Here is a 57105-nt window from a genome sequence, read left to right on the forward strand (position 1 = left end):
ACCGCTGATTTGTAGCGCAGCTGCCAGCGTTGCACCGCCGGCTTGCAGATGTTGGCAATGGCCGCGTTGCTCTTGTTCTTTGTATAAAACGCGGCGCAAAACTGCTCCACTTCCTGCCAATTAAAAATGCCACTGGCGCGCAGTTTGTCTTGCAGAACAAAGATCAGGTTGGGGTCGGACACATCCAGCAATTCAGCCGTCTGGTAGTACGGCTGAAACGCTTCCAAAATCTCATCCGGCTCGTTGAAGAAGTCCAGCACAAAGGTGCCGGTCTCGGCCTTGTGGGGGTAGGTGCGGTTCAGGCGCGACAGCGTTTGCACGCACTCCACCCCGGCCAGCTTTTTGTCCACATACATGGCGCACAGCTTGGGCTGGTCAAAGCCGGTTTGAAACTTGTTGGCAACAATCATCACCTGGTAGTCGTCCGAATCAAACGCCTTGCGCATATCGCGGCCTTTGAGGTTCGGGTTCATGTTGCTTTCGGTGAACTTTTCGCCGACCGTGCCAAACGTACCGATTAGGCCCGCCGCAGCCGGGTCTTTGTCGGTGAACACCACTTCGCCCGAAAACGCCACCATGGCGTGAATTTTTTGGTAGCCCTTGTCGGCGATGTATTGGTCAAAACACTGCTTGTAGCGCACCGCCTCCTTGCGTGAGCTGGTCACCACCATGGCCTTGGCCTGCCCGCCCAGCAAGCCCATCACGTTGTCCTTGAAGTGCTCCACGATCACCATCACCTTTTGGGCAATGTTGTGGTCATGCAGGCGCACCCACTGGTTCAGCTTCACCTTGGCCCGCTTGCTTTCCACCTCGGCGTCGGCATCCTGCACCTTCAGGGCCAGCTTGTAGGCCACCTTGTAGTTGGTGTAGTTCTTCAGCACATCGAGGATGAAGCCCTCCTCAATCGCCTGGCGCATGCTGTACACATGAAAAGCCGCAGGCTTGTTGGTGGCTGAAGGCACCTCGTCTGGGTGCGGCAAGCGGCCAAACAGCTCCAGCGTCTTGGCCTTGGGCGTGGCGGTAAAAGCAAAGTAGCTCAGGTTGCCCGATGCGCGGCGCGCAGCCACCGTGGCGGCGATGATGTCGTCGCTGTCCAGCTCCTCCGCCTCGTCGCCTTCGCCCGCCTCCTTCATCAGCACCTCTTTGAGCTGCCGCGCCGTCGAGCCGCTTTGCGACGAATGCGCCTCGTCCGCAATGATGGCGTAGCAGCGCTCCTTCAGGCTCACGCTGTTTTCAATCGCCTTCAACACAAAGGGAAAAGTCTGGATGGTGACGATGATGATGGGCTGGGCCGACTCCAGGGCGGCGGCCAGCTTTTCAGACTTGGAGCCGTCGCCCTCTTTGTTGTTGATGCGCCCCACCACGCCATCGGTGTGCTCAAACTGGTAGATGGTGTCTTGCAGCTGCGCGTCCAGCACGGTGCGGTCGGTCACCACAATCACCGAGTCAAACTGCTTTTTGCCGTCCAGCTTGTACAGCGCCGACAGCTGGTGCGCCACCCAGGCAATGGAGTTGGATTTGCCCGAGCCCGCGCTGTGCTGAATCAGGTATTTATGCCCCGGCCCCTCGCTGCGCGCCGCCGCCAGCAGTTTGCCCACCACGTCCCATTGGTGGTAGCGCGGAAAAACCATGCTTTCCTTCTTGACCTTGCGGCCTTCCCAGTCTTCTTTGTCCTCAATTTGCAGGTGGACAAAGCGGGCCAAGATGTTGAGCAGGTTGTGCGGCAGCAGCACCTCGTTCCACAGGTAATCGGTGGCGTAGCGCTTGATGTCTTGCGGCACATCGTTGCCCGCGCCGCCGTCTGCCGTGCCTTTGTTGAAGGGCAAAAAGGTGGTGCCCGCCCCCTCCAAGCGCGTGGCCATGTACACCTCGTACTGGCTCACGGCAAAGTGCACCAGCGCACCACGCTTGAAGGTCAGCAGCGGCTCGGCCTTCTTGGCCACCGGGTCCACAGGCAGGCGCGTGGTTTTGTACTGCCGAACGGCGCGGTCCACCGCTTGCTTGAATTCGCTCTTCAGCTCCAGTGTGGCCACCGGCAGGCCATTGACGAACAGCACCAGGTCAATGCGCCACGCCTTCGCCTTGGTGCCGGTCTCGGCCAGATGCGCTTCGGTCGCCCACGGGCTGTACACCAACTCAGGCACCACGCGCAGGCGGTTTTTGGCGTAGCGGGCCAGCGTGTCGGGGTTCAGGTCGTGCTCGGGCTTGAACTGGCACAGCGACAAGCGCGCATTGCGGTCGCGCAGCTCGTGGCGCAGCACACCCAGCGTGCCAAAGGTGCGGCTGTCTTTGTGGGTGGCATTCGGGTCGGCCTTGCCCAGCTGCGTGGCAATCAGCTGCAAAAACTTTTGCTCTGCATCTTTGGGGTGGTTGGCGCAAAACTTTTGCCACTGCGCGTCTTGCGTCTCCTGCACAAAGCCCAGCGCATCTTCGGGGTACAGGGCCAATTCGCGGTTGTACTTGTCTGGCGAGCCAAGCAACCAGCCATTGGCCACCAGCTGGCGAATGATGTCGTCTTGAAAAATGCGTTCGGTGGCTTGGTCGCTCATGCTGATCCTTGCGTCTTGCTTTTGTACCAGCTCGCCAAGCTTTCGTCCTCAAGGGCATAGTCACCATAGGCTGCCCGCCAGACCAACCCTTTCTCACGCAGTGTGTCCAGCGCAGCCTGAACCGATGGAACCGAGACTTTTTCCTGTTGCATCAAGTTGGCATAAGCACGCATCGACGCCTCGGAGAAAGGAACGTAATTTTTCCCCTGGTTGATGATCGTCTCCAGCACCGCCCGCTGAATGTCGGGCAAACCGGCGAACTCGCTCTCCATCGCTCCCCACATTCTTTCCTTGATTTCTTCTGCACCATTCTTCAACGCCTCGCCGAGGTGGTCCGCTCCGGCATCCAAGGCAATCTCGCCGACGATGCTACGTAGCATTTCTGGGCGATGTCCGACCAGCTTGAAGGCCTCAAACATATCTTCATGACGGAACTGGTTGTCATTGGCCAGCAAGGGGTTCACGAAGTCCGTGTAAGCGTCGGTGAAATCCTTGGTCAGCAAGGGGAAACGTGTCACCTGAGAGCCAAAAAAAGGCTGGCTACGTTTCAAAACCAGATGCGCCAGCTTGTCGCGGTTGGACCCCGTTAAAACAATAAACAGGCCTTGTTGCCCACTGCCTTGGTTCAAGTGATCGCGTGCTGCCTTGAGCGCAAACATGGCATCCACGCCGGCCTGGGTTGAGAGCGCATGCTGTGCCTCGTCAATGACGATGGCGACTGGTGCTTTCCCGGCTTCAACCAATGCCTCAAGCGCATCCGCCAGCGTCAATCCCGTTGGGAGCTCCAGGGAGTCGAGGTTGAGGCTCAGCGCGCCAAACACGTTCACTTTTTCCAGCCCGGCAGACTTGGCCATCTTGGTGATGACACCCGCAAAAGTGCCAATCTTCGCTTTCACGGCGCTGGTGATGAGCAATGCCGGGTCTTTGGACTTGTCTGCCCACAGGTCAACGTAGATCGTGGTCCAGCCACGCTTTTGCATGGCGGGCAACATGTCTTCACGCAAAAAAGTGCTTTTCCCCGTGCGTCTTGGCGCAGCCAGGAACAAGCCGGAGCGACTGTCCGCCAAGCCATGCCCCCCAAGGCTTTCACAATAACTCTCCGCCAGACTTGGACGGTGAAAGGTAAACGGCTTGATCGCACCCATCTTGGACTCCAACTTATGGCAACTTATGGGAAAAAGTATAACTTATGGTTTTCGACATAAGTTGGGATAAGTTGGCTCAACACGCGACGCCGCCCGCCTCTTGGGCAGCGGTGGGCTGCCAGTCGCGCACATCGATCTTGCCGGTGACGGCGGCGGAGATCAGGGCGGTGCGGCGTTCTTGAATCAGTTCAATTTGCAATCGAGATTTCTCCTCAAGCAGTTCAAACTTTTTAAGTTGCCTTTCGACATAGGAGATGATCCCAGCCCTTTCCTTTTCTGGTGGAATAAGTAATGGCGTTTCTTTGATGTTCGTGGAAGAGATAGACGCTAAATTTGTACTTTGTTTAGCCACTCGATAGAAATGGAATTTTGCGTAGCTTGCGCGCGTCACCAAATCTAACCACTCCGGTTCAATCGCAATTGGCCGAATTGCAAATACATGGTTCTGATGAATGCATGGCGCGATCTCCGATCGCCACACAGCACCTCGGCCAAGCTTGTCATTGTCTCCACCTTCATTCATCAAAACATCCCCATACTTCAATGAATATCTCTCAAGTTCCGAAGGCTCTATTGGGATCGCATGAACCTCTGTAAGGTCAAGATATCCGTCCTGTACGTTTGCGACGCGCAGCATGGGGACATCGATAGTCATTCGCCCCACCAAGTCTTTACCTTTTGGAATACCGGATTGAAGTGCTGCTGAATGCTTCAGGCGACGTACTATCCAATGCGCAGGCACTTCTCCTAACCATTCCACACCGGAGTCTTTCATCGGAGCTTTGGGGTTGAGGCCTTTGGTGACGGCGTGGCTGATAACGGCTTGGCGCTTTTCCTTGAGCAACTCAATCAGCCGCTGCTGTTTCTCGATCAGCGCGTCGATCTTCGCGGTTTCGTGGTCGAGGAAGTCAGCGATTTGCTTCTGCTCATCCAGTGACGGGCAAAGCATTTGCAAACGCCGCATTTCTTCAAACTTCATTGATTGCCGTAGACCACCGCCCATGCCGTAGAACACCTTTGTGGTGTCATAGGAATGCAGTAATCGGTAAAGATAGCGATCAAGAAATTTCTGCTTTGCAGTCAGCTTGAGATAGGCAGAAGTGATGATTCCCTTCTCAGTTGCAAGGCCTACTCGAAGACTTCTCTTGTCGTTTTGCAGGTCAGTCAATCTGAGAATGATGTCGCCAGCCTCCACGAGCTGATAAGTGTTGAACGACTCGGGCAGTAGCCCATGATTGCCCTCAACATCTCTGCGAATGATTCTTCCGTAACTCAGCGACAAGACATTATTTTCAGCGCCGTCATCGTTTCTCAAAACATCAGTGGATGCCAACGAAAAAAGTGGACTCACTTCCCAAGAACTTGGATTCGCGCCGACCCACTCAACCCCTGAATCCCGGTACTCCGAATAAGCCTTGTACCGACTCATTCCGCCTCCCCCTCGCCCACGTTCGCCAGATAGAACTCATGCAGTTTGGCCTGCAGCAGTTTCTTGTCTGGCAACTGGGTCTGGCATCTGTCATTGAACAAGCTGGCCACATGGGGGTGAATTTGTCTCACCAGTGGTGAGAGTTTTGGCAATTCCCTCAACAGTGTTGAGAGAATCAGCGTGTCGCGATAAGCCAAGTCGATCATGAATGCACCTCGCGCAGCAGGGCCATGATCTCGGCGCTCACGGCATCCAGGTCGGCGTCAATGTCTTCCAATGGCCGTGGCGGCTGGTATTGGTAGAAGTGGCGGTTGAACGGGATTTCATAACCGACGATGCCGATCTCGCCATCTTTGGCGTCGCGCTTGGTGGCGTCGATCCACGCGTCGGGCACATGGGGCTGCACTTCCTTGATGAAGTAGGCCTCGATGCTTTCCTTTACCGTGCGGCTGGGGTCCAGGGCCACGTTTTCAAAGTCGCGCAGCTCGCCATCGGCTTGGTATTCGATGACATCTTTGCTCACACCAAACCAGCCATACAGGGGCGCGGCGTCGCCTTTGTGCACCTTCTTGATCACTTTTTCGGCGGCTGGGTTCTTCCAGCTCACCGCATCGGCGATTTGTTTTTTCTCTTTGGCGTCCAGCGTGATGCCGGCCCGCTTGCTGGCGGCTTTGATGGCTTCGTCATAGCCGTTGAAATCGTCCAACTGGGCGCTGCCAATCTCAAGCTGCAAGGCGCGGGCTTTGCGCAGCACAACCATTTGCGCCCGCCAGGTGTTGGCGTCGAGCAGGTCTTTGATGTGCTTTTCCTTCAGGTCGGCAAAGTGGCTTTTGAGGTAGGCGCGGATTTCGATGTGGTGCTCGCCCAGCTGGCCGTAGTGCGGGCAATCGACGTCGTCTTTCCACTGCTCTGCGCCGTATTGGGCGTATATCCACTGCATGGCCGCATTCAGGGCGCCGGTCTCAAAGCGCAGGCTGGCGATGCGCTCGGTGCTGAACTGCCACGACAGCCGCAGTGGCCGCTCGATGGTGATGCGGCGGTAGCCAAACTCGTGCGTGGCAAAAATTTTGCTGGCAAAAGTTTTAACGGCTTCGGGCTTGGGGTTGGCGGCTGGGCGGCCTCGGTTGCTTTTGACTTCAGCCGGTTTGTCGAGTGCCTGGGCCTCGACCACCTCAAAGTTGCCAAAGCAGCGGGTGATGGTGGCGATGTCGCTGTCGTCCATGACATGGCGCTTGCTGCCCAGCGATTTGCGCATCTTGCCGCAGAGGTTGACGCCGTTGATGAGCTGCACCTTGCCTTTGCGCTCGGCGGGCTTTTTGTTTGAGAGCACCCACACATAAGTGGCAATGCCGGTGTTGTAGAACATGTCGGTGGGCAGGGCGACGATGGCCTCTAACAGGTCGCTTTCCAAAACATGGCGGCGAATTTCGGATTCGCCCGAGCCTGCACCGCCGGTGAACAGCGGCGAGCCATTGAGAATGATGCCAATGCGTGAACCGCCATCCTTGACATCGCGCAGCTTGCTGATGAGGTGCAGCAAAAACAGCAGCGAGCCATCAGACACACGCGGCAGGCCAGGGCCAAAGCGGCCATCAAAACCTTTGAGGGTGTGTTCGTCGGTGATGTCGCCTTCGATCTTTTTCCAGTCCACGCCAAAGGGCGGGTTGGAGAGCATGTAGTCGAATTTGCTGGCGTAAAGGTGGTCGTTAGAAAGCGTGTTGCCGAGCTTGATCTGGCTGACATCCTGCCCCTTGATGAGCATGTCGGCCTTGCAGATGGCGTAGCTTTCGGGGTTCAGCTCTTGGCCAAAGGCGCGCATGACGGCTTGGGGGTTGAGCTCGTGCACATATTCCATGCCGGCCGACAGAAAGCCGCCGGTGCCTGCCGTGGGGTCGTAAATGGTGCGGATGATGCCGGGCTTGGTGAGGGCTTCGTCGTCTTCCATGAACACCAGCGAGGTGGTTAGGCGCACGATGTCGCGCGGGGTGAAGTGTTCGCCCGCCGTTTCGTTGGAGCTTTCGGCAAATTTGCGGATCAGCTCTTCAAACACCAGACCCATCTCGTAGTTAGAGACGGCCTTGGGGTGCAGGTCCATGGTGCGGACTTTTTGCACCACCTTGTAGAGCAGGTTGGCGTCGTTGAGCAGGCCAATAAATTCGGTGAAATTGAAGTGGTCAAAAATCTCGCGGGCGTCTTTGGAAAAGCACTGGATGTAGCGCTCCAGGTTGGCCTTGATGCCCGACTCGCCCAGGGTGCTCAGGTCCATGGGCGAGGTGTTGAAAAAGCTGAGGCCGCTTGTGGCACGCAAAAGCAGCTTTTCCTTGGCCTCTTCGGCAATGGCCATCTTCTCCACCTTGGTGGCCTCAAGCAGCACAGCCGACTTGCTGCTCTCCAACACACATTCCAGACGGCGCAGCAGCGCAAAAGGCAGGATGACGCGGCCGTATTGGCTCTATTTGAAGTCGCCGCGCAGCAGGTCGGCCAGCGCCCACAGATCGGCGGCGAGGTTGTTGGTTTCTTGGGTCATTGTTTACGTGCGAGGGGTTGGAGTTTCAACCTGATTCATTGAGCCGCTTGGCCTGCACCCCATAGAGCGCAGCCAAGCCCACCGCTCAGCATAACCCGCAGGCCGCGTATCAATTGAAAACGGCGTTCAATTCGCGGCACCCGTAATGTGTTGCGCGCATCCATGCGCGTCGTTTGTTCAGCCATTGCGATGCCACCCTGAAAGTTTTTTTGTGGCCCGAATCATGCCTTGAAAACTGGGTCAGACCAGCAGGCGCCTGTCCGACTACCAAACCGCGCGCAAGTACTGGAACAAGCTTAAAGAGCGCTTGAGCAAAGAGGGCAGTGAGTCGGTGACAAACTGTCACCGACTGAAATTGCCTGCAGCGGATAACAAAAACTACCTCACCGACGTAGCCAGCGCCGAAACCCTTTTGCGTTTGGTGCAATCCGTCCCCCGCCCCAAAGCCGAACCCATCAAACTCTGGCTGGCCAAAGTGGGCTACGAGCGCATGCAAGAAATGGCCGACCCTGCCCTGTCGCTCAACCGCGCCCGCGACACCTGGCAGCAGCATGGCCGCAGATGGTGTGTGACCCCCACGCTTGTCGCTTCGCGTACATCGCTGCCCCCAAGGGGGCGTTTGTGGCCAGGGGCGGCCCGTCGCCACAAGTGGATACAGCAGCGCATGACGGGCCAAGAAACCCGCAACAAGCTGACTGACTATTGGCGCGAACACGACATCAAAGCGGGGCAAGAGCTCGCCATCTTGACCAACATCATTCATCAGGAATGGACCGGCGTACAGCACAATGCCGCGCTGAAAGATGGTGGGTTTGGTGGCCTGCAGATGGCGCAGGCCTTTGAAGTCTTTGCTGTCTACGGTGGCGCTGGCTTTCACCTCAATGCCAGTGATCTGGCCCAGACGGTTTGAAAGTTCGGCAAAGTTCGCGTGTTTCGTGGGTTTGGGGCGGCCTCCCCCGCAAGTTCGGCGCGTTCACGATTGATACAGAAACGGAATCAGACGTTGATGAAAAACCCTCAGGTCTTCAATCTACGTCGGCAAAGATGCTGCCCCATTGCGCCGCGTTAACAGTCTGACAAAGCCCGCAGCGCAGCGGCCACCGCCGGCACGATGCTCACCGCATTGCTGGGGTGGCCAATGCAGTCGGTGCTCCAGATGGCGCCCACGCCCGCGTCGCGCACCAGTTGCTCGGCACCCGGGGCAAACAGCGCATGCGTCACCGCCACGTCCACCGACGCCGCGCCGGCTGCGCACAGCAGCTGGGCTGCGCGCGCCAGGGTGTGGCCGGAGCTGGCCACATCGTCAATGAGCACGACGGCGCGCCCCTGAAACGACAGGGCGGGCAGTTCAATGTCCACCTGCCGGTCGCCGTGGCGGGTTTTGCGGCACACGGCGTGCGCCCAGCCGTGGCGCTGGGCGGCCACCGCCACCCATTGCAGGGCTTCTTCGTCCGGACCAATCAACACCACCTCGCCGCGCTGGGCGGCAATGTGGTCGGCCAGCAGCGGGGCGCCGCTGAGCACCACCGCGTGAGGCACGGGCACAGCCTCTTCCAGCGTGGCCACGCGGTGCAGGTGCGGGTCCACGGTGATCACGGCGTCAAACAGCGTGGCCAGAAAAGCACCCACGACGCGCTGGCTGATGGCCTCGCCGGGGTTGAACGCGATGTCTTGCCGCATGTAGGCCAGGTACGGCGCCACCAGCGTGAGGTGGCGGGCGCCCAGGGTGCGCGCGGTTTGCGCCACCAGCAGCAGTTCCACCAGTTTTTCGTTGGGCTGGTGCAGGCCGCGCCACACCACTACCCGGGCGGGCAGGCTGGCGGGCAGGCGCAGGCGCACCTCGCCATCGGGAAACCGGTGGCGCACCACCACGGCCAGCGCGAGCCCGGTGGCGTCGGCTGCGGCTTGGGCGGGGGTCTGTTCGTCTTCAAAGCACAGCAAACAACCTGCTGTGTGGGGTGCACCATGGGCGGGTGTGAGGGCCAGGGTATCGGTCATCAAAACTCCACAAAAACGCGGGGTACCTGCTCGGCGGTGCCGATGCTGAAACCATGGGAACGGGCACTGGCCTGGCGGGCAAACTCCAAGTCGGCGGGGTAACTGGCGTGCACGCGGTACAGCACATCGCCCACCGCCACGGGCTCGCCCAGTTTGCGCATCAGGTCGACGCCGGCGCCTTTCACCTTGGGCGCACCGGCATGGCGGGCAATTTGCGCGATCTGAAGGTTGTCGATGCCGGTGACCACACCCGCCTCGGCGGCCTGCACGTCGAGCGTGAGCGCACCCAGCGCGGGGTGGTGGTGGTCAAAACCCCGCCCACCCTGCGCGGCAATGATGGCCTGCATCTGCGCCAGTGCGCGGCCCGAGTCAAGAATGTCGCGGGCGATCTTGAATCCGTCGCCACCGCGCACGTCGGGGCTGCATTCAATGATGCGTCCAGCCAGCCGCAACGACTTCTGGCGCAGATCGTCGGGCGCCTGGGGGTCGTTTTCCAGCACCTGCATCACGTCGCGCGCTTCCAGCACAGGGCCCACGCCGCGCCCCACCGGCTGGCGGCCGTCGGTGATCACCACGTCCAGCGACAGGTGCATGCGCTGCGCCACGTATTCAAACAGGCGGCGCAGGCGCTGCGCCTCAGGCATGGAGCGCACCTTGGCGGTGGGGCCAATCGGAATGTCGAGCACCAGGTGGGTGGCACCCGCCGCGATCTTTTTCGACAGGATGGATGCCACCATCTGCCCCGGCGAGTCGATCGACAGCGGCCGCTCCACCGAAATCAGCACATCGTCAGCGGGCGACAGATCGGCCGTACCGCCCCAGGCCAGGCAGCCTTTGTGCTCGCGCACGATCTCGGTGAGTTGGTCAAACGGCAGCTCCACATTGGCCAGCACCTCCATGGTGTCGGCGGTGCCGGCCGGCGAGGTGATGGCGCGCGAAGACGTTTTGGGAAACACCAGCCCGTAAGCCGCCACGATGGGCACCACCAACATCGACGTGCGGTTGCCGGGAATGCCGCCAATGCAATGCTTGTCCACCACCAGCGGCTCGCGCCAGTCGAGCCGGCGGCCGCTGGCCACCATGGCTTCAGACAAAAAGTACACCTCTTCGCGGTCCAGTTCGCTGCGGTTGCTGGCCACAACAAAGGCGGTCAGCTCAATCTTGGAATAGCGCAGCTCGGCAATGTCGCGCACGATGGCTTGGAAGTCTTCGCGCGTCAGGCGCTCGCCGTTGATCTTGCGAAACAGCGCCGGTATGGATTCGGGTGGCTCGGCCTGCGAGACCGAGGCCGGGTGGCCGTCGGCCACTTCGAGCCGGGCAAACGCGTCTTCCGACACGCCCAGCTCGTTGCAGCCGACGATGCTGGCGTCGTCCACCACGTTGAGGGAAGCCAGAATGCGTTTGCCGTTGGCCCGAATCTCCACCTTGGACAGGGCCTGAAAGCCCTCAGCCCGGTACACCGCACAGTCGCGGTGCAGATAGGCCACGTTCTCATGGTAGGTGTCGATGGCCACGCGCTTGAGCGTGAGGCCATTTGAGGTCTGGGTGTTTTTCGGTGTCTCCATGCCGCCACGATACACCGGCAGCCCAGCCCCAGGCGCTTGTCAGCCCACCACCAGCCGCATCACCGGCATCACCTGTTCCGACTCGGCGCGCCGCTCCAGCGCCAGGCGCATGTTCATCTGCGCCACTTCGGTGTGCTCGGCCGCCAGCGCCTGGGCTCGCGCGCCTTCACCGCGTTTAAGCGCGTCAAACAGCATGTGGTGCTGCCGGTGGGCATACAGCATCCAGTCGCGGTCGAGTGCCACCGTGCCCTGCATGGGCAGCATGGCCGAAGCCGGGGCAAACGGGAGCTTGTCGTTCAGCGCCACCGCGCGCTGCAAGGCGCGGTTGCCACAGGCCGCCAGCACAAGCGCGTGAAACCGGTCGTTCATGAGCGCGTAGGCGGCGTAGCTTTCCATCGTGAGGGGCTGTTCGGCCAACAGGCGGTCGCCCTCGTCCAGGCAGGCCTGCAGCTCGCCCTGCAGCTGGCGCGGCAGCCCATGCTCGGCCACCAGGCGCGCGGCCATGCCTTCCAGGTGCCCGCGCACGGCGATGGCGTCGGTCACCTCTTGCGCGGTGAACTGGCGCACCAGGTACTTGCCCGTGTCGTTGGCCTGCACCAGGCCTTCTTGCTCCAGCGTCACCAGGGCGCCGCGCACAGGGGTGCGCGAGGCGCCCAGCCGCTCGGCCAGTTGCTGCTCGGCCAGGCGCTGGCCGGGCGCGAACTCACCGCTCAGGATCAGGTCGCGCAATTGCATCAATACGGTGTCTTGCAGGCTCATGGCGCAAACTGTACACTGAAACCAGCAAACGGTATACCGTTTGAAATTTTCACCTTGTGACCGCTGCCGGAGACGCCATGAAAGCCGAACAAAACGAACGCATCACCCGGGTAGGCCCCGGCACACCAGGCGGCGCACTGCTGCGCCACTACTGGCAACCCGTGGCCCTGCTCGACGAGTTTGACCCCGCCCTGGACCCGGCCATGGCCGTGCGCCCGGTGAAGGCGGTACGGGTGCTGGGGCAAGACCTGGTGTTGTTTCGCAACGCCGAAGGCACCTACGGTCTGCTGGATCGCGACTGCCCGCACCGGGGGGCCGACCTGGCTTACGGCCGCAACGAGGGCGATGGCCTGCGCTGCCCGTTTCACGGCTGGAAATTTGACGTGAGCGGCCAGTGCACCGAGACACCGGGCGAGCCTGTGGGCAGCAAGCTGTGCAGCCGCGTGCGCCAGCGCAGCTACCCGCTGCTGGAAAAAGCGGGCACCCTGTTTGCCTGGCTGGGTCCCGAGGGCAGCACGCCGCCACCCTTCCCCGCGCTCGACTGCTTTGAAGCCCCAGCCAGCCACAGCTTCGCCTTCAAGGGCCTGTGGCACTGCAACTGGCTGCAGTCGCTGGAAGTGGGCATTGACCCGGCGCACGCTTCGTACCTGCACCGCTTCTTCAACGACGGTTCACTGGAAGACAGCTACGGCAAGCAGTTTCGCGGCGCCAGCGCGGGCGAAGTGGGTGGCGAACGCTGGCCCATGACCAAGGTGATGCGCGAATTTGGTCAGCCCGAGATTTCGTTTGAGGCCATGCCCTACGGCCTGCGCCTGACCGCACTGCGCAAGATGACCGACGCGCTGACCCATGTGCGCGTGACCAACGCGGTGTTCCCGCAGACCTTTGTGATCCCGTTGTCCGAAACCATGACCATCACGCAAATGCATGTGCCGGTGGACGACACGCACAACTACTGGTACGCCTTTTTCACCAGCTTCGACGGCCCGGTAGACAAAACCACCATGCGCAACCAGCGCCTGGCCACGGTGACGCTGCCCGACTACGTACCCAAATCGGGCCGCCACAACCACTGGGGCTTCAACGCACAGGAGCAACAAAGCCGCACCTACCTGGGCATGGGCGAGGACGACATCAACGTACACGACCAATGGGCCTGCGAAAGCATGGGCGCCATACAAGACCGCACCCGCGAACACCTGGGTACCACCGACAAGGTGATCCTGGCGAACCGGCGCCTGCTGCTGCAGGCCCTGGACACGGTGGAGCAAGGCGGCACGCCACCCGGCATGGCCGACGCAACCCAACACGCCCACATCAGCGGCCCGGACACGGTGGACGGGATTGCGCCCGCGCAAGGCTGGCAAGCCTGGTGGCAAAACGCCGTGCAAGCCAAGCGTGCGGCAGCCCCCTGGCGCAACCCGGCAGCACCCGCTGGCGCCCTGACCAACGAAACGGCGGGCGCCAAATGACGCACTTTGCCCGCCGCTGCGGCGTGCACGACGCCGCCCGCGAAGCGGCCTGCCTGCAAACCGCCCAGCTGATCGAGGCCAGCGGCATACAGCGCGTGCGCCTGGGCTGGTGCGACGCCCACGGCATGCTGCGCGGCAAGACGCTGATGGCCCACGCCGCCATCAAGGCGCTGCGCGACGGCGCCGGCATGGTAGGCACGATGATGCTGAAAGACACCGCCGACCGCACCGCCTGGAAGGTGTTTGAGCCCGGGGGCACCGCCGACCTGCCGGGCTTTGCCGGCGCCGCCAACCTGATGCTGCTGCCCGACCCCGCCAGCTTCACCCCCCTGCCCTGGCAAGCCCACACCGGCTGGCTGCGCTGCCAGCCCTGGTTTGCCAACGGCACACCCGTGCCGCTGGATACACGCCACGTGCTGCAGCAGGCACTGGCGCGCCTGGCACAAGCCGGCTATGGGCTCAAGACCGGGCTGGAGGTGGAATTTCACATCTACCGCATCACCGACGCCACGCCCCAGCTCGACCCCGAGCTCGCCGGCTGGCCGGGCCTGCCGCCCCTGGTGGAAATGATCCACCCCGGCTACAACCTGCAGGCCGAAGCGATGATCGACATGGCCGACGAGCCGCTGGGCATCGTCATGCGCACCGCGCAGGCGTTGGGTTTGCCACTGCAGTCGCTGGAAATTGAACTCGGCCCCAGCCAGGTGGAAGCGGTGTTCGACGCCACCGACGCGCTCACCGCCGCCGACCAGATGGTGCTGTTTCGCAATGGCGTGCGCCAGGCGCTGCGGCGCGCCGGCTACCACGCCACCTTCATGTGCCGCCCGCCGTTCGCCCACATCATGTCCAGCGGCTGGCACCTGCACCAGTCGCTGGTTCACCTGCAAAGTGGCGCCAACGCCTGCGTGCGCGACACCCCCGCGGCCGGCTGCACACCACAGGACGCGCAACACACCCTGTCCGACACCGCCAGCCACTGGCTCGCCGGCCTGCTGGCCCACGCCCGCGGCATGACCGCGCTGTGCACCCCCACCATCAACGGCTTTGGCCGCTTTCGGCCCAACGCCCTGGCGCCACAGTCGGTCATCTGGGGACAGGACAACCGGGGCGCACTGCTGCGCGTGGTGGGTGGTGCTGGCGACCCGGCCACCCGCATTGAAAACCGCCTGGGCGAGCCCGCTGCCAACCCTTACCTCTACATGGCCTCGCAAATCCACGCCGGGCTCGACGGCCTGGCGCAGCGCCTGCAGCCGCCACCCGCCTGCGAGGCGCCCTACGCCGAAAGCGGCGAGAAAATACCCACCTCGCTGGGCGAGGCGCTGGCCGCCCTGCAGAGCGACCCGGCGCTGCGCGCCGGCCTGGGCGAAGACTTCGTGCGCTATTTTTGCCGCATCAAACAACACGAAATAGAACGCCACGCCGACGCCAAAGACAAAACCGACTTCGAGCGCCGCGAATACTTCGCCCGCACCTGAACCCAACGCATCCACCCCGCCCAAACCCACCATGATCCACATCCGCTTCATCGCCGCCGACCACTCTGTGCAAGACCTCCAGGCCGCGCCCGGTCAAAGCCTCATGAAAGCCGCCACCGAAGCCAACATACGCGGCATTGAAGGCGACTGCGGCGGCACCCTGACCTGCGCCACCTGCCACGTGATCGTCGACCCCGTATGGGCCAAACAACTGCCGCCGGCCGTGGCCGACGAGACCGACATGCTCGACTTTGCCGCCAGCCCGGTGGAGCCCGAAAGCCGCCTGAGCTGCCAGATACAGCTCACCCCTGAGCTGGACGGCCTGGTGGTGCGCCTGCCCACAGCGCAGCACTGAACGCCGGGAGCCCGGCCCGGCGCCGATAAGATCCGCTTTCGCCACCACGCAAGGAAACCCCATGAGCTACGTCTTTTCGCCCCCCGCCGTTGTGTCTGTGCCGGTGCTGGGCACCACCGAGCGCTTCCCGGTGCACCGCATTTACTGCGTGGGCCGCAACTACGAAGAACACGCCAAAGAGATGGGCTTCACCGGGCGTGAGCCACCGTTCTTCTTCCTCAAGCCGGCCGACACCATCGTGGTGGCCGACGCAGGCCAGACCGCCACCATTCCCTACCCCAGCCTCACCACCAACCTGCACCACGAAATCGAGCTGGTGGTGGCCATTGGTGAAGGCGGGCGCAACATCCGCGCCGAAGACGCCGCCCAGCACATTTACGGCTACGCAGTGGGCCTGGACATGACCCGCCGCGACCTGCAAAGCGACATGAAAAAACAGGGTCGCCCCTGGTGCATTGGCAAGGCCTACGACCATTCGGCGCCCATCGGCCCCATCACACCCGCCGCGCTGGCTGGCGACATCCACCACGCCGCCATCTGGGTGCAGGTGAACGGACTCGATCGCCAGCGCAGCAACGTGGCCAAGCTCATCTGGAGCGTGGCCGAGACCATCGAACACCTGTCCAAAGCCTGGGAACTGCAGGCCGGCGATCTGATCTACACCGGCACGCCCGAAGGTGTGGGGGCTGTGGTGCAAGGCGACACCATGACCGGCGGTGTGGACGGCTTGACACCCATCAGCGTCAAGGTGGCTTAAAACCCCGGGTTTACCCGCACCAACCATTCTCTATAATTTCTTTTAGTGAAATTAATTTCATTTAGTTGAATCGTATTTTTTGCGTGCAGCCCAGGTTTTGCGGGTTTGACCTGTAGCGATCTACCGTCAAAAACCCGTACCCTTGCGTGGTCTTTTCCAAGCATCCCTTCTTGCCCGTCCTCCAGGAGAACATTTTCATGATCCAGCGCAGAACCCTGCTCCAAACCGGTGCCGCCGTGGCCCTCGGCGCCCCCGCCCTGGTGGGCTTTGCCCAGCAAAGCGTCACGCTCAAGTTCCACACCTTCATGTCGCCCCAGTCCAACGTGTGGCTCAACATGCACAAGGCCTGGATGGACAAGGTCACCAAAGACTCCGGCGGGCGTATCAAGTTTGAAGGCTACCCCGCCATGCAGCTCGGTGGCTCGCCCGTGCAGCTCTACGACCAGGCCAAAGACGGCGTGGTGGACATCGTGTGGACGCTGCCCGGCAACACGCCCGGCCGCTTCCCGCGCATTGAAGTGTTCGAGCTGCCGTTCATGATGAACAACGCCGAAGCCACCTCCAAGGCCTTCTGGGAATACGTGCAGACCGTGGCCAAGGACGAGTTCCGCGAAGTGCAGCCCATCGCCCTGCAGGTGCACGGCCCCGGCATGTTCCACATGCGCAGCAAGCAGATCAAAACGGCAGAAGACCTGCGCGGCTCCAAGGTGCGCGGCCCCACCCGCCAGATCACCAAAATGCTGTCGTACCTGGGCGCCTCGCCCGTGGGCATGCCACTGCCGCAAATCCCCGACGCGCTGTCCAAAGGCGTGATCGACGGCTGCGTGATCCCGTGGGAAGTGGTGCCCTCCGTCAAGGTGCACGAGCTCACCAAGTTCCACAGCGAGTTCGACCCCGCCGGCGGCGCCCTGTACACCACCACCTTCATCATGGCGATGAACAAGGCCAAGTACGCATCGCTGCCGCCCGATCTCAAGGCCATCATTGACAAAAACTCCGGCATGGAAACCTCGGCCTGGCTGGGCAAGGTCCAGCAAGGTGGCGACGTGCCGGGCCGTGAATCGGCCGTCAAGCAAGGCAATTCCATCTACACCATCCCGGCGGCCGAAGCGCAGGAGTTCAAGCGCAAAGCCCGCCTGGTGGAAGTGGAGTGGATGCAGGACATGGACAAGCGCGGCTTCAACGGCAAGCAGCTGCTGGACACCGCCAAAGCCCTGATCGAAAAACACGGCAAAACCTCGGGCGCCAAAAAGGCCTGATCCCGACTCACGCGCCGGCGCGGCCAATACCCCGCACCCGCACCGTGACTCCAAGGGCTCCGCAAGGAGCCCTTTTTGTTTCCCCCTACACTTCGCCCATGCACCGCAGCCCCATACAACACTGCAGACAATGTGGTTCACCTGTCGTCTACCGCCTCCCCGATGACGGCGACACCAAACCACGCGCCGTCTGCACCGCTTGCCACACCGTTCACTACGAAAACCCGCTCAACGTGGTGGGCACGGTGCCCGTGTGGGGCGCCTCGGGTGAATACGTCTTGCTCTGCAAACGCAACATCGAACCCCGCTTCGGCAAATGGACCCTGCCCGCCGGCTTCATGGAGCTGAACGAAACCACCGCCCAGGGCGCTGCCCGTGAAACGGTGGAAGAAGCCGGTGCGCAATTTGAAATGGGCGAGATCTTCACCCTGATGAACGTGGCCCGCGTGGGCCAGGTGCACATGTACTACCGCGCCAGGCTGCTCAGCGACCAGTTCAACCCGGGCGTGGAAACCATCGAGGCCCGCCTGTTCACCGAAGCCGAGATTCCCTGGGACGAGATCGCGTTTCGCACCGTCAAGGAAACCCTGGAACACTATTTCGCCGACCGCCAGCGCGGGCAGTTCGGCTTTCACGCCATCGACATCGCCTGAAAGCCCGTCGAGGTACCCGGCGCTGCAACGGCGCCGGGCGTGAACTCAGATGGCTTGCCCCAGGCGCCCCACACCCTCTTCAATCTTGTCCAAGCCCACCGTGGCAAAGCTCAGGCGCAGGGTGGCGTGGTCTGGATTGTTGGCGTAGAACGGTGCACCGGGTACAAAGGCCACGCCTTTTTCAATCGCGCGTTTGGCCAGCTCGCCACCGTCGGCCACCCTGCCACCCTTGCCGGTGAGGCGAGCCCAGACGAACAGGCCACCTTGTGGCTGCACAAATTCAATGGCATCCCCCAGCTCGCGGCGCAGGGCGTTGCCCATGGTGGCGGCGCGCTCGGCGTACACGGCGCGCACCTTGGCCAGCGTCGCGGGCATGCGGTCGGCTTTCAGGTACTGCGCGGCGGTGGCCTGGGCAAAGGTGCTGGTATGGGCGTCGCTGAACTGTTTGCACATGGTGGCTTTGCCCAGCAGCTCGGCCGGGCCCACCATCCAGCCCACGCGCAGGCCGGGGCTGAGCACCTTGCTCAAGCTGCCACAGTGCACCAGCAGGTCGCGGCTGCCGGGCACGCTGGCACTCAGGGCCAGCAGGCTGGGCGGCGGGGCTTCGCCAAAGTAGAGGTCGCCGTAAGGGTCGTCTTCCACGATCAGCGTGTTGTGTTTCACCGCCATCTCCAGCACCTTTTTGCGGCGCTCCAGGCTGAGCATGGCGCCGCTGGGGTTGCCAAAGGTGGGGATCAGATAAACGAATTTGGGCTTGTGCTGCTCAATCAGCTGTTCCAGCTCGTCGGTCCTCACACCATGGCCGTCCACCGGCGCGGTGATGAGTTCGGCGCCATACAAACGGAAGCACTGGATGGTGGCCAAAAACGTGGGGCCTTCCACGATGACTTTGTCACCGGGGGAAATGAGGGTTTTGCCCAGCAGGTCCAGCGCCTGCTGGCTGCCGGTGGTGACGATCAGGTCTTCGGGCTTCACGCCCTGGTTGCCCTTGCTGGTCATGAAAGCGGCGAGCTGTTCGCGCAGGGGGTTGTAGCCCTCGGTGGCGCCGTATTGCAGGGCGGCGCCGGCCTCTTCGGTGAGCGCGGCGTTCACGGCTTCGCGGATGCCGTCCACGTCAAACATGGCGCTGTCGGGGAAACCGCCAGCAAAGCTGATGATGCCGGGCTTGCCCAGCAGCTTGAAGAGTTCGCGGATGGCGGAGGTTTCAACGTTGTTGAGGCGGTCGGCAAAGGGCGTGTTGAAGGGCATGGTGGTGTCTTGGGCAATGGATGAAAGCGGGTGGGCGACATGTTAGCGCCAGTGCGCAGCGTTGGCTTTTCCACGCCGCTGGGCACGGCTGGGGTCGGTCAGGCGCACTACACTGCGGAGCATGAAACGCGCCGCCATTGAACCCTTCTTCGCCACCCTGAAGGCCGCCAACCCCACACCACAGACCGAGCTGGAATACACCAGTGTGTTTGAGTTGCTGGCGGCGGTGTTGTTGTCTGCCCAAGCCACCGACGTGGGTGTGAACAAGGCCACCCGCAAGCTGTTCCCGGCGGCCAACACGCCGCAGAAGATTCTGGACCTGGGGCTGGAAGGGTTGGAGAGCTATATCAAAACCATTGGCCTGTACCGCAGCAAGGCCCGCCACCTGATGCAGACCTGCCGCATCCTGGTGGAGCAGCACGGCGGCGAGGTGCCGGGCACCCGCGACGCGCTGGAAGCCTTGCCGGGCGTGGGCCGAAAAACAGCCAATGTGGTGCTCAATGTGGCCTTTGGCCAGCCCACCATGGCGGTGGACACCCACATCTTTCGCGTGAGCAACCGCACCGGCCTGGCACCCGGCAAAACGCCACTGGCGGTGGAACAGCAACTGATGAAGCGGGTGCCGCCGGCCTACGCGGTGGATTCGCACCACTGGCTGATCTTGCTGGGGCGCTATGTGTGCATGGCGCGCAAGCCGCTGTGCTACCAGTGCTCGGTGGCGGCGTATTGCGACTTCAAGCCCAAGACGCTGCAGCGTTCTTAGCCAGCGCCTGGCCGGGCGGTGTTACGGCCCGCTTTCAACCGTGCATCCACCCAGCCACGGCAGGCAGCGCCAGCACCGCCTGCGTGAGCGCGTGCAGCAGCAGCCCCACCAGCGCGCCCACCAGCGTGCCGTTGATGCGGATGAACTGCAGGTCGCGGCCGATGTTGTCTTCCAGCGTGCGGCTCATGTCGCGGGCGTCCCAGGCTTGCACGCGCTGGGTCACGAAGCCGACGATGGTGTCGCGGCTCCCGTCCAGCAGGCGCAACAGCATCTGCTGGGCCTGGGCGTTGAGCCAGTCCCGCAGGCGGTTGTCGACCAGCAGCTGCTGGCCGGCGGCTTGCACCACGGTGGCGATGCGCTCGCCCAGTGCGCTTTCGGGCTTCACCGCTTCGGCGCGCAGCATGCCCATGAGCTCGTGCCACCAGGCTTCAATGGGTGTTTTCCACTGGGGTTGGTCGAGCCAGGCGTCGCGCCACAGCGCCACGCGGGCCTGCCAGTCGGCGTCGGTCTGCAGGCGCTGGATGGACTCAAGCATCCAGCCGTCAAAGCGCTGGCGCAGCTCGTGGTGCGGGTCGGCGGCCACCTCGGCCAGGGTGCGGGTGAGCGCGGCCACCAGCTTGCGGGTGGCCAGGCGCGCGGCCATCTGGTCCAGCCCCACGTATTTGAGTTCTTTGAGCTCGCGGGCAATGGCGTCGGTGAGCTTTTCTTGCACCGCCTCTTGCCCGGCCCAGCCAGATAGCTGTTGCAACAAACCGTTGAGCCACTGCTGGTGGTGGCCGTGCGCGGTGAGTGCGGTCAGCGCCTGGCCGCCCAGCGTGGCCAGGTCCACCTCGCGCAGCAGGCGCTGCGCCAGCTGCGCCACCCACTGGCGCGCGGGGGTCTGGTCCAGCGCACTCAGCAAGGCGGGTGTAGCCTGCTGCAGCCACTGGCCCACCCGCTGGGCCGAAGCAGGCTGGGCCAGCCAGTGGCCCAGCGCGCCCGACATGTCCCAGCGCGCCAGCGTCGGCTGCACATGCTCGGTCGTCAAAAAATGCTCGCCCAGAAAACGCGCCAGCTGCGCGCCCAGCCGGTCCTTGTTGGCCACGATGATGGCGGTGTGCGGTATGGGCAGGCCCAGTGGGTGGCGAAACAGGGCCACCACGGCAAACCAGTCGGCGAGGGCGCCGATCATGGCGGCTTCTGCTGCGGCCGCCACATAGCCCCAAGCCACGTGGCGCGGCTCCAGCACGGTGGCCACACCGTAAACAAGGCCAGCCAGCACGAGCAGACCCAGGGCCAGCGTTTTCATGCGGGCGAGGCTGTAGGGTGTGTCGGTGCGGGTGGGGTTCATGGCCTCCAGTGTGCCTGCATGGCGCGGGTTCGCGCGCGTGGGCCGCTCACCAGTCGATGCACAGGTGGCCACCGGGCGCGGGTGCGTCTGTGGGCCACTGGTCCACGCTGGCAATGGGGCCCGCGCCATGGGCCCCAAAAAACTGCAACGCCCGTATCACGCCCGCGTGCGTCACCCACACCGCCTCGCGGGCGGGGGTGGCGCGCACCGCCTGCAGCGCTTGCGCCACGCGGTCGATCACCTGCTGCGTGCTCTCTGCGCCACCAAAACGGTGGTGGGCGAAGTCGGCCATCCAGTCGTCGAAGGCGCTGCGCGGCACGGCGTCCCAGGGCTGCAGCTCCCAGCGGCCAAAGTCCATTTCGTTCAGGCGCGCGTCGGTGGTGGGTGCGCCCAAGTCGGGCCGCAGCTGCTGCAGTGCCTGCGCCAGCGCCTGGGCGCGGCCCAGGGCCGACACCCACACTGGCAGCCCCTGCGGCAGCAACTCGGCAGCCTTTTGGGCGGCTTGCAGCGTGAGCGCAGCGTGCGCGGGCACGTCGCTGGCGCCGTAGCAAAGCCCGGCGGGCAAGTCCACCTGGGCGTGGCGCAGCAGCCAGAGTTTCACAGTGCCAGCGCCAACGCCAGGTAAAAACACACCTCGCTCACCTGCTGCGTGGCGCCCAGGCCGTCGCCGGTAAAGCCTTGCAGGCGGCGGTGCAGCAGGCGCCACATCCAGCCCATGCCCATGAGCGCGCCCACCACCGCCAACGCCCACGGCGCGCCCGGCAGCAGCCAGCCGGCGAGCGCCATGCCCAGCGCCCACCACAGCAGCCCCGCCAGCAGCCCGGCCACGGCAATGCTTTCGGCCAGCGGCTTGGACTTGGACTGCGGCGTGTCGCCCACATGCGCCAGCGTGCGGATGACAAACAGCGGCATCAGCCGGGACGTGACGTGTGCGGCGAACAGCGCCACCGCTGCCAGCCAGGCCCCACCAGCCTGCGCCAGCAACACCAGCAGCGCCACCTTGGCGGCCACCGCCAGCACCAGCGCCAGCGCGCCGTAGGTGCCCACGCGCGAGTCTTTCATGATGTCGAGCGCGCGCTCGCGGTTCAGGGAGCCGCCCAGGCCGTCCACCAGATCGGCCAGGCCGTCTTCATGAAACGCGCCCGTCAGCAGCACGCTGAACACGGTGCAGGCCAGCGCCGCCACCCAGGGCGCGGCAGGCTGCGCGGGCAGCGCCAGCCACACGCCATAAAACACCGCCGCACTGAGCCCGCCCACCACCCAGCCCACACCCGGAAAGTGGGCGGCGCTGGCACGCAGCATGGCCGGGCTGAAGCCCACCCAGTCGGCCAGCCGCCCGGTGATGGGGATGCGGGTGAAGAACTGGATAGCGAGCAGGAAATGGCGGAGTGGTAGGAGTACCCCCCTGCGCCGCTGCGCGGCTTCCGCCCGGTGGGGAGACGCCGTCAGTGGCCCGGCCGGGTCGGTTCCACGACGGCCCTGATCCGGGTCCTCTCGATCCACCGGCATCACCTTACGCCTGGGCCGCAGAAGACGTCGGCACATCGTCGCTGCGCGACACGCCCGCCGTCTCGAAACTCGCCATCTCGCGCAAGATGGCGCAAGCGCTTTGCAGCAGCGGCCACGTCAGCGCGGCACCCGAGCCTTCACCCAGGCGCAGACGCAGGTCGAGCAGGGGTTCGGCGCGCAAGTGCGCCAGCATGAGCGCGTGGCCGCGTTCGCCCGAGCGGTGGGCAAACACACAGCGCTGCAACACGGCCGGTTGCAGGGCGCTGGCCACCATCACGGCGCTGCTGGCAATGAAACCGTCCACCACGATCACGCGGCGCTCCAGCGCGGCTTGCAGCACGGCGCCCACCATCGTGGCGACCTCAAACCCACCGAACGCGGCCAGGGCGTCCAGCGGGGTGCGTGCGTCGGGATGGCGGGCCAACACCTCGCGCAAGATGCCGATCTTGCGTTGCACCGCATCGGCGTCGAGCCCGGTGCCGGCACCGGTGCAATCGGCCACCGCCAGCCCGGCCAGGCGCGCCAGCAGCAGGGAAGCCGCCGAGGTGTTGCCAATGCCCATTTCACCCAGCAACAGCGCGTTGCCAGGCAGCGTTTTCACCAGCGCTGCGCCGTTGGCCAGGGCCGTGTCGCGCTGTGCAGCGGTCATGGCCGGACCTTCGAGCGCATCGGCGGTGCCGGGGGCCACCTTGGACACGACCAGCCCGGGGCGCGGCGCAAACGTGTGGCGCACACCGCAGTCCACCACCGTGAGGCCAATACCGTGCTGGCGCGCCAGCACGCTCACCGCCGCACCACCAGCCAAAAAGTTTTCCACCATTTGCCAGGTCACATCACTCGGGTAGGCCGACACGCCACGCGCGGCCAGGCCGTGGTCGCCCGCAAACACCACCAGTTGCGGGTCGTTCAGCGCGGGCGATTCGGTGCCCAGGATGAGACCGATGCGCTGCGCCAGCGCCTCCAGACGGCCCAGCGAGCCCAGCGGCTTGGTCTTGTTGTCCAGCAGGTACTGCAGGCGGGCCGCCAGCGCGGGCTGGGCGATGTCGTCGAGGGTGGGCACGTTGGCGTTCATGGTTTGGTTCTTTCGTCAATCTTTGTGAATCAGGGCTTGCAGCACACCGGGCTCGATATGCTGCTCAATGAAATCGGCCAGTCCGTCGAACACGCTGTCCAGCGTGGGCACGGAAGCACCAAACAAGGCCTGCAGCACGCGCGGGTCTTCAAACAGGCCGTGCAGGTAGACACCCAGCACGTTGCCTGCTGCGTTCTGCCAGCCCAGGCTGTTGGGCAACACGGCGCGGGCCACGTCGCCCGCGGCGGCCATGGCGGGGTGCTGCGCGGTCTGTCCATGGTGAATTTCGTAGCTGGACGCAGCAATACCCGAGAGCGCCGCCCAGGGGCCCGTCAGTTCGCCAAACGTGGCGGTCGTGTGGCGCACGGTCTTGTTGGCGTCGAAGGCGGTCACCAGCGGCAGCAGACCCAGGCCCGGGGCGTTGCCCAAGTCCATGGCCTCAATGCCGTGGGTGTCGATCAGCGCCTCGCCGAGCACCTGCAGCCCGCCGCAGATGCCCAACACCGCCCCGCCCTGCGCAGCATGTTCGGCCACGGCGCGGTCCAAGCCCTGCAGACGCAACCAGGCCAGGTCGGCGGCGGTGGCTTTGGAGCCGGGCAACACGATCCAGTCGGCCCCGGCGCAGTCGGCCGGGGTGCGCGCCCACACCAGGCGCACACCGGGCACGTTTTTGAGCGGCTGAAATTCGTCGAGGTTGCTGATGCGCGGCCAGGCGATGACGGCGATGGTTTTGCTCACCGCCCCCGCTGCCCGGGTTTTGTCATCAAAAACGCCGTCTTCCTCTGGCAAGCCATGCTGCCACCACATCGGCAGCGTGGCCACGGTGGGTACGCCGGTCAGGTCTTGCAGCATCTGCGGGCCGGGCGCGAGCAGCGCGGCATCACCGCGAAATTTGTTGAGGACGAAACCATGGATCAGCGCACGCTCGTCCGGGGGCAGCAGCGCCCAGGTGCCGTAGAGGTGGGCAAACGCACCGCCACGGTCGATGTCGGTCACCAGCAGACAGCGGGCCTGCGCATGCCGGGCCACCCGCATGTTGACGATGTCGCTGGCGTGCAGGTTGATCTCGGCCGGCGAGCCGGCGCCTTCAATCACGACCACGTCGTTTTCGGCACGCAGCGCGTCCAGCGCGGCGGTGATGTGGGGCCACACCTTTTCGCTGCGCCCGCGCCAGGGCATATCGCTCAGTGCGCGGCTGACGGCACCCATCAGCACCACCTGGCTGCGCGTGTCGGCCTCGGGCTTGAGCAGCAACGGGTTCATGCGCACGTCGGGTTCAGCGTTGGCCGCCAGCGCCTGAAAGTACTGGGCCGAGCCGATTTCACCGCCGTCCACCACCCGGGCGTTGTTGCTCATATTCTGGGCCTTGAACGGCGCCACCTTGAGCCCCTGGCGCGCGTAGTGGCGGCACAGGGCGGTGGTGAGCCAGCTCTTGCCGGCGCCGCTGGTGGTGCCGAGCACCATCACACAAATGGCAGTCATGCCCTGCCCTCCAGCGGCAAGGCCGCCAGCGCCTGCTGCACCCAGCCAAAGCCCATGCGTTCCTGCTCCAGCCGCACCGAGCTGCCCACACGCTGATAGCGCAAATCGTCAAACAAAGCCTGTTCCTTCGCATTCAAACGGGGCACGTCGCGCAGCACCGGCGTGGGCTCGTGACCCCATTGCTGGGTGTGCGCCATCAGAGTTTCGCGGTCCATCAGCAGCGACTGCGCATGCGGCAGGTGGGCGCGCAGTTGGCCGAGTATGGCGAAGCCGTGGGTGTCAATATCGCCCCAGTAATGCACCGCGCAGGCGTGCAGCCAGGGCGCACCAGCCAGCGCGTCAAAGCCATAACCGGCACCAAACACCAACAAACTGTCGGCCATGTGCGGAAAAGCGAGAAAGTTGATCTCGTTTTCGGTGATGAACACGCGCAGCACCGGCAGCGCCAGGCGCGCAAAAGCGGCCTGCGACAAAGTGACATCTTGGTCGGCTTCAGCCGCAGCGGGCAGCAAAACCGCGCCCGCACCCAGCCAGCGCAGACGCACCCGCAAGGGCTTGTCTCGAAAACCGTAGCGGCGGGCAAACTGGCTGGCTCCGCTGGCGCTGGGGTCAACAGCCTGTGCCGGCAAAGCCAAGTCCAACAAGCTGGAGAGCACGCCCCGGTGCGCCTCCATAAACTTGCTGTCCACCCCCGGTAGATCGACCTGGCGCAGGTACACACCCGGCCTGGGGTGCGCCTGCAACCAAGCCACTACCGCCAGCAGGCGCGGCCAGACGGGCACCAACGCCAGCGCCTGCAAAGGGCGCTGTTGCACCCAAGGCAATACGGCGGGCTGTTGCGTGCGAGTGGTCTGCACCAGTTGCGCAAAGCGCTGCGCCTCGGCTTTCTTGCCCAGCAGCGCCAGCGCCGCGTCCAGCGAATCGAGCCACACCGCCTCGGGCACGGCGTTGCTGCCCAGCACGCGGTGGCGAAACGTGCGCATAGCGATGCGGTACGGCGGCGCGCTGTCACCCGCGGCATGGCAGCCCAGGTCGCGCATCCAGGCCCGCACCGCCTCAAAACGCTCGGCCAGCTCGGTCGATGTGGGGGCAACCAAACGCAAGCGCAGTGGCGCCATGGCCACGCCGTCCACCAGCGGGCGCAACAAATCGCCTTTGTCCCACAGCTTTTGGACTTGGGCGCGCAGGTCTGCAGCGGAGGTCCAGGTCATGGGTGGGTCAGTGCGCGTTGCGGCGCTTGGCGTACGGCGTCAAGAAACCCGGGGAGAGCCCCCACCCCAGCCCGCCCCCAAAGGGGGTGGGAGTCGCACACAGCCACCAGAAAATGCCGCGCCGCCGCGCTGTCTGGCCCCTTCCCCAACTGGGGGAAGGATGGGATGGGGGCAGGCTTGAAGCAGCTGCAACGGCCCGTTTTCATGTGACCGGCAGGCACAGCGCCCCCTGACAGAGCACCCCTGTACGCGCTCATGTGACCCCCTTTGTTTCATGTACCGCCAGCCCCGCCGCACCCCCACCAGCCGCCCGCGCCTTCTCCTCCCGATACGCCTCAATGCTCAAATTGCGCAAGCGCGAATCGCGCCCTTCCACGTTGTGAACAAAGCCGACGCTGGAGACAAAGGGTTCGATGATGTGGATTTTTTGTAGCGGGGTCACGATGAGCAGTTGCAGCCTGAGCTTTTCAAACAGTTGCAGGCCGTATTGGGCCGACTCGTCGGAGCCCCGGCCAAATGCTTCGTCGATGACGACGAAGCGAAAGCTCTTGGAGCGGGTTTCGCCCCAGGCCAGGCCAAACTGGTAGGCCAGGCTCGCCGCGAGAATGGTGTAGGCCAGTTTTTCTTTTTGCCCGCCCGACTTGCCGCCCGCGTCTGAATAGTGTTCGTGCTCGCGCAGGTCTTCGCGCCAGCGCTCGCTGGCGGCAAACACAAACCAGTTGCGCACGTCGGTCACCTTGGCGCTCCAGCGCCGGTCTTGCTCGGTTTGGCCTTCGCGCCCGCGCAGGCGTTCAATGATGTGTTTGACCTGCAAGAACTTGGCCTCGGCGTAAGGGCCGTTGTGTGTGTCGCTGCCCAGGGTGTCGTCCAGACAGGTGCGCAACTCGGTTTGAAAGTCGCGCACCTCGGCGTCGGGCGTGGTTTGCAGCGCCAGGGCAATGTAGCGGCCCGGGTTGTAGTCGATCTGTGTGAGCGATTGGTTGATGCGCTCAATGCGTTCTTTGATGGTTTCGCGCTCTTTGTTGAGCTGCGAGCTGAAGTTGGCCATCTCGCGCACCGTGTTTTCGTTCAGCGAGCGTTTGAAGTCGGCTTCAAAGCGCGGCAGGTCATCGGCCACCAGCCGCTGCAACAGGCTGCGGTATTCCCCGGCAGCGCCCACCGACACGTCAACCTCTTGCGTATCCACCGGAAAGCGGTGGCTGAAGCTCCGCATGGCGTCGATGATTTTTGCCTGCAAGCGGGTGGCGCGTTTGTCGGTGCTGTCGATGGCGCTTTCCAGGTGTTCGCGCAGATCGCGCTCGCGTGCGTCGCACGACTCCACTGTGATCGTGGCCCAGCGCCTGGCCTCTCCGGTTTCCTCGGCTTCGGCCATTTGCAGGGTTTGCTGCAGCGCCTGCAGGCGTTGCGCCAACAGCTCAAAGCCTTGCGGGGCTTGCGCCACCAAGGCTTCGGCGTCCCGGCGCTGGTGCTGGGCGTCGCTGATTCTTTGCTCGGTCTTTGACCGTTTGTCGCGCTGCTCCATGCGCTGCTGTTCCAGCTTGTCGCGTTCGGCCTCCAGCTCGCTCAATTGGCGGGTGAGCGCGGCCAGCACGTCCGAGGCGGCTTCCAGCGCGGCCCGCTCGTCTTTGAGTCGGGCAATTTCGCGGGCGTTGGCTGGCCAGTCCAGGTCGGCAAAGTCTTGAAATTCTTCAAGTTTGGCCAGGTTTTCAAGGCGCTCGCGAATGGCCCGCTGCTCTTGCTGCAAGTCGGCTATTTGTTGACCCAAAGCGCCCAGGCGCGCTTCCCACACGCGCAGCTTGCCCTCCAGCACGGCCAGCTTGGCGGCGTTGCTCCAGCCCAGCACATAGCGGCTGCGATCGTCCAAGCGGTGGCGGTCGTCTTTTTCGTGGCGCTCGCCGCTGGTTTTGATGTGCCCGGCGCGGGTGATGGCCCGGGGCTCGGCGCGAAACTGCTCGGGCGTGGCGCAGCAGGCGTGGTCAAAGCGGCGCGCCACTTCGTTTTCCAACCAGATGTAGAACGGCGAATCGGGTTTGATGGCGATTTTTCGCGCCAGCGATTGCGCGGGTGCGGGCTGCGCCGGCCGGTCGGTGCGGGCGCGGTCACGCACCCGAAAGTACACCAGCCGCCCCTTCAGGTGGGTGTCGTCCACCCACTGCGCCACCCGGGCGTAATGCACTTCTGGCACCAGCAAAGACAGCGCGAAGCCGTGCAGCAAACGCTCGGCGGCGCCCTCCCAGTCACGGGCTTCGTCGTGGACTTGCAGCAGCTCCCCGGCAAACGGCATGCTGTCTTCGCGCACGCCCAGCTCGGCGCACAGCGCAGCGCGCAGGGCGATGTGTTGCGCGGCCATGTTGCTGCGCCGTGCGCGCAGGCTGTGTATTTCGTCTTGCAGGCTGCGGCACTCGTGACGGCCTTGGGCCATGTCCACGCCGAGTTCGGTGAGCGTGTTTTGCACCTCGGCGTCGCGCGCGCTGTCGGACTGGCGGCGCTGAACACAGCCTTGCTGCTGGGTGTGCAGCTCTTCGCGATTGGCCACTTGCAGCAGGCCCAGCCTAAGGCGCAACTGGTCGTAGCGCTGAGCGTTTTTCTGGCGCCGGATCAGCTCTGTTTGCTGGCGTTGCAGCTCGGCATCGAGCTGGGCCAGGCGGTCGCCACCGCGCTGGGCAATGCTCAGGCGCAGCTCACTTTCTTTGCCTCGCAATGCGGTTTGCTGCGCCTCCAGCCGCTCCACCTTGGCGTTTTCGCTGGCCATTTGATGGCCCAGGTTGTCCAGCCGCTGGTCGAGCAGCGTGCGTTTGCGGTCCGCAAACCAGGGTTTGAGCGCGTCGCGGCACTGGCGCAACCCGGTGGCTTGCTCCACTTGGGCGCTATGTTGGTCGCAGTCGGCCACCAGCGGGGTGAGCAGGTTCACTTGCTCTTTGGCCTTGAGCACGGCGGCATGCGCGCGGCTCAGGTCGTCAAAATGCGCCAACAGCCCGGCGATGCGCGGTGCCACATCAAATGGCTCCAGCATGTGGTGGCGCACAAAGTCGGTCAGGTTGCCCACCGACTTCATGGACACGGTTTGGTGAAACAGGTCCAGCGCCTGCTCGCCCATGCCGCCAAAGCGGCGGCGAAAGTGCGCGCTGTAGGGCGGAAAGCTGTCAAACAAACTCACACCGCTTTTGCGCAAACGGCTGCGCAGGGTCGCCACGGCGATGCCGAAGTCGGAAAAGTCGGCGGTGAGCGACAAGGCTTTGTCGGCCACGGCATAGAAGCGTTCGGGCTGGCCGAAGCTGTCTTTCATCCAGAACACCTGGGCCAGTGTCACGGTTTGGTCGTAGCCCGCGTTGTGAAACACGCCCAAAATGACCGCATAGTCGCTGGCGCTGCGCAGCGCCACCGGCTTGGCGTGGCCGCTGGCCTCGTTGCGCTCAGACTTGTAATGCCCCAGGACATACGAGCGCAGCGAGCGCTCACGTGCATCGGCCCCGGCGGCCTTGTTGTAAGCCACGCGGTGGGCGGGCACCAAGAGTGTGGTAATCGCGTCCACCAGGGTGGACTTGCCCGAACCAATGTCGCCGGTCAGCAAGCCGTTGCGACCGTCCAGCGCCAGCGTCCAGACCCGCTTGTCAAACGTGCCCCAGTTCAACACCTCCAGGCGCGTGAGGCGAAAACCGGCGGGCAGGTGGGCTTCAAGCTCCATCAGGCGCCCCGGTTTCTGGCGTGAGCAGTTGCCGTTGGTAAGCGGCCAGGCGCTCGTCAAAGTCGGCCAGCCATTGGGCGTCCACAAAGGCTTTGAGGATGCGGCGCACCTCGTACACCGGCTCTTGCGCGGGCCGAGCGGCTGCGCCGTCGGTGCCGGTTTTGAGTCGGCGCACAAAGCCCAGCTCCACCACCTTGCCCAGTTGGGTGTCGATCTGGTCGATCAGCTTCGATTCGTTGGACCCTGCGGGCAAGAACACGCGCACCAGCTCCACCACCGCGCTGCGCGGAAGTATCAAGCGCGTGTCGCCGCCGCTGGCATCGAATTCGGCCAATTTTTTGCGCAACAAGGCCAGCAGCAAACTGACCTGAAAACTCAGCGGCTGACGGCGCACCAAGCGCGGCAGTTTGTCGGTGAGTCCATCCACCGGCTGGGCGCGTACAAAGGCATAACCCTCGGCCTCGTCCACCACCAAGTCCAGCGCCAACACCGCCACATAGTCGCGCACCCGGGCTTGCAGTTGTAGCAAAGCGGCCCATTGGGCGGTGTCGTCTTCGCGGTACAACACGCCTTTGAGCAAGGGCACCACCAGGCGTGTGAGGTCGGGTTGCTGCGCGCTGGGCTGGGCCGATGGCACCGCGCTGGGCTGGTCTGGATTCATGGCAAAACCCGGTGGGGTGGGTGGCATGGATTCCTTCATGTAGATAGCCATTTGCTACCGATTATGGTTCTTGTCATACGGCAAATCGGGAGCTGGAAGCCCCAGCTCCAGGCGGGTTGGAGAACCACTTGAACACCCGTCAACCCCGCACAAAAATGACACGTGGCAAGCGCGCACGGCGGGTGGTCTCAAGGCCTACGTCGTCTTGCACCACCCAGGCCACCACGTCTTCGGTGGACTCGTCCACCACCGAGCCGGGCGATTCGCTGGCCAGTTGCAAATAGGCTACCAATTCGCCCAGGCCCTGTTGCAACGGGCGGGTTTGCAGCAGCGCGGCCAGGGTCACGTGGGGCTGGGTTTGCAGCGACTGGCGAACGTGCGCGGCCAGCGCCGCCTTGTCCACCCGCACCTGGGCGAACAGCGCGCAGGCGTCGGCATCGTCATCGCCCGCTTGCAAGGTCACGCGGGTCAGCAGGGTTTGTGGTGCGGGCTGGTGCAGCGGGCGCTCCAGCGGCAGGTCGATGTCAGCGCCAATGTCGTCGATGTGTACAAAATCTGGGTAGCGCAAAAGACTGGCGGGCGCAGCGTCGCGCAGCGCCAGGGCGCGGCCTTCGAGGCTGCGCAAAATATCCATGATGCGGCGGTTTTCAAGCCAAGCTTTGTCATCCAGAAAGCGGCGCAGCTGCTGCGAGAGCTGGGCCACGGTGCGCTGGGCATGTTCACCAGCTTCGAGCCAGTCGTAGTGCACGCGCTTGAGGCGTTGGTCGGGCTGCAAGTCGGCCACGGCCGGTAATTCCAGCACCCGCGCCAGCAGGTCGGTGAAGGCTTCCTGGCGCGACTGCGACATCAAAAAGTCCCAGAACGCGCGAAAGCTTTTGCCCTGATCGGACTCGGCAATGGCGTCGCGCTGGCCCATGATGTCTTGCAGCAGCGCACCCTTGGCGCCATCCCACAGGGCGATGCGCTCGCGCACCGAGCGGTCGAGCGCCCGAAAGTTGTGCTCCACTTCCCGAAAATCGGCCAGCAGTTCGCGCGCCAAGCCGCTGAATTGCTGAAAGCGGTCTTTCAGCGCGGTGTCGTCCAGCAAGGCCAGGTCGCCCGCTTGCACGCGGGCGATTTCTGCGTCGATGGCGGCGCGCTGGCTGTGCAGCTCGGCCAAACGGGCTTCAGGGTTGGTTTCGCTGCCATCGTTCATTTGCTTGAGCAGGCCAAACAGCGTGAGCAAGCGCGATTCGGTGCCCACAAAGCTGCGCTCTGACAAACTGGCCAGCCAGGCCAGGGCGCGTTCGGTGGGCGGGGTCAGGTCGTAGTGGGGTTCGTCACAGCCCAGCGGGTAAAACTTGCGCAGCCAGCCCTTGTCGTTGGCGGCCCAGTCGTTCAAGTAGGCTTGCGCGGTTTTGGGAAACACCTGCTGGCCCAAGGTTTCGCGCAGACCGTACAGCGTGTCCTCCAGCGCCTCCACCAAGGGCGCCTGCGCCATTGCCCGCACATTGGGCACCACAAACGCGCGGTGCAAAAAGCTGGCCACCAGTGGTGCGGAGTCGGCCAACAGCAGGCGCCAGGCTGGGTGGTGGCGGCGTTGTGCGTCCAGTGTGTGGAAGTCTGTTTGCATGGTGAAGCCGAGGGGTGCCGGACGGTTTATACCGGCAAGGCCACCCAGCGCGGGCCCAGCGCGTGAATGGCAATGCGGTGCTCGAACACCGCTTCCAGCGCCCGGTGCGCTGCTGTCTGGTGCGTGGGGCCGGCGTGCGCAATGCGGCCCTGCTGCATCACCACCACCTCGTCGGCCATCAGCGCCAGCGTGATTTCGTGCAACACGCTGACCACGGTTTTGCCCTGCGCTACCAGGCTGCGCACCAGCGCAATCCAGTCGGCCTGGTGCGGCGGGTCCAGGTTGGCCAGCGGTTCGTCCATCAGCATCACGTCGGCCTCCACCGCCAGCAGCCGGGCCAGCAGCACGCGCTGGCGCTCGCCGCCCGACAAAGCCCCCAGCGGGCGGCACTGCCAGTCCCAGGCCTGGGTTTGGCGCAGTGCGCGTTCCACGGCGGCGTGGTCGGCCGGGCCCGGTGGCGCCAGCCAGGCCTGGTGTGGCAGGCGGCCCAGCAAGGCCACGTCGTACACCGTGAGGTCGTCGGCGCTGGCTTCACCGGCGCCGCTTTGCGCCAGCCAGGCCAGCGCCCGGGCGCGCTCGCGCGGCGCCATGCGGGCCATAGGCTGGCCGCGCAGCAGCACGTCGCCCCGGTGCGGCAGCACCCCGGCCAGCGCGCGCAGCAGGGTGGACTTGCCCGCGCCGTTGGGGCCGACGATGCTGGTCCAACGTCCCTGGGCCAGCGTCAGATTCACCCCTTGCAACACATGGCGCTGGTTGTGGCCCAGGCCCAGCGTGGCGTGCAGGTCCTGCGTCTGCAAGGCAGCCAGGCTGCCGGGGGTTGCGTCTGTGTTCAACATCGCGTCAGCCCACCCGCTTGCGCATCAGCCACAGCAGGTAGCCCCCACCCAGCACCGCCGTGAGCACGCCCACCGGCAACTCTTGCGGCGCCAGCAAACCGCGCGCCAGGGTATCGGCCAGCATAAGCAGCACGCCGCCCATGAGGCTGGCGAGCAGCACCAGCCAGGCGTGGGTGGTTTTCACCACCGCGCGCACCAGGTGCGGCGCGGCCAGGCCCACAAAGGCGATCAGCCCGGTTTGCGCCACAGCGGTGCCGGTGGCCAGCGCCAGCACACCCACCAGCGCCGCACGCAGCGGGCCCAGCGGCAGGCCCAGGCTGAGCGCGGTGGACTCACCCAGCGCCAGCCCGTCGAGCACACGCGACAAGCCCCAGGCCATCAACAGGCACACCAACCCAATGCCGGCCATCAAGCCGCAAGAAACCCAGCCCACGAACCCCGTGGAGCCCAGCATGAAGGCCTGCATGGCCTGCAAAATATCGGGTGTGGTGAGCGTCACCAGCGAAGTGAGCGCACCCAGCACAACCCCCACCACCACACCGGCCAGCAGCAGGCGAAGCGTGTGTTGCACCCCACGCGCCAGGGCCAGCGTGAGCAGCACCGCCAGCACCGCGCCCACAAACGCCGCACCAGTGAGCCCCAGGCGCACCACCCACTGCGTGGCGAATGGCGAAACGCCCAGCCCGGCCAGCGCCAGCGCCACGCCCAGCGAAGCGCCTGAGGCGCTGCCCAGCAAAAACGGGTCGGCCAGCGGGTTGCGAAACAGACCCTGCGCCACCGCGCCGGCCAGCCCCAGCAAAGCACCGGCTGCAAACGCACCGGCCGTGCGCGGCGCTCGGATGTCCCACACAATCTGCGCCGCCACCGGGTCTTCCAGCATGTTCCACACCGACTCCAGACCGGTGCTGCCCACCCCCAGCCCCAGCACCGCCAGCACCGCACCGCCCAACACCAGCAGCACCGCCAGCCACAGCGGCCGCGACGAGGTGGCGCGCCCGGCCGTCACCGGGGTATGCAGCGTGGTGGTGTTCAAGGCGCCTTCTCCTGAAGGCAGCGCGCCATGAGGCGGGCCGCCTCCGCCATGCGCGGGCCGGGCCGCACCAGCACGTCGGATTCGGCATGGGGGAACACGCACAAGCGGTCTTCGCGCACGGCACGGATGCTGCGCCAGCCGGGGCGCTGCGTCATGCCCTCAAAGTTGCGGTCGCCCACCATGATCACGTCGGGGTTGGCCCGCACCACAAACTCGGGGTTGAGCTTCGGGAACGGCCCCAGGCTCCCCGGTACGATGTTTTGCACACCCAGACGGGTGAGGGTTTCACCAATGAAAGACGAAGTGCCCGCGCCGTAGGGCGCCCGGTTCACTTCAAAGTACACCCGCGTGTTTTTCACCCGTGCCGGCAGCGACTGCGCCGCCGCCGACACCGCCGCGTCAATATGGCGCCAAATGCGCTGCGTGGCCTGCGGGTCCACACCCACCACCTGCGCCACCTTGCCCAGCACGCGCTGCACATCGGCGTGGCTTTTGGGCTCCAGCGCCACCACCTTCAGCCCCAACGACTCCAGCCGTTGCACCACCCGCGACGATTGCGCGAGCAACACCACGTCAGGCCGCAGCGCCACGATGGCTTCCACGTTCGGGTCAATGCCGCCGCCCACGCGCGGCAGCTGGGCGATGGACGCGGGCCAGTTGGAATAGCGGTCCACCCCCACCAACCGGTGGCACTGGCCCAGCTCGCACACCGTTTCGGTCAGCGACGGCAGCAGCGAAACGATGCGCTGCGGCGGCGCTTCCCAACGCACGGTCACGCCCCGGTCGTCGGTCACCTGCAGCCCGGCCGCCTGCACGCTGCCCACCAGCATGGCACACACCGCCAGAAACACCCACCGCAAACCTGCGCGCCTGTTCGCTCTCATGCGACACCTTTCAACACCAGCGGCAGGCCCGCCGCCATCAGCGTCACACGATCACACGCGGCCGCCACCGCCTGGTTCAGCTGGCCCAGTGCATCCACAAAGGCGCGCACCTCGCGCCCCATCGGAATCACGCCCAGCCCAATTTCGTTGCCCACCAGCACCACCGGCCCACGCGCCTCTTCCAGCGCACCGCACAGCGCATGGCAGGCCGCCTGCAAGCCGTCTGGGTTGGCCGCCTGGATCGGGTCGGCCGGCATGAGCTGGTTGGTGAGCCACAGCGTGAGGCAGTCCACCACCACCAGCGTGTGGGGCGCGCTGTGCTGGCGCAGCGCCCGGCCCAGCGCCAGCGGTTCTTCCACCGTGCTCATGCCCGGCACGCGCTGCGCCCGGTCCAGCTGGTGGCGCGCGATGCGTGCACGCATCTCGTCATCCCAGGGTTGCGCCGTGGCGATCAACACCGCCCGGTGATCGGGCTCGGCATTCAGCCAAGCGCTGGCCAGCATTTCAGCACGGCGCGACTTGCCGCTCTTCTGACCACCCAGAATGAATTCACTGCGTTGCATGTTCATCTCGCCATCCAGTTCGTCACGATGCGGTGCATCTGCGCCACCCCATCGGTGAGCGCGGCCGGGCCGGGCTGCAAAATGTCGGCCGACTTGATCTCGAACAACTGCCCGGTTTTGACTGCAGCCACGTCTTGCCAGCCCGCACGGGCCGCCACCTTTTCAGGCCGAAACTTCTTGCCACACCAGGAGCCGATGATGATGTCCGGGTTGCGGCGCACGATCTCGCCGCCGTCAGCAATGATGCGGTTTTTGCCCAGCGACTCGCAAGCCAGTTCGGGGAACACATCGTCGCCACCGGCGATGCCCAGCAACTCGGACACCCAGCGGATCCCGCTGATGTGCGGCTCGTCCCACTCTTCAAAAAACACCTTGGGACGGCGCTTACCCGCCGCTTCCAGCTCCGCCACCGCCCGCGCCATCTCGGCCAGCCGCTGGCGCGTGGCGTCCATCCAGGCCAACGCCGCTTCGGTGCAGCCCACCATGGCCGCCACCTGGTACAGCATGGAAAAAATCTCGTCCACGCTGCGCTGGTTGAACACCGTTACCTGAACGCCAGCGCGGATCAGCGACGCCGCAATGTCGGCCTGCAGGTCGGAAAATCCAAACACGCAGTCGGGCTTCAAAGCCAGGATCTTGTCCACCTTGGCCGTGAGAAATGCGCTGACCTTGGGTTTCTCGTCCCGCGCCCGGCGCGGGCGCACGGTGTAGCCGCTGATGCCCACAATGCGGTGCTCCTGCCCCAGCAGGTACAGCCATTCGGTGGTTTCTTCGGTCAGGCAGACGATGCGTTGTGGGCCGTTCATGGTTTAGCGGGTGGTGTAGTCCAGCGTCATCCAAAGCGCGCGCCGTGGGGTGTTGTAGCCGTAGGCGAGCTGGTAGTCGCGATTACTGGCATTTTCTAGCTTCATGTGCAGTTTCCAGTTCGGCGTGATGCGATAGGCGGCGAGCAAGTCAACGACGGTGTAGCTCTCCAGCACGTTGTTGTTGAAGTCCTGGTCACGCCGCTCGGACTGGTTGCGGGCCTGTGCGCCCAGCGACCAGTCTCCCACAGGATGGTTCACACCCGCCGAGGCCAGCTTTTTGCTGCGCCGCGCCAGCGCCAGCCCTGTGTCGAGGTTGCGCGGGTTTTGCCGGGTCAGCGATGCGTTGAACTCGGTCTGCCCCCACTGGTAGGCACCACTCCATTCCAGGCCCCGGTTTTTGGCGTTGGTATTGGTCTGGGCGTACGTGGAGGGGTGGGTGATGATCATGTCGGTGGCCTGGTTCGAGAATGCCACGACACGGCTTTGCACGGCGCCATGGCGATAAGCCAGCGCCAGCTCACGGTTCAGGTAATGCTCGGGTCGTAGGCTGGGCGATTTCGACAGGTCGTAGCTGGTGGGCACCCGAAAGCCCCGCCCGATATTGGCCGACACGCGCCATGCGTTGTCTAACTCGTAAGCCGCGCCCAGCAGGGCCGAGGTTTCGCGCCAGCGTTTGCGGCTGTCGCTCAACAGGTTTTGCATGCGCACCTCATCTTGACGCACATTGCCCTGAAAAGCCCAGGCACCGAGTTGCTGGTTCAGCCCCAGAAACAGCGCCGAGAGGGTGCGCTCGGTCTGGTAGCCCGATGCAGTGGCATCAGACTGGTAGCGCTCTTTGGCGTAGTCCACACCGGCCAGCCACTGGCGCGATGCGCTGTTGGTCAGCACGTTTTCCCAGCGCAGGCTGGTGTGGCGCGACTGCGCCTGGCCGTACGAGTACTGAGATGTGCGCAGCATGCCGTTCTTGCGGTCTTCGATGCTTTGCCGGTTGCCCGCGAGCGACAGTTGCGTGCGCCAAGCGCTGCTGATCTGTGATGTGAGCGACACCTGGGCGCGGTTGGTGGTGCGGCTCATGGCGTAGGTGTCGGTGACGGCACCCAAGCCAAAGTTGTCCTCGTCGTAAGCCACCTCAGCCGACTCAGTGCCGACGCGGGCATCCAGGCGGATGCTGTCCGAGATCGTGTGGCGCCAGCGCAAATCCACTGATTCGGTCACGGTCTGGTCGGCGTCCGGGTTAGCGGCTGGCCTTTGCACCACGTTCATGGCCGACAAACGCGCACTCTCGCGGCGCACCGCTACCAGCGAGAAGGTGGCCTTGCCCGCCTGCAAGCCTGCGCCCGCCTGGTACAGCCGGGCACCGCGCTCGCCCACGCCCAGACCGGCATAAGCCCCTGGCTGGGGCTGGCGGGTGATGATGTGGATCACGCCGGCGTTGGCCGCGTCACCGTACAGCGCCGAGGCATCGCCGCGCAACACCTCCACCCGCTCAATGGCGTTCAGGGGTACATCCACCGCGCTGAGCGAGCCAATGCCATCGACCGGCGTGCGCACGCCGTCGACAAGGATCACCAGATTGGCGCTGTTGTGTCCGCGCAGAAAAAACGAGGTGGTCGTACCCGGCCCGCCGTTGCGTCCAAATTCGTAGCCAGGCAGAAATTGCAGCAGCTCGGCCAGAGATGAAGCTTGCAAACGGTCAATATCCTGACGGGTCAGCACATCAACTGAAGCCAGCACATCACTCAGCGGCGTTTCCACCCGTGTAGCCGTCACCACCGTCTCAGCAAGGTCGGGGGTGACCACAGTTTGGGCGTGGGAAGAGAACGTGGCCAGAATGGCCAGCGGCAGCACGGCCAAGGGCGCGCGCAAGTTGCGATTTTTCATGATGAAGAAAACAAGAGACAAAGCCCTCACCGCCTTCCCCGACGGTGCATGAGCGTCACGGTGCTGCGTCCTTTGCAGACGCACCACCACCTCGTTGGCCGGTATCCGGGCTGGCAGATCGACCCTCATCACCTTCCCAGGCGCTTGGTAGCGCCCAGTGGTTGTGAGATGAGAGCGGAGTCACCTGAAATGGCTTCAGGGTTCTCGTCTGCTTACCGTTGCGGGGGCAGCGCAGGTTAGGTCGGTTCATGTGAACTTGTCCCTCCTGCTTCCCGTTGAACTGCGGCATGTGAACCACACCGCGAGCACCAACAAAGTGCATTCTAAAGCGTTGGAACTTGCGACAACCCTACAATGTGAAAACTTCAAGTCGACACCATGGCAGATCCCAAGCACCTTGACCAGATCACCGAGCGCGTAGAGCGCTTGCTGCTGCGCCATGAGGAGCTGCAGCGCACGAACAGCCTTTTGCACGAGCAAGTGCAGGCCTTGCAGGCCGAGCGCGATTCGCTCAGATCAAGGCTCAATGCGGCGCGTGCCCGTATCGACGCGCTGCTGGACCGCCTGCCCCAGCCGCCAGCCATCGCAGCGAGCACCTCACCAGATACCCCGAGCAAGGACCGCGAATGAACAAGCCTGCCAGCAAACAGATTGAAGTGCAGATCATGGGGCAGAGCTACCTGCTGGCCTGCCCCGTGGGTGGCGAGTCTTCCCTGCTCGACGCGGTGGAGCGTGTAGACACCGCCATGTGCCGCATCCGCGACGCCGGCAAAGTGAAAGCACGCGACCGCATCGCCGTGCTGGCCTCACTCAACCTGGCGTTTGAACTGTCGCAAAAGGAGTCCGCACCCGCGACGCCCACCGCCCCAAGCCATGGCACCACGCTCAACGGCGCCGCAGCCGGAACCTCACCGCAAGCCAAGACGCGACTGGACGATCTTATGCGGCGGCTCGACCAGACCCTGGGCAGCGACGGCCAGTTGCTCTGAGGCTGGGCGTGTGCGCCGACCACCGGTGCCACCAACAAGGCTGCTTGGCAGTTGTTTTTTTATATCCCACCGCACCGCACCAGCCCCGTTCAGGGCCTACAATTTGAGCCGTCTGCAGTGCGCGCCGGGCTTTATATTTCCTTGAACCAATGCTCATAGAGCCCGGGCTTGGTACATTGCTTGATGGGTGTGAGCATCTCGCGTCAGATGAACCCGAAGTCACGCTGCCCTTGCCCACCTGAACCCCGGTTCAGGATGCCGGTCCGGCGGCACTTGCAGACACCTTATTCAACTCACACCCCTGCACCGGTTCGCGTCTTCGCCCCTTCCTGCGGTGCGGGAAAATGCAGTTTGTGCCCTGGCAAAGCCGGTTTCACAGCTGCTCCGGATCGGACGCCTGTTCCGGACACACATTGCCCATGCTGCTTGACCCTTTGCTGATTGCCGAACTGGTGGTGCTGGGCCTGTGCACCGGTTTTCTGGCCGGCCTGCTGGGCATTGGCGGCGGCATGCTCATGGTGCCCTTCATCACGCTCATCCTTGGGGGGCGCGGCGTTGCACCCGACCTCGCGGTCAAGATGGCCATCGCCACGTCCATGGCAACCATCATCTTCACGTCCGTTTCCAGTGTGCGCGCCCACCACAAGCGCGGGTTTGTGCGCTGGGACATCGTCAAGCGGCTGGCGCCCGGCATTGTGCTGGGCTCCGCGCTGGCCAGCATGGGCGTGTTTGCCCTGCTCAAAGGGGCCTGGCTGGCTTTGTTTTTTGCGGCTTTCGTGAGCTTCTCGGCCACCCAGATGCTGCTGGACAAAAAACCCAAACCCACCCGCACCTTGCCGGGCACGGCCGGGCAGTTGAGCGCGGGCGGTGTCATTGGCTTTTTGTCGGGCTTGGTGGGCGCCGGCGGTGGCTTTGTGAGCGTACCGTTCATGACCTGGTGCAACGTGGCCATTCACAACGCCGTGGCCACCAGTGCTGCGCTGGGCTTTCCGATTGCGCTGGCCAATGCGCTGGGATACGTGGTGGCAGGCCAAGGTGTTGCGGACTTGCCTGCAGGTTCCATGGGCTACATTTTTGTGCCTGCGCTGGTGGTGATTGGCACCGCCAGCGTGGTCATGGCACCGATGGGGGTGCGCGCAGCCCACGCGCTGCCCGTCAAATCGCTCAAGCGGGTGTTTGCGAGCATCCTGTATGTGCTGGCAGCCTACATGCTCTACAAAGGCTTGAGCGCCTGACACTGCGCGGCTCTGCGCCCTGTGCGCTTGGTGCGCTTGGTGCGCTTGGTGCGCTTGGTGCGTCAGGCGAATGGAAAACTCAGGCGTGCAACGCCGATGAAGACACCACAATGCCATCTTCGTCGGCATAGAGCCATTCGCCGGGTTGCACCCAGACGCCCTGAATCTGCACCGCCACATCGCGCTGGCCTTCACCGCGCTTTTCGGTGGGCAGAGGCATGGATGCCAGCGCAAGGATGCCCGTCTGGCACAGCGCCAGCTCGGCCACATCGCGCACGCAGCCGTCCACCACCACGCCAGCCCAGCCATTGCGCGCAGCGGCAGCGCCCAGGTTGCCGCCCACCAAGGCCCGGCGCAAGGAACCGCCGCCGTCAACCACCAGCACACGGCCTTCGCCAGGGCTGTCCACAGCGGCCTTCACCAAGCTGTTGTCTTCGAAGCATTTGACGGTGACCACGGTGCCCGCGAAACGGCGTGAGGCACCGAACGCTCGAAACACGGGTGGCAGCACCCGAAACGCACTGGAACTGTCATTTTTGTGGGCATCGCAAAGATCGCAGGTGGCGAAAGCAAGCAGGGAGTCGGGTGTCGTTGGCATGGCAAAACTCATGAAGGAAAGAGGAATGGCTGTGGCGTGATTTTGAGTCTGTGCGAGGGCTCTGACAGACCGCTTGCAGTGGCCATGGTCGAGAATGTTGTTTTCCCATGCAATAACCCCAGCGCTCGCTATGAAAAACTGAAAAAAACAGCGTTCGCCACCTTGGAATGGCGATGCAACTCTATTAGCATCCGAGACACCGGTGTGAGAGCGCGTTTTTGCACTGGCGCACATCCCACTTCTAGAAGGAAATACAACCATGGCAACTGCGAAAAAAGCTCCCGCAAAAAAAGCGGCTCCCGCCAAGACGGCTGCTGCTCCGGCAAAGAAAGCCGCACCAGCCAAAGCGGCTGCGGCACCCGCCAAGAAGGCAGCACCGGCCAAGAAGGCCGCTGCACCTGCACCCGTGAAGAAAGTGGCGGCTCCTGCCAAAAAAGTAGCTCCTGCCAAAAAGGCGGCGGCTCCTGCCAAGAAGCGCACGCCCAACGCAGCCTTCATGAAGGCCATGACTCCCAGCGCAGCGCTGGCCGCCATCGTGGGCAGCACCCCGATCCCACGCACCGAAGTGACCAAGCAAGTCTGGGCTTACATCAAAAAGCACAATCTGCAGGATGCGGTCAACCGCCGCATGATCAACGCCGACGCCAAGCTCAAGGAAATCTTCAAAAAGGCTCAGGCTTCGATGTTCGAAATGACCAAGATGATCAACGAACACCTGAAGTGATTAGATGCTTGAACGGGGGGCCTGCAGGCCTCCGGTTGAAGCCATCAAAAGAGCCGGCGCAAGCCGGCTCTTTTGCTTTGCGCGTGGCATGAGCGACGCGCCCAAGCAGATACCCACGAAGCCTATGGTGAGCCACCCTGGGCATCGTGGAGGCAGCCAGCTCAACAAACGCGCGGGTTGGCCAGGAACGGTGAAGGCTCGCATCTGCCTTGCACCACCAGCCCAGTCCAACCGAAATGCAAGTGAAGTCGGAGACCCGCAGGGCAGACGGACCACAGATGCTTGCACATCGGCTGGAAACGGGTTCGAGTTCTTGCGCATAGCGCAGGCCTCAAAGAAAAGAGCGACCTTGATGCGCCGGGCAATTCATAGGCTCGCAAGCGGGAACGCCGCTGGTCGGGGTCGCCTCAGGCCCGTGCCTTGAGTGCGCTGTGGCGAATGGCCGTGAGCGTGCTGCGGGTGGTGATGACCTCGGGGTCAAGCCGCACCTCAATGACCGTGCCCGTGGCGGCAGCCAGCGCTCGCTGCAGGGCAGGCTCAAATTCGGTGGTGTGGTTGACGCATTCGGCCGCGTATCCGTAGGCGCGTGCCAGGGCGCAGAAGTCGGGGTTGGCCAGGCTGGAACCGCTCACGTGCGTGGGGTATTCCCGCTCCTGGTGCATGCGGATGGTGCCGTAGGTGCCGTTGTTGAGCAGCAAGATGATGGTCTTGGCGCCGTGCTGCACAGCCGTAGCCAGCTCTTGGCCGTTCATCAAAAAATCACCGTCACCGGCGATGGTAAACGTGGTGCGCCCGGTGAGGATGGCCGCCGCTATGCCCGCCGGTACGCCGTAGCCCATGGCGCCGTTGGTGGGGGCGAGCTGGGTTTTGTGGCCTTTGGCCAGGCCGGTGTAGCGGTAGAAGCGGTGCAGCCAGCTGGCGAAATTGCCCGCTCCGTTGGTGAGCACGGCATCGGCCGGCAGGTGGCGCTGCAGGGTGTGGATGATCGCTGGCATATCGACCGTGCCCGGCAGCACCACACCGCCGTTCGCCACGTCCACGTTGGCCTCAAAGTCGGCATGGCAAGCCTGCGTCCACAGGCCCCAGGCCAAGCGCGGCGGGGCCGTGAGCACTTCGAGGCTGCGGGCAGCCGCGTTCATGGTGGCGTTGATTGCCAGCGTGGCCTGGTAGACGCGGTTGAGTTCTTCGGCGCTGGCGTGGATGTGCACCAGTTTCTGTTTGGGCACCGGCGCTTCAATCAGCGTGTAGCCGCCGGTGGTGGACTCGCCCAGGCGCGGGCCGATGGCAATCAGCAAGTCGCTCGCATCCACGCGCGCTGCCAGTGCCGGGTTGATACCCAGACCCACGTCGCCCGCGTAGTTCGGGTGGTGGTTGTCGAAACAGTCCTGGAAGCGGAAGGCGTTGGCCACCGGCAACTGCCAGTTTTCGGCAAAGCGCTGCAGCGCAGCGGCGGCCTGCGGCGTCCAGCCACCGCCGCCGGCGATCACCAGCGGGCGCTCGGCCTGCAGCAACAGCTCGCGAAGCGTGCGCAGCGCGCCCGGGTCGCTCCAGGCTTGCACCGGCTCCACGCGCGGCAGCGGCTCGGCGGTCACAGTCTGCGTGAGCATGTCCTCGGGCAACACCAGCACCACAGGGCCGGGCCGCCCGTTCAGAGCGGTGGCGAAGGCGCGTGCCACGTATTCGGGGATGCGGCGCGCATCGTCGATGCGCTCCACCCGCTTGGCCATGCCCTTGGTGCTGGGGCCGAAGAAGCTCAGGTAATCCACTTCCTGAAAAGCTTCGCGGTCGCGCGCGTCGCTGGCTACGTCGCCCACGAACAGCACCATGGGCGTGGAATCTTGAAAGGCGGTGTGCAGGCCGATGGACGCATTGGTTGCACCCGGCCCGCGTGTCACAAAGCAGATACCAGGGCGGCCGGTGAGCTTGCCCTGGGCTTCGGCCATGAAGGCCGCGCCGCCTTCTTGCCGGTTGGTCACAAATCGGATGCGGTCGGCGTGGGCATGAAAGCCGTCCAGCACGGCGAGGTAGCTTTCACCCGGCACCCCGAAGGCGTGGGTCACGCCTTGGGCAACAAGGCATTCGACAAGCAGGTGGCCAGCGATTTTTTGTGTCATGGCAGCCATTGTGCCGTGGGCCCAACGTCAGGCAGTCCTGCGCCCGACACCCACCGCCGCGTAGACCGATATACCCAGCACCACCGCAGCGCCCGCCAGGGTCAGCGCGTACCAGCCGCGGTCCATGAACGTGCCGAACACCAGCGGCGAGATGGCAAAACCCACGTCCAGCCCCGAATACACGGTGCCATACACGCGCCCTGTGGCGCCCTTGGGCGTGGCTTTCTTGATCATCATGTCCCGGCTGGGGCCGCCGACGCCCACCGCAAAACCGGTGGCCGCCAGCGCCACCATGGTGCCCACAGCGCCCAGCGAGCCGGTGGCGCACAGCAGCAACAAGAGCGCGCCGCTGGACATGGAGATGGCCACGACCCGGTCGCTCGACCAGCGGTGGCTTTGCCCATAAGCGGCCACAAAACCGCCCACCAGCATGCCCAAAGCCCCGCACAGCATGTAGGCACTGATGGTGAAGGTGGCCGCCTCTACGCTGACGCCGTGCATAGCTTTCAGGATGGAAGGCGCAAAGCTTTGCACCACCGCCAGCGTCATGGTGGACAACAAAAAGAACGCAAAACACCACCACACCACCGGCAGCTTCAAATAAGCCAGTTCGGCGCCCTTGGGCGCGTCGGCGTGGCGCACGGCCACCTCGGTGTGCAGCTTGTCGCGCTGCCAAAAAAGCAACCCCAGCACGCCCACATACAGCAACGCCGCAGCGTAATAGGCCACCCGCCAGTCGGCGAGCGCGGTGATGCCCACCAGAAACACCGGCGCCAGTGCCCAGCCCAGGTTGCCGGTGAGGCCGTGGGCGCTGAAGGCGTGACCCAGGCGAGCGGGCGACACGCGTTGGTTGAGGATGGTGAAGTCGGCCGGGTGAAAGGGTGCGTTGCCCAGGCCGGCCAGCATGGCCACCAGCACCAGTCCCCCGTAACCCGTGGCCTGCGAAGCGGCCAGCGCCGCCAGCAAAAACATGCCAACCGCCGCAAACAGCACCGGGCGAGCGCCGATACGGTCCACCACAAAGCCAGCCATGGCCTGACCCGAACCCGAGATCACAAAGAAGATGCTCATGAGCAATCCGACGTCGGAATAGCTCAGGCCAAAGTCGCGCATGAAGACCGGAAACAGCGGTGCCAGCAGCAGGTGGGAAAAATGCGAGGTGCCGTGGGCCAGGCCCACCAAGCCGATGACGGCAGCGTCCTGCTTCAAGGGGACGGGATCGGCAGGCGCCGTGGCGTTCAGGGTGGCAGTGGTCATACGAGCATGTTACGGGTGGTGTGGCGGGCTGAAATGCGCTAAAAAGACAAGCATTGTTGAATTTCAGCCAAAACCCCACGATGGAGACGGCACCATGCAACGCCGGCAGCCTACCCGCGCCATTCCCCTAGGCGACTCGAAGCACTTTCAGCCCAGCTCAGACCAGCCGGTGCGCTGCCGACCGCGCCGGCTGGAAAGCGAAAACCAACTCGAACCCCACCACCATCCTTGGGGCCAGCTGGCCTATTGCGCCAGCGGCTTGCTGCGGGTCACCGTGCTGGCCAACGGCGCGGTGGGCACCGACCAGCACAGCCCGGAAACGACCACGATCGTGCCGCCTTCCCGTGCGCTGTGGATTCCCCCCGGCGCCGAGCACGCGGTGACCATTGTCGAAGCCGCCCAACTGCTCACGTTGTATGTCGACGCCAGCGTGGTGCCCGCGCACTGGACACGCTCGCGCGTGCTGGTGGTGTCACCCTTGCTGCGCCAGCTGATTCTGGCCATGGACCAGCCCCATCTGAACCAACCCGCAGCCCGCGCCGAGGCGGTGCACACGCTGCTGATTGCAGAAATGGACCATGCCGCCACGCAGCCCTTGGGTGTGCCCATGCCCAGCGCCCGACACGGCGACCGGCGCCTGCGCGCGCTGTGCGAGGCGGTCATGCAAAAACCCACCCAACACGCCACACTGGCCGAATGGGCTTCATTCAGCGGCGCCAGCGAACGCACGCTCGCGCGCCTGTTTCGTGACGAGCTGGGCACCAGCTTTCAGCGCTGGCGCCAGCAGGTGGTGCTGGCGCACGCGCTGCCCATGCTGGCCCGCGGCGTGCCCGTGGGCCAGGTCGCCGCCGCCAGCGGCTACGCCAGCGACAGCGCCTTCAGCGCCATGTTCAAAGCGGCCATGGGCCAAGCGCCCACCCGCGTGGGTGCCCGAGCCGCTGACCTGCACTGAAGGGCTAAGCGCCCTTCAGACCAGCGCCCACAAAGCCCCTGCGCCAGCGCACCCCAGCACCACCCACAACGGGGAAAGCCGCCAGCGGACGAGCGCCAGCAGCGCCACCAGAGCCAGCGCAACGTCGGCCGGTGCGTGAATGGCGCTGGGCCATACGGGGTCGATCAGCGCGGCCACCAGCAGGCCCACGACGCCAGCGTTCACGCCAGCCATGGCGGTGCGCACGCCGGGGCGCTGGCGCAGTGCGTCCCAAAACGGGAGCAGCCCCACCACCAGCAGCAAGGCCGGCGCAAACACGGCCAGCAGCAAAAGCGCTCCGCCCTGCCAAGGCGCCAAGGCCCCCAGCACCGCCGGGTTCATCACAGCGCCGAGGTAGGCCGAAAAGGAAAACAGCGGGCCCGGCATGGCCTGGGCTGCGCCGTAGCCGGCCAGAAAATCGGCCGCGCCCACTGCCCCGCTGGGCACCACGGAGGCCTGCAACAGCGGCAACACCACATGCCCGCCGCCAAACACCAGGGCGCCAGCGCGAAAGAAACCGTCCACCTGCGCCAGCAGTGCCGAACCGCTTCCCGCCGCCCACAGCGGCAAACCCAGCAGCGCAGCGATCAGCAACAGCAAAGCCACCCAACCCGCCGCACGGGGCAAACCAAACCCCCGGTGCGTGTCGGCGCCGGGGCCTGCCTGCTGCGGCGGGAGCCAGCGTGCGCCAAACACCACACCCGCGAGCGCGCACACCGAAATGGCGAGCAACTGGCCCCAAGCCAGACCCGCACCGCTCAACCACGGCACGCCCAGGGCCAGCGCCGCAGCCAGCAAGGCCAGCCCACGGCGTGCAGCATCGGGGCACAAGCTTCGTGCCATGCCCCACACCGCTTGCGCCACCACAGCCACGGCAGCCACTTTCAGCCCATGCAAGGCCCCTTGCCACAGTGGCGAGCTCTGCAGCGCTGCCAGCTGCGTGACCCCATAGGCAAAACCCACCATCAGCACCGCAGCCGGCAAGGTAAAACCCAGCCAGGCCGCCGCCAAGCCACCCCAGCCGGCCCGCTGCCAGCCCAGCACCATACCCACCTGGCTGCTGGCCGGCCCGGGCAAAAACTGGCACAGCGCCACCAGGTCGGCGTAGCTGCGCTCGTCCAGCCAGCGCCGGCGCTCGACAAACTCGGTGCGAAAGAAAGCCAGGTGCGCCACCGGGCCGCCAAACGAGGTGCAGCCCAGACGCAGAAAGACCAGAAACACACCCAGAACGTTCGGGAGGGAGGATGCGTTTTTACGCACGGTGCGCAGCCTGTGGTTTGCCACCTGACACTGGCGGCAACAAGGCCCGCACGCTTTCGGGCGGGCGGCACAAGCGGGTGCCCAACGGCGTCACCACGATCGGGCGGTTCACCAGCACGGGGTGCTCGACCATGAGGGCAATCAGCGTTTGTTCAGAAAGATCGGACTGGCCCAACTCCAGCGAGGCATACAGCGCCTCTTTGCTGCGCAGCAGCTCACGCGCAGAAAGGCCCATGTCGGCCAGCAGCTGTGTCAGCTGTTCGCGGGTGAAGGGCACCTGCAAATAGTCAATGACCTGGGGGTCGATCCCCGCTTCGCTCAGCAGCGCCAGCACTTTGCGGGAATTGCTGCAGCGGGGGTTGTGGAAAACGGTGATGGGCAAAGTCATGGCGGCGTGGGGCTTGGGTCCAAGGAATGGCCGAAGGCCGAAAACCTCGAATTCAACCACAATGCCCTGTGCGCGCCACGCTCAGCGGTAGGCCATACGCGCCTGCTTCAGGTCGATCCAGCCTTGCACCACCTTCTCCAGCGCATCGTGGCGCAGGCTGCGCATGCCCTCGTTCACTGCGGCGTCAAAAATCTCAGATGGGCGGGCCCGGTTTTGAACCAGCAGCTTGATGGCCCGGCTGTTTGGCAAAATTTCGTACACGCCCAGCCGCCCTTTGTAGCCCTTGCCGGCACAGTGCTCGCAGCCCACGGCATGGCGCGTGTGGATCATGCCCACCGACTCGGCGCCTGTGGCCTTGAGCAGCCGGTCTTGTGCCTCCTGGCGGCTGAGCGCACTGCCTTCCATGTATTCCTGCACCAGGGCTTCCCACCCCGCCTCGTCCAACGGGCGGCTTTGCGCGCAGTGCGGGCACAAAGCCCGAACCAACCGCTGCGCCACGATGCCCAACAGCGAATCGGCAAAATTCATCGGGTCCATGCCCAAGTCGAGCAGACGCACCACGCTCTCGCTGGCGTTGTTGGTGTGCAGCGTAGACAGCACCAGGTGGCCCGTGAGCGACGCTTCAATGGCGATCTTGGCGGTCTCGGCATCGCGCACCTCGCCAATCATGATGATGTCCGGGTCGGCACGCAAAAACCCGCGCATGGCGCTGGCAAACGTGAGGCCGATCTTGGGGTTCATCTGCACCTGACGCAGCCCGGGCTGGGTGATCTCAATCGGGTCTTCAGCGGTCCAGATCTTGCGCTCGGCGGTGTTCACCTCAGCCAGCATGGAATGCAGCGTGGTCGTCTTGCCGGAGCCGGTGGGGCCCGCCGCCAGCACCATGCCAAAAGAACGCTGGGAGAAGCCTGCAATCAGGGCCTGGTCGCGCGGCTGCAGGCCCAGCCGAGCCAGCGGCAACGGTTTGGCCGACTCCAGCAGACGCAGCACCACGTCTTCCAGGCCATCGTGCGTGGGCATGACAGCCACCCGCAGCTCCAAGGCTTTTCCACCAAATTCGGAAAAATCGATCTTGCCGTCCTGGGGTCGGCGGCGCTCGGCAATGTCGAGCCGTGCCATGATCTTGATGCGAGAGACCAGCGACCCGCGCAGCTTGGCAGGCACCCACAAGTAGGGCTCCAGGTCGCCGTCGCGGCGAAACCGGATGGCGGTGAGTGCTTCACCCGGATTGCTTTCAATGTGAATGTCTGAAGCGTGTGTGCGCTGGGCCTCGGCAATCATCTGGTTGACCAAGCGCACCATACCAGCCGACTCGCTGGCTGAAGCCAACTGCTCAGCCTCTGCGCCGCTGCCCAACTCCACCAGCGCCTGCGTCACCAGCTCATCCAGCACGGAATTGGGATGGCCAATAGCGACAGCCGGCTGTTGCGACACCAAGCGTCGGCGTGCGTCCTCCACCAACACCGCCGGGCCGTGGTCATGGCCGCTGCTCGCCAGGCGATCTTGCAACGCCAGTCGCCGTTCAATCGCTTCGCGGCTCGCCCAAACCAGACTCACCGAATGACCGGTGAAGGAACACAGCCGTTGATGCAAGTCAACGCTGGTGGGCGCACAAGAGGCCACAAAAAACTGTTCGTGAGCCATGCCCAGCGGCACCACCGTGAGACCATGGGATTCACGCGGCGACAAGATTTCAAACGCCTGCTTGTCACAGTTGAAACCCAGCACATCCAGCACATCCAGCTCAACCAGGCCAGCCACCCGAGCCAAAGCGCGGTGCAGCTCGTCAGTTGTCAACAGCAAGCGCTGCACCAGCTCGGGGGCACGCGAGCGCAACAGATCGGGATCTTCGGCCGCCAATTGCCCCAGCGCAGCCTCGTCCAGAATACGCAGCTGGCGCAGCGCTTCGCGCAGGTTCACGATCGGCAAGCGGTGCTGAGCTTCAATGGCCACCATCAACAGGGGCAGGTTGTACACCGACTGGACATCTGAAGGCGCAATAAAGGCAGGCTCATCGGCCATCGTGGTAGAAAAACGCATCCAGGTTCCGTCCTTGTCGTTGGTCCAATTGCTCTGTTTCAAGTTAGCGCGGCCCACCGCTTTTCACCTTGCGCCCACGCAAACATCCGGCAACCGCAGGGCGCCACACATCAGGAAAAGACTCAGACCATGAAATATTACACAAGCTTGCTGCGAACCAGCGTCGCGTTGCTGGTGGTCTGCTCGGTCGTGGGCGCCTGTGTCAGCTGGGAGGGCGCGGTCCGGTCCCCCGCCGCCATGGCCCCGCCAGCGCAACCCGAACTCGCCTCTGGCCTGAGCACCAAGCCCGGCTGGGTGACACGGCGCTTTGCCGTGGCTGCCGCCAACCCAATGGCAACCGACGCCGGCGCCCTGGTGCTGCGCCAAGGCGGCAGCGCTGTGGATGCCGCCATTGCAGTGCAAATGGTGCTGGGCTTGGTGGAACCGCAGTCCAGCGGGATAGGCGGCGGTGCTTTTTTGCTGCACCACGACGGCCAGCGCCTGCAAGCCTTTGACGGCCGTGAAACGGCCCCCGCTGGCGCCAGCCCCGGCCTGTTTCTGGACACCCAGGCCAAGCCCCTTCCCTTCATGGACGCGGTGCTGGGTGGCCGGTCGGTGGGTACGCCGGGCGTGGTGGCCATGCTGTCCCTGGCACATCAGCAACACGGCAGGTTGGCCTGGGCCCGGCTGTTCGAGCCGGCCATTGCACTGGCAGAGGGCGGGTTCGCTGTCAGCCCGCGTCTGCACACGCTGCTGCAAGCGGAAACAGCGCTTCAAAATGACCCCGTAGCCGCTGCGTATTTTTATGCATCTAAAGGTCAGCCCCACCCCATTGGGCACGTGCTGAAAAACCCAGAACTGGCCGCTGTGCTGCGCGGCATCGCCACCCGGGGGCCTAAAGCCTTTTACGCCGGCCCGGTCGCCAACGCCATGGTGAGCAAGGTGCAGCAACACGCCACCAACCCGGGTAGCCTGAGCACCGAAGACCTGATGCGATACCAGCCGAAAGAGCGAGAGGCCCTGTGTTTTGACCACACCGCGCAGCAGCGCGGTCTGCGTATCTGCGGTTTCCCGCCGCCCAGTTCAGGCGCGCTGGCCATTGGCCAGATTTTGGGTTTGCTGGCCCGCACACCGCATGCCACAGCAGCACCTGTGCCCAACACACCGCCAGGCCCCGACTGGCTGCACACCTACACCGAGGCCTCTCGCCTGGCGTTTGCCGACCGAGCGCAGTATCTCGCCGACCCCGACTTTGTGGCCGCCCCCGGCGGCAGCTCGCACAGCCTGCTGGATGCGCGCTACCTGGATGACCGTGCCCGCCTCATGAGCGCCACCCGCATGCCCGGCGCACCTGCAGGCCAGCCCGGTAGGGTCCCCAGCAGCTGGGCGCCCATGCCAGACCAAACCGAGTACGGCACCAGCCACATCAGCATCGCAGACGCCTGGGGCAACGCGCTGGCCATGACGACCACCATTGAGGCAGGGTTTGGCGCCCGCCTGATGGTCAACACCGGCCAAGGCCGCCCGGGCGGCTTCCTGCTCAACAACCAGCTCACCGACTTCAGCTTTGCCCCCACCGACGCGCAAGGCAGACCGGTGGCCAACCGGGTGGAGCCGGGCAAGCGGCCACGTTCGTCCATGTCGCCCACCCTGGTCTTTGATGCACAGACAGGCCAGTTGCTCATGAGCGTGGGCAGCCCAGGCGGCGCGTTCATCATCCACTTCACCGCCAAGACGCTGCTGGGCACCTGGCAATGGGGCCTAAGCCCGCAAGCCGCCATCGACCTGCCCAATTTCGGCACGCTGGGTGGGCCGCTGCTGCTGGAGGCCGGGCGCTTCCCGGCGGCCACCGTGCAGGCGCTGCAACAGCGCGGCCATACCGTAAACGAAATACCCTTGCCCAGTGGGCTGCAAGCGATTCAGCGCGGCTTGAAAGACGGGCAACCCGTGTGGCTGGGCGGCGCCGACCCGAGGCGAGAGGGCATTGTGGCGGGAGATTGAACCCCTGCGTCAGTCGCCGTGCGGGTGGTCTTTCTCGGCCCGCTTGCGCAGTTCAAACTTCTGAATCTTGCCGGTGCTGGTTTTGGGTAGCTCACAGAACACCACGGCGCGCGGCACCTTAAAGCCCGCCAAATGCAGCTTGCAATGCGCCACGATGTCGTCGGGCGTGGTGTGCGCACCGAACTTCAGCTCCACAAACGCACACGGCGTTTCGCCCCACTTGGCATCAGGCCGGGCCACCACCGCAGCGGCCAGCACGTCCGGATGGCGGTAGAGCACATCTTCGACCTCGATGGACGAGATGTTTTCGCCACCGGAAATGATGATGTCTTTGCTGCGGTCCTTGATCTTGAAATAGCCGTCCGCGTATTGCACCGCCAGGTCACCGCTGTGAAACCAGCCTCCGGCAAAGGCTTCTGCCGTCGCCTGGGGATTCTTCAGGTAGCCCTTCATGGCGATGTTGCCCTTGAACATGATCTCGCCCATGGTTTCGCCGTCCAGCGGCACAGGCAACATGGTTTCGGGATTCAACACGCGCACGTCGCGCTGCAGGTGGTAGCGCACGCCCTGGCGCGCGTTGAGCCGGGCGCGCTCGCCAATGTCCAACGCGTCCCAGGCTTCGTGTTTGGCACACACCGTGGCGGGTCCATACACCTCGGTCAGACCGTACACATGGGTCAGGTCAAAACCCATCTGCTCCATGCCTTCGATCATCGACGCCGGCGGCGCTGCGCCCGCCACCATGGCCTTGATGCCGGACGGCACGCCAGCCTTCATGGCCGCTGGCGCGTTCACCAGCAAGCTGTGCACGATGGGAGCACCGCAGTAATGCGTCACACCGTGTTCGCGCATGGCGTCAAAAATCGCTTGCGGCTCCACGCGGCGCAGGCACACATTCACCCCCGCGCGCGCCGCCACCGTCCAGGGGAAACACCAGCCGTTGCAATGAAACATGGGCAGCGTCCAAAGATACACCGCGTGCTTGAGCATGTCCCATTCGAGTATGTTGGAAATGGCGTTGGTGGCCGCACCCCGGTGGTGGTACACCACCCCCTTGGGGTTGCCGGTGGTGCCGCTGGTGTAGTTGAGCGCAATGGCGTCCCACTCATCGGCGGGCAGGCGCCAGGCAAACGCAGGGTCGCCACCGGCGATGAAAGCTTCATAGGTGGTGCTGCCCACCGGCTGGTGTTCGCCAGCGAACAGCGCGTCCTCTGCGTCAATCAACAACAGCGGTGTGCTGGCCTGGCGCAGCCTGAGTGCCTTGGCCACGGTGCCGGCAAACTCGGGATCCACGATCACGGCCTTGGCCTCGCCATGGTCCAGCATGAACGCGATGGCCTCTGGGTCAAGCCGGGTGTTGAGCGCGTTGAGCACCGCGCCTGCCATGGGCACGCCAAAGTGCGCCTCTACCATCGGCGGCGTGTTGGGCAGCATCACGGCCACGGTGTCGTTCTTGCCAATGCCTGCGCGCTGCAAGGCGCTGGCCAGCTGGCGTGCTCGGGCATAGGTCTCGCTCCAGGTCTGGCGCAGCGGGCCATGCAGCACGGCCAACCGGTCCGGGTATACCTCGGCTGTGCGCTCTATGAACGACAACGGGGACATGGGGGTGAAGTTGGCCTCGTTGCGAGGCAGATCCTGGTCATAAATGCTTTGCATGCAAGTCTCCGGTGACATGAAAATCCTTGGGGGAGAATAGCCGGGTGGCGATACCGCAAACCTTCATCCAGGAACTGCTCAACCGCGTCGACGTGGTCGACGTGGTGGGTCGCTACGTCCAGCTCAAAAAGGGCGGCGCCAACCTAATGGGGCTGTGCCCCTTTCACGGTGAAAAATCGCCGTCCTTCAGCGTCAGCCCGACCAAGCAGTTCTACCACTGCTTCGGCTGCGGCGCCAACGGGAATGCCATTGGCTTTCTGATGGAACACGCGGGCATGAGCTTCATTGAAGCGGTGAAAGACCTGGCGCAACAGACCGGGCTTCAAATTCCGGAAGACGAGGCGTCCCCGCAAGACCGCGAGCGAGCGGCGCAACAGCGCCAGAAACAAGTCACGCTGCACGATGTGCTGGAGAAAGCTGCGCAGGCCTATATCAAGCAGCTCAAGGCTTCGGCCCGCGCAGTGGCCTACCTTAAGGGCCGCGGCCTGTCAGGCGAAATTGCCAAAGCGTTCGGACTGGGCTACGCCCCCGAAGGCTGGCGCAGCCTGGCCAGCGTGTTCCCCGACTACACGGACCCGCTGCTGGTCGAGTCCGGCATGGTGATCGTGCACGAGGACGAAAAAGGCCAGGACGGCGAAGCCAAGCGCTACGACCGCTTCCGCGACCGCATCATGTTCCCCATCCGCAACGTTAAGGGGGAAACCATCGGCTTTGGTGGCCGCGTGCTCGACAAAGGCGAGCCTAAGTACCTGAATTCGCCCGAAACGCCGGTTTTTAGCAAGGGCCGCGAACTGTACGGCCTGTTTGAAGGGCGCACCGCCATCCGGGTGGCCGGCTATGCGCTGGTGACCGAAGGCTACATGGACGTGGTCGCCCTGGCCCAGCTCGGTTTTGCCAACGCCGTGGCCACACTCGGCACCGCCTGCACCGCCGACCACGTGCAAAAGCTGTTTCGCTTCACCGACAGCGTGGTTTTTAGCTTCGACGGCGACAACGCTGGGCGCCGCGCCGCACGCAAAGCCCTGGACGCCGCCCTGCCCCTGGCGACCGACACGCGCAGCGTGAAGTTCCTCTTTTTGCCGCCAGAGCACGATCCCGACAGCTTCGTGCGCGCCAACGGTGAAGCGGCGTTTGCCCAGTGCGTAAAAGAAGCCATGCCGCTCTCGCGCTTTCTCATTGAAGCAGCCGGCGCAGAGTGCGATCTGACCACCGCAGAAGGGCGCGCCCGCATGGCTTCGCAAGCGCGCCCGCTGTGGAGCGCCCTGCCGGACGGCGCACTCAAGCGCCAGCTTATTGGCGAGCTGGCCGAAGGCACCGGGCTCAACAGCCAAGATCTTTTGCAGCTTTGGCAACAAGCTGGCAGCGGCCAACGAGCGCCCCGCAGCACCGGTGGCGCGCCACCCGGCCGCACATACGAATACACGCCGGAAGACAGCGGCGGCGAATATTCCCCCGACCACGAACCGCGCTACCCCAGCAGCCGCAAGCCCTGGGATGCATCGGGTGGCGGATACGGCAGCGGCTCTGGCGGGGGCTACAGCAAGGGAGGCGACTTTGGCGGCAAGCGCTTTGGCAAATACCGTCGAGGTGAGCCACCGCCGCCACGCATGCTGGGCCAACGCCGTGCCACCACCAGCCGCGCCGACCGGGCGGTGGGCTTGCTGCTGTCCAACGCACATGCCTGGGACCACCTGTCGGCCGACGACCACGCCTTGCTCGCGCATCTGCCTTCGCCGCAAGGCCCAGCCTTGGCTTGGCTGGAGGCCCAAATGCACGAACATGGCCCACAGCCCTGGGTGGCCCTGCGTGAAGCCCTGCGTGGCCATGCCTCAGAGGCCTATGTCTGTGCGCAGGTCGAGCAGGTCACTTTGGTCAATGACCCGGCTTCGGAGCTTTCCGAACTCGACGGCATCATGAACCTGCTGCGCGCCGATGCCCTGAAGGCCTTGGCCGACACCCTGGCGGCCAGGGTGCAGCAAGGAGACGCGTCGGCCTACGAAGAGTTCAAACGGGTCACAGACCGCATCAAGACCTTGAAAAACAGCCAGCCGGTATAATGTAGGGTTACGCACCGCAAGCGCGACAGCAGCACCTCCGGCCCGGCCCGGCCCCCAGTAACGGGGCTACATGGATCCTATTCCCGGCCACCCCAGCGACCACACCGGTCCTGGCGGAACCCCGCAAGGGCTGCACACCAAATGATCGCCCCAACAGCTTGCAGGCCCACCCTTTCCGGCGAAAGGTGGGTGTTGTGCATCACAAAAATCACCGGGATTGCCCAACTGTTGGGCTGCCCTGGCGGCTCTTGTCTGTTCTGCCGGATCCTGTTTGACGTTTTTTTGAGGTCCTCATGCCCACGAAGAAGTCCAGTGCGCCCGTTGTGTCCAGTAGCAAATCAGCCGCCAAGGCCAGCCCAAGCAAGGCAACACCGGAAGCCCCCCCGAAGAAAGCCCCTGCTGTGACCGACAAGACCCCCACCAAAGCCGCTGCCAAGAAGGCCGCCGGCAAGACCGCACCCGAAGCTCTCGACGCCGAATTGGCGGTTGAGGCTGGCACCGCCAAAAAGAAGGCGGGCCGCCCAGCCAAAGCGGCAGCGGCTGACAAACCGGCAGCCAAGCGCGGCCGAAAGCCCAAGGCTGGCGCATCGTCTGATGTCGACATGGACGATGCAGACCTGAGTGACATTGAAGACGATTTGAGTGGCGAACCCGAGGTGGAAACCGAAACAGTTGACGCTTCGGCTCAGCCGGTTGAAAAGGTCAAGCCACTGCGCATGAAGATCAGCAAGGCCAAAGAGCGCGCGCTGATGAAAGAATTCGGTCTGGACGAGACGGTCCTGTCCGAAGAAGAAGCCAAAAATCGCCGCGAACGCCTGAAGACGCTCATCAAGCTGGGCAAGACGCGCGGCTACCTGACACACGGCGAAATCAACGACCACCTGCCCGACAAGCTGGTGGAAGCCGAAACGCTGGAAGTGGTGGTTTCGCTGTTAAACGACATGGGTGTGGCCGTTTATGAACAGACGCCCGACGCCGAAACCCTGCTGTTGAACAACACCGGCCCCACGGCAGCTACCGAAGAAGAAGCCGAAGAAGAAGCCGAAGCCGCGCTGTCCACTGTAGACAGCGAATTCGGTCGCACCACCGACCCGGTGCGCATGTACATGCGCGAAATGGGCACGGTGGAACTGCTGACGCGAGAAGGTGAAATCGAGATCGCCAAGCGCATCGAAGGCGGCTTGAACGACATGATCGCAGCCATCTCGGAAAGCCCGGCCACCATTGCAGAAATTTTGGCCATGGCCGAAGACATCCGCGAAGGCAAGGTCGTTATTTCCACCGTGGTGGACGGTTTCGCAGACGCCAACGCGGCCGA

At 64.2% G+C, this 57105-nt stretch carries 46 protein-coding genes, 1 other RNA gene, 1 pseudogene and 1 riboswitch (2 of these 49 only partly in view); of the genes and pseudogenes, 17 read left to right on the top strand and 31 right to left on the bottom strand.

The features are described 5' to 3' along the window. The 5 genes and pseudogenes from ACTG4K_RS15990 to ACTG4K_RS16010 all read right to left on the bottom strand — a co-directional run. Positions 1 to 2549, bottom strand: partial view of a type I restriction endonuclease subunit R gene (locus ACTG4K_RS15990; protein ID WP_439115207.1) — the 5' portion only. 736 nt of this gene lie to the left of the window's left edge; only the first 2549 of its 3285 coding nucleotides appear in the window; its start codon is at positions 2547 to 2549; the stop codon falls past the left edge of the window. Continuing rightward, a complete protein-coding gene (locus ACTG4K_RS15995; protein ID WP_439115208.1) occupies positions 2546 to 3694 on the bottom strand; it encodes a hypothetical protein in 1149 nt (382 codons plus the stop codon). Before ACTG4K_RS15995 ends, ACTG4K_RS15990 begins: the two co-directional genes overlap by 4 nt. Positions 3695 to 3770: 76 nt before the next feature. After that, the gene (locus ACTG4K_RS16000; RefSeq protein ID WP_439115209.1) at positions 3771 to 5123 is read right to left on the bottom strand and encodes a restriction endonuclease subunit S; all 1353 of its coding nucleotides are present in this window, start codon (positions 5121 to 5123) and stop codon (positions 3771 to 3773) included. Then, positions 5120 to 5329, bottom strand: a complete 210-nt coding sequence (locus ACTG4K_RS16005) for a hypothetical protein (protein ID WP_439115210.1) — start codon at positions 5327 to 5329, stop codon at positions 5120 to 5122. Before ACTG4K_RS16005 ends, ACTG4K_RS16000 begins: the two co-directional genes overlap by 4 nt. Beyond that, a pseudogene (locus ACTG4K_RS16010) lies at positions 5326 to 7650 on the bottom strand (type I restriction-modification system subunit M). The gene ACTG4K_RS16005 and the pseudogene ACTG4K_RS16010 overlap by 4 nt, the downstream one beginning before the upstream one ends. A gap of 355 nt (positions 7651 to 8005) precedes the next feature. Between ACTG4K_RS16010 and ACTG4K_RS16015 the strand changes: the two are divergent. Continuing rightward, positions 8006 to 8560 (top strand): hypothetical protein, encoded by a 555-nt coding sequence (locus tag ACTG4K_RS16015; protein WP_439115211.1) that lies wholly within the window; start codon positions 8006 to 8008, stop codon positions 8558 to 8560. Between the two features lie 155 nt (positions 8561 to 8715). On the opposite strand, the gene ACTG4K_RS16020 is transcribed toward ACTG4K_RS16015, so the two are convergent. The 3 genes from ACTG4K_RS16020 to ACTG4K_RS16030 are packed head-to-tail and all read right to left on the bottom strand — an operon-like array spanning position 8716 to position 11972. Continuing rightward, complete coding sequence (locus ACTG4K_RS16020) at positions 8716 to 9648, bottom strand: ribose-phosphate diphosphokinase (RefSeq protein WP_439115212.1); 933 nt, start codon at positions 9646 to 9648, stop codon at positions 8716 to 8718. Beyond that, positions 9648 to 11213 carry a thymidine phosphorylase family protein gene (locus ACTG4K_RS16025; protein WP_439115213.1) on the bottom strand — a complete coding sequence of 522 codons (1566 nt, stop codon included), beginning with the start codon at positions 11211 to 11213 and terminating at the stop codon, positions 9648 to 9650. Before ACTG4K_RS16025 ends, ACTG4K_RS16020 begins: the two co-directional genes overlap by 1 nt. Before the next feature lie 39 nt (positions 11214 to 11252). Then, positions 11253 to 11972, bottom strand: coding sequence for a GntR family transcriptional regulator (locus ACTG4K_RS16030; RefSeq protein WP_439115214.1), 720 nt, complete (start codon positions 11970 to 11972; stop codon positions 11253 to 11255). A 77-nt stretch (positions 11973 to 12049) separates the two neighbouring features. On the opposite strand from ACTG4K_RS16030, the gene ACTG4K_RS16035 reads away from it, so the two are divergent. The 6 genes from ACTG4K_RS16035 (at position 12050) to ACTG4K_RS16060 (ending at position 17943) form a co-directional block, all read left to right on the top strand. Next, the gene (locus ACTG4K_RS16035; RefSeq protein ID WP_439115215.1) at positions 12050 to 13444 is read left to right on the top strand and encodes a Rieske 2Fe-2S domain-containing protein; all 1395 of its coding nucleotides are present in this window, start codon (positions 12050 to 12052) and stop codon (positions 13442 to 13444) included. Continuing rightward, complete coding sequence (locus ACTG4K_RS16040) at positions 13441 to 14919, top strand: glutamine synthetase family protein (protein WP_439115216.1); 1479 nt, start codon at positions 13441 to 13443, stop codon at positions 14917 to 14919. Before ACTG4K_RS16035 ends, ACTG4K_RS16040 begins: the two co-directional genes overlap by 4 nt. 31 nt (positions 14920 to 14950) lie before the next feature. Next, positions 14951 to 15274, top strand: coding sequence for a 2Fe-2S iron-sulfur cluster-binding protein (locus ACTG4K_RS16045; RefSeq protein ID WP_439115217.1), 324 nt, complete (start codon positions 14951 to 14953; stop codon positions 15272 to 15274). A 61-nt stretch (positions 15275 to 15335) separates the two neighbouring features. Continuing rightward, positions 15336 to 16031, top strand: a complete 696-nt coding sequence (locus ACTG4K_RS16050; RefSeq protein ID WP_439115218.1) for a fumarylacetoacetate hydrolase family protein — start codon at positions 15336 to 15338, stop codon at positions 16029 to 16031. A gap of 197 nt (positions 16032 to 16228) precedes the next feature. Beyond that, positions 16229 to 17290 carry a TRAP transporter substrate-binding protein gene (locus ACTG4K_RS16055; RefSeq protein WP_439115219.1) on the top strand — a complete coding sequence of 354 codons (1062 nt, stop codon included), beginning with the start codon at positions 16229 to 16231 and terminating at the stop codon, positions 17288 to 17290. Positions 17291 to 17388: 98 nt separating this feature from the next. Further along, positions 17389 to 17943, top strand: a complete 555-nt coding sequence (locus tag ACTG4K_RS16060; RefSeq protein WP_439115220.1) for an NUDIX hydrolase — start codon at positions 17389 to 17391, stop codon at positions 17941 to 17943. A 45-nt stretch (positions 17944 to 17988) separates the two neighbouring features. Here ACTG4K_RS16060 and ACTG4K_RS16065 read toward each other — a convergent pair whose 3' ends face one another. Beyond that, complete coding sequence (locus ACTG4K_RS16065; protein WP_439115221.1) at positions 17989 to 19191, bottom strand: PLP-dependent aminotransferase family protein; 1203 nt, start codon at positions 19189 to 19191, stop codon at positions 17989 to 17991. A 121-nt stretch (positions 19192 to 19312) separates the two neighbouring features. Between ACTG4K_RS16065 and nth the strand changes: the two genes are divergently transcribed. Continuing rightward, entirely contained in the window at positions 19313 to 19954 is a 642-nt protein-coding gene (nth, locus tag ACTG4K_RS16070) for an endonuclease III (protein WP_439115222.1), read from the top strand. A 34-nt stretch (positions 19955 to 19988) separates the two neighbouring features. Here nth and ACTG4K_RS16075 read toward each other — a convergent pair whose 3' ends face one another. From ACTG4K_RS16075 to ACTG4K_RS16145, 15 genes are all read right to left on the bottom strand, one after another. After that, positions 19989 to 21284, bottom strand: coding sequence for a DUF445 domain-containing protein (locus ACTG4K_RS16075; protein ID WP_439115223.1), 1296 nt, complete (start codon positions 21282 to 21284; stop codon positions 19989 to 19991). 46 nt (positions 21285 to 21330) lie between these two features. Beyond that, complete coding sequence (locus tag ACTG4K_RS16080; protein ID WP_439115224.1) at positions 21331 to 21885, bottom strand: histidine phosphatase family protein; 555 nt, start codon at positions 21883 to 21885, stop codon at positions 21331 to 21333. After that, positions 21882 to 22733 carry an adenosylcobinamide-GDP ribazoletransferase gene (locus ACTG4K_RS16085; RefSeq protein WP_439115260.1) on the bottom strand — a complete coding sequence of 284 codons (852 nt, stop codon included), beginning with the start codon at positions 22731 to 22733 and terminating at the stop codon, positions 21882 to 21884. Before ACTG4K_RS16085 ends, ACTG4K_RS16080 begins: the two co-directional genes overlap by 4 nt. A 64-nt stretch (positions 22734 to 22797) precedes the next feature. Then, complete coding sequence (gene cobT, locus ACTG4K_RS16090; protein ID WP_439115225.1) at positions 22798 to 23865, bottom strand: nicotinate-nucleotide--dimethylbenzimidazole phosphoribosyltransferase; 1068 nt, start codon at positions 23863 to 23865, stop codon at positions 22798 to 22800. Between the two features lie 15 nt (positions 23866 to 23880). Further along, entirely contained in the window at positions 23881 to 25347 is a 1467-nt protein-coding gene (locus ACTG4K_RS16095; protein ID WP_439115226.1) for a cobyric acid synthase, read from the bottom strand. Beyond that, complete coding sequence (locus tag ACTG4K_RS16100) at positions 25344 to 26558, bottom strand: DUF3322 domain-containing protein (RefSeq protein WP_439115227.1); 1215 nt, start codon at positions 26556 to 26558, stop codon at positions 25344 to 25346. The genes ACTG4K_RS16095 and ACTG4K_RS16100 overlap by 4 nt, the downstream gene beginning before the upstream one ends. A 253-nt stretch (positions 26559 to 26811) precedes the next feature. Next, complete coding sequence (locus ACTG4K_RS16105) at positions 26812 to 30243, bottom strand: ATP-binding protein (protein WP_439115228.1); 3432 nt, start codon at positions 30241 to 30243, stop codon at positions 26812 to 26814. Next, the gene (locus tag ACTG4K_RS16110) at positions 30233 to 30904 is read right to left on the bottom strand and encodes a DUF4194 domain-containing protein (RefSeq protein WP_439115229.1); all 672 of its coding nucleotides are present in this window, start codon (positions 30902 to 30904) and stop codon (positions 30233 to 30235) included. The genes ACTG4K_RS16105 and ACTG4K_RS16110 overlap by 11 nt, the downstream gene beginning before the upstream one ends. A gap of 139 nt (positions 30905 to 31043) precedes the next feature. After that, a complete protein-coding gene (locus tag ACTG4K_RS16115; protein ID WP_439115230.1) occupies positions 31044 to 32516 on the bottom strand; it encodes a DUF3375 domain-containing protein in 1473 nt (490 codons plus the stop codon). A gap of 26 nt (positions 32517 to 32542) precedes the next feature. Further along, on the bottom strand, positions 32543 to 33352 hold the full coding sequence (locus ACTG4K_RS16120; RefSeq protein WP_439115231.1) for an ABC transporter ATP-binding protein: 810 nt from the start codon (positions 33350 to 33352) through the stop codon (positions 32543 to 32545). Between the two features lie 4 nt (positions 33353 to 33356). Further along, the gene (locus ACTG4K_RS16125) at positions 33357 to 34385 is read right to left on the bottom strand and encodes a FecCD family ABC transporter permease (RefSeq protein WP_439115232.1); all 1029 of its coding nucleotides are present in this window, start codon (positions 34383 to 34385) and stop codon (positions 33357 to 33359) included. Further along, positions 34382 to 35269 carry an ABC transporter substrate-binding protein gene (locus ACTG4K_RS16130; protein WP_439115233.1) on the bottom strand — a complete coding sequence of 296 codons (888 nt, stop codon included), beginning with the start codon at positions 35267 to 35269 and terminating at the stop codon, positions 34382 to 34384. The genes ACTG4K_RS16125 and ACTG4K_RS16130 overlap by 4 nt, the downstream gene beginning before the upstream one ends. Beyond that, a complete protein-coding gene (locus tag ACTG4K_RS16135) occupies positions 35266 to 35838 on the bottom strand; it encodes a bifunctional adenosylcobinamide kinase/adenosylcobinamide-phosphate guanylyltransferase (protein WP_439115234.1) in 573 nt (190 codons plus the stop codon). Before ACTG4K_RS16135 ends, ACTG4K_RS16130 begins: the two co-directional genes overlap by 4 nt. Further along, the gene (locus ACTG4K_RS16140) at positions 35835 to 36638 is read right to left on the bottom strand and encodes an ABC transporter substrate-binding protein (protein ID WP_439115235.1); all 804 of its coding nucleotides are present in this window, start codon (positions 36636 to 36638) and stop codon (positions 35835 to 35837) included. Before ACTG4K_RS16140 ends, ACTG4K_RS16135 begins: the two co-directional genes overlap by 4 nt. A gap of 3 nt (positions 36639 to 36641) precedes the next feature. After that, positions 36642 to 38519 (bottom strand): TonB-dependent receptor plug domain-containing protein, encoded by a 1878-nt coding sequence (locus ACTG4K_RS16145; protein WP_439115236.1) that lies wholly within the window; start codon positions 38517 to 38519, stop codon positions 36642 to 36644. A gap of 79 nt (positions 38520 to 38598) precedes the next feature. Beyond that, positions 38599 to 38847: riboswitch (cobalamin riboswitch) on the bottom strand. Between the two features lie 50 nt (positions 38848 to 38897). Between ACTG4K_RS16145 and ACTG4K_RS16150 the strand changes: the two genes are divergently transcribed. The 4 genes from ACTG4K_RS16150 to ACTG4K_RS16165 all read left to right on the top strand — a co-directional run bounded on the left by ACTG4K_RS16150 (position 38898) and on the right by ACTG4K_RS16165 (position 40743). Next, a complete protein-coding gene (locus tag ACTG4K_RS16150; protein WP_439115237.1) occupies positions 38898 to 39149 on the top strand; it encodes a cell division protein ZapB in 252 nt (83 codons plus the stop codon). Continuing rightward, complete coding sequence (locus ACTG4K_RS16155) at positions 39146 to 39508, top strand: cell division protein ZapA (protein ID WP_439115238.1); 363 nt, start codon at positions 39146 to 39148, stop codon at positions 39506 to 39508. Before ACTG4K_RS16150 ends, ACTG4K_RS16155 begins: the two co-directional genes overlap by 4 nt. A 106-nt stretch (positions 39509 to 39614) precedes the next feature. Further along, a non-coding RNA gene (ssrS, locus tag ACTG4K_RS16160) (6S RNA) lies at positions 39615 to 39794 on the top strand. 133 nt (positions 39795 to 39927) lie between these two features. After that, the gene (locus tag ACTG4K_RS16165) at positions 39928 to 40743 is read left to right on the top strand and encodes a sulfite exporter TauE/SafE family protein (protein ID WP_439115239.1); all 816 of its coding nucleotides are present in this window, start codon (positions 39928 to 39930) and stop codon (positions 40741 to 40743) included. Positions 40744 to 40822: 79 nt separating this feature from the next. Here ACTG4K_RS16165 and rraA read toward each other — a convergent pair whose 3' ends face one another. Continuing rightward, a complete protein-coding gene (rraA, locus tag ACTG4K_RS16170; protein WP_439115240.1) occupies positions 40823 to 41341 on the bottom strand; it encodes a ribonuclease E activity regulator RraA in 519 nt (172 codons plus the stop codon). A 259-nt stretch (positions 41342 to 41600) separates the two neighbouring features. Here rraA and ACTG4K_RS16175 point away from each other — a divergent pair, with 259 nt between their 5' ends. Beyond that, positions 41601 to 42065: an SWIB/MDM2 domain-containing protein gene (locus ACTG4K_RS16175; protein ID WP_439115241.1), complete on the top strand. Its 465-nt coding sequence runs from the start codon at positions 41601 to 41603 to the stop codon at positions 42063 to 42065. Positions 42066 to 42472: 407 nt separating this feature from the next. Here the strand turns inward: ACTG4K_RS16175 and ACTG4K_RS16180 are convergent, their stop codons facing one another. After that, on the bottom strand, positions 42473 to 44179 hold the full coding sequence (locus ACTG4K_RS16180; RefSeq protein WP_439115242.1) for a thiamine pyrophosphate-binding protein: 1707 nt from the start codon (positions 44177 to 44179) through the stop codon (positions 42473 to 42475). Positions 44180 to 44206: 27 nt separating this feature from the next. After that, positions 44207 to 45436 (bottom strand): MFS transporter, encoded by a 1230-nt coding sequence (locus ACTG4K_RS16185; RefSeq protein WP_439115243.1) that lies wholly within the window; start codon positions 45434 to 45436, stop codon positions 44207 to 44209. 94 nt (positions 45437 to 45530) lie between these two features. Between ACTG4K_RS16185 and ACTG4K_RS16190 the strand changes: the two genes are divergently transcribed. Next, positions 45531 to 46388, top strand: a complete 858-nt coding sequence (locus ACTG4K_RS16190; RefSeq protein ID WP_439115244.1) for an AraC family transcriptional regulator — start codon at positions 45531 to 45533, stop codon at positions 46386 to 46388. Positions 46389 to 46403: 15 nt separating this feature from the next. Here the strand turns inward: ACTG4K_RS16190 and chrA are convergent, their stop codons facing one another. The 3 genes from chrA to ACTG4K_RS16205 all read right to left on the bottom strand — a co-directional run bounded on the left by chrA (position 46404) and on the right by ACTG4K_RS16205 (position 50094). Beyond that, positions 46404 to 47666 (bottom strand): chromate efflux transporter, encoded by a 1263-nt coding sequence (gene chrA / locus ACTG4K_RS16195; protein ID WP_439115245.1) that lies wholly within the window; start codon positions 47664 to 47666, stop codon positions 46404 to 46406. After that, positions 47659 to 48054: an arsenate reductase (glutaredoxin) gene (arsC, locus tag ACTG4K_RS16200; RefSeq protein ID WP_439115246.1), complete on the bottom strand. Its 396-nt coding sequence runs from the start codon at positions 48052 to 48054 to the stop codon at positions 47659 to 47661. Before arsC ends, chrA begins: the two co-directional genes overlap by 8 nt. 81 nt (positions 48055 to 48135) lie before the next feature. Continuing rightward, complete coding sequence (locus tag ACTG4K_RS16205) at positions 48136 to 50094, bottom strand: GspE/PulE family protein (RefSeq protein ID WP_439115247.1); 1959 nt, start codon at positions 50092 to 50094, stop codon at positions 48136 to 48138. A 129-nt stretch (positions 50095 to 50223) separates the two neighbouring features. Here ACTG4K_RS16205 and ACTG4K_RS16210 point away from each other — a divergent pair, with 129 nt between their 5' ends. After that, the gene (locus ACTG4K_RS16210; RefSeq protein WP_439115248.1) at positions 50224 to 52074 is read left to right on the top strand and encodes a gamma-glutamyltransferase family protein; all 1851 of its coding nucleotides are present in this window, start codon (positions 50224 to 50226) and stop codon (positions 52072 to 52074) included. Positions 52075 to 52083: 9 nt separating this feature from the next. On the opposite strand, the gene ACTG4K_RS16215 is transcribed toward ACTG4K_RS16210, so the two are convergent. Next, positions 52084 to 53730: an acyl-CoA synthetase gene (locus tag ACTG4K_RS16215; protein WP_439115249.1), complete on the bottom strand. Its 1647-nt coding sequence runs from the start codon at positions 53728 to 53730 to the stop codon at positions 52084 to 52086. Between the two features lie 44 nt (positions 53731 to 53774). On the opposite strand from ACTG4K_RS16215, the gene dnaG reads away from it, so the two are divergent. Continuing rightward, entirely contained in the window at positions 53775 to 55787 is a 2013-nt protein-coding gene (gene dnaG, locus ACTG4K_RS16220; protein ID WP_439115250.1) for a DNA primase, read from the top strand. Between the two features lie 293 nt (positions 55788 to 56080). Continuing rightward, on the top strand, positions 56081 to 57105 hold the start of the coding sequence (rpoD, locus tag ACTG4K_RS16225) for an RNA polymerase sigma factor RpoD (RefSeq protein ID WP_439115251.1). 1306 nt of this gene lie beyond the right edge of the window; the window shows 1025 of its 2331 coding nt (coding positions 1-1025); the start codon lies at positions 56081 to 56083; its stop codon lies off the right edge, out of view.

Origin of the sequence: Hydrogenophaga sp. (genome assembly GCF_965657535.1) — a bacterium.
In the GTDB taxonomy this organism is placed as follows: Bacteria; Pseudomonadota; Gammaproteobacteria; order Burkholderiales; family Burkholderiaceae_C; genus Hydrogenophaga.

What these genes read in the sequence shown, in the direction of transcription:
- ACTG4K_RS16165 (WP_439115239.1), top strand. Translation starts at nt 39,928, where the DNA reads ATGCTGCTTGACCCTTTGCTGATTGCCGAACTGGTGGTGCTGGGCCTG.
- rraA (WP_439115240.1), bottom strand. Translation starts at nt 41,341, where the DNA reads ATGCCAACGACACCCGACTCCCTGCTTGCTTTCGCCACCTGCGATCTT.
- ACTG4K_RS16025 (WP_439115213.1), bottom strand. Translation starts at nt 11,213, where the DNA reads ATGGAGACACCGAAAAACACCCAGACCTCAAATGGCCTCACGCTCAAG.
- ACTG4K_RS16100 (WP_439115227.1), bottom strand. Translation starts at nt 26,558, where the DNA reads ATGACCTGGACCTCCGCTGCAGACCTGCGCGCCCAAGTCCAAAAGCTG.
- ACTG4K_RS16115 (WP_439115230.1), bottom strand. Translation starts at nt 32,516, where the DNA reads ATGCAAACAGACTTCCACACACTGGACGCACAACGCCGCCACCACCCA.
- ACTG4K_RS16105 (WP_439115228.1), bottom strand. Translation starts at nt 30,243, where the DNA reads ATGGAGCTTGAAGCCCACCTGCCCGCCGGTTTTCGCCTCACGCGCCTG.
- ACTG4K_RS16110 (WP_439115229.1), bottom strand. Translation starts at nt 30,904, where the DNA reads ATGAATCCAGACCAGCCCAGCGCGGTGCCATCGGCCCAGCCCAGCGCG.
- ACTG4K_RS16050 (WP_439115218.1), top strand. Translation starts at nt 15,336, where the DNA reads ATGAGCTACGTCTTTTCGCCCCCCGCCGTTGTGTCTGTGCCGGTGCTG.
- ACTG4K_RS16120 (WP_439115231.1), bottom strand. Translation starts at nt 33,352, where the DNA reads ATGTTGAACACAGACGCAACCCCCGGCAGCCTGGCTGCCTTGCAGACG.
- ACTG4K_RS16205 (WP_439115247.1), bottom strand. Translation starts at nt 50,094, where the DNA reads ATGCGTTTTTCTACCACGATGGCCGATGAGCCTGCCTTTATTGCGCCT.
- ACTG4K_RS16140 (WP_439115235.1), bottom strand. Translation starts at nt 36,638, where the DNA reads ATGAACGGCCCACAACGCATCGTCTGCCTGACCGAAGAAACCACCGAA.
- ACTG4K_RS16040 (WP_439115216.1), top strand. Translation starts at nt 13,441, where the DNA reads ATGACGCACTTTGCCCGCCGCTGCGGCGTGCACGACGCCGCCCGCGAA.
- ACTG4K_RS16005 (WP_439115210.1), bottom strand. Translation starts at nt 5,329, where the DNA reads ATGATCGACTTGGCTTATCGCGACACGCTGATTCTCTCAACACTGTTG.
- ACTG4K_RS16185 (WP_439115243.1), bottom strand. Translation starts at nt 45,436, where the DNA reads ATGACCACTGCCACCCTGAACGCCACGGCGCCTGCCGATCCCGTCCCC.
- ACTG4K_RS16130 (WP_439115233.1), bottom strand. Translation starts at nt 35,269, where the DNA reads ATGAGAGCGAACAGGCGCGCAGGTTTGCGGTGGGTGTTTCTGGCGGTG.
- ACTG4K_RS16210 (WP_439115248.1), top strand. Translation starts at nt 50,224, where the DNA reads ATGAAATATTACACAAGCTTGCTGCGAACCAGCGTCGCGTTGCTGGTG.
- ACTG4K_RS16060 (WP_439115220.1), top strand. Translation starts at nt 17,389, where the DNA reads ATGCACCGCAGCCCCATACAACACTGCAGACAATGTGGTTCACCTGTC.
- ACTG4K_RS16075 (WP_439115223.1), bottom strand. Translation starts at nt 21,284, where the DNA reads ATGAACCCCACCCGCACCGACACACCCTACAGCCTCGCCCGCATGAAA.
- ACTG4K_RS16180 (WP_439115242.1), bottom strand. Translation starts at nt 44,179, where the DNA reads ATGACACAAAAAATCGCTGGCCACCTGCTTGTCGAATGCCTTGTTGCC.
- cobT (WP_439115225.1), bottom strand. Translation starts at nt 23,865, where the DNA reads ATGAACGCCAACGTGCCCACCCTCGACGACATCGCCCAGCCCGCGCTG.
- ACTG4K_RS16065 (WP_439115221.1), bottom strand. Translation starts at nt 19,191, where the DNA reads ATGCCCTTCAACACGCCCTTTGCCGACCGCCTCAACAACGTTGAAACC.
- ACTG4K_RS16150 (WP_439115237.1), top strand. Translation starts at nt 38,898, where the DNA reads ATGGCAGATCCCAAGCACCTTGACCAGATCACCGAGCGCGTAGAGCGC.
- ACTG4K_RS16020 (WP_439115212.1), bottom strand. Translation starts at nt 9,648, where the DNA reads ATGACCGATACCCTGGCCCTCACACCCGCCCATGGTGCACCCCACACA.
- ACTG4K_RS16215 (WP_439115249.1), bottom strand. Translation starts at nt 53,730, where the DNA reads ATGCAAAGCATTTATGACCAGGATCTGCCTCGCAACGAGGCCAACTTC.
- ACTG4K_RS16000 (WP_439115209.1), bottom strand. Translation starts at nt 5,123, where the DNA reads ATGAGTCGGTACAAGGCTTATTCGGAGTACCGGGATTCAGGGGTTGAG.
- ACTG4K_RS16145 (WP_439115236.1), bottom strand. Translation starts at nt 38,519, where the DNA reads ATGAAAAATCGCAACTTGCGCGCGCCCTTGGCCGTGCTGCCGCTGGCC.
- ACTG4K_RS16095 (WP_439115226.1), bottom strand. Translation starts at nt 25,347, where the DNA reads ATGACTGCCATTTGTGTGATGGTGCTCGGCACCACCAGCGGCGCCGGC.
- ACTG4K_RS16155 (WP_439115238.1), top strand. Translation starts at nt 39,146, where the DNA reads ATGAACAAGCCTGCCAGCAAACAGATTGAAGTGCAGATCATGGGGCAG.
- ACTG4K_RS16035 (WP_439115215.1), top strand. Translation starts at nt 12,050, where the DNA reads ATGAAAGCCGAACAAAACGAACGCATCACCCGGGTAGGCCCCGGCACA.
- ACTG4K_RS16135 (WP_439115234.1), bottom strand. Translation starts at nt 35,838, where the DNA reads ATGAACATGCAACGCAGTGAATTCATTCTGGGTGGTCAGAAGAGCGGC.
- ACTG4K_RS15995 (WP_439115208.1), bottom strand. Translation starts at nt 3,694, where the DNA reads ATGGGTGCGATCAAGCCGTTTACCTTTCACCGTCCAAGTCTGGCGGAG.
- ACTG4K_RS16030 (WP_439115214.1), bottom strand. Translation starts at nt 11,972, where the DNA reads ATGAGCCTGCAAGACACCGTATTGATGCAATTGCGCGACCTGATCCTG.
- ACTG4K_RS16190 (WP_439115244.1), top strand. Translation starts at nt 45,531, where the DNA reads ATGCAACGCCGGCAGCCTACCCGCGCCATTCCCCTAGGCGACTCGAAG.
- ACTG4K_RS16175 (WP_439115241.1), top strand. Translation starts at nt 41,601, where the DNA reads ATGGCAACTGCGAAAAAAGCTCCCGCAAAAAAAGCGGCTCCCGCCAAG.
- ACTG4K_RS16045 (WP_439115217.1), top strand. Translation starts at nt 14,951, where the DNA reads ATGATCCACATCCGCTTCATCGCCGCCGACCACTCTGTGCAAGACCTC.
- nth (WP_439115222.1), top strand. Translation starts at nt 19,313, where the DNA reads ATGAAACGCGCCGCCATTGAACCCTTCTTCGCCACCCTGAAGGCCGCC.
- arsC (WP_439115246.1), bottom strand. Translation starts at nt 48,054, where the DNA reads ATGACTTTGCCCATCACCGTTTTCCACAACCCCCGCTGCAGCAATTCC.
- ACTG4K_RS16055 (WP_439115219.1), top strand. Translation starts at nt 16,229, where the DNA reads ATGATCCAGCGCAGAACCCTGCTCCAAACCGGTGCCGCCGTGGCCCTC.